Here is a 56,906-nt window from a genome sequence, read left to right on the forward strand (position 1 = left end):
GCCGTTATCAGGAGGGTGGAGTCCATCACATTAGGGTGGGCACTCTGTGCCCACGCGGACGCTCGCGCCGTGTTGGCCGCGTTATCCTGGCTCCGTTCATATTTCGCAGTGCCTCCTGGGGAGACCCCGCGGCGCATCAGATATTCGCGTTCAAACGAGGCTGCCTTTACGCGGGCTTCCGCGTGGGCACGGGGTGCCCACCCTACTGTGCACCACCCGCCACCCCATCCTCCTGCCGCACCAGCTTCCCGCGCTTGAGCGCAATCGTCATGCGCGCCGCCTCGTTCCCCGTCCTCACCTTCAGCCACGCGTCGATGCGCTTGAGCTCATCCGCCTTCGGCATGCGCCGGCAGTCGGCGCTCAGGAAAGGCACCGGCACCGTCTGGCCTGCGCCTGGCGGCAAGGCCCGTCCCACCAGCACGTTGCCGCACTGCGGATACTGGGCCTCGAATTCGCGCGTCACGGCAGCGGCCTGCTCGATCCAGCCCTGCTGGGTGCTCAATTGCGCGCGCAGGCCGGCAATCGTGGCGTCGCGGTCGTGCAGGGCCTGCTGGTTGTTGCGCACGATGTCGGCCAGGATGTCGGCCTTCAGGCTGCCGACGTCGATCTTTTCCGTGTCTTCCGCCTGCGCCTGGTGCACCGACAGGCGCGCGCGCTGCAGGCCGGCGCCGGCCATGCGTCCTTCGATGGCGGCGATGGCGGAAACCGGCAGGCGCGCGCCGATCAGGGTGACTTCGATCTCGCGCCTGGCCGGGTCCACGCTGGACTCCAGCACGTGCACCTTGGCGGCCTGGAATTCCTGGCGCACGAAGTCGCGCGCGCGGCTCTTGAACACCTCGTTGTCGACCAGGCGTACCGCCAGGTAAATGCTGGGCAAACCGGTCACCAGCACGATGAACAGCAGCGCGCCCTTCACGCGGCGGCCGCGGCGCGGGTCGACGAACTTGCGGTGCGGCAGGCGCAGGAATTCGATCACCAGCACCGAGGCAAAGGCGATGAACACGCAGTTGATCGAGAACAGGTAGAAGGCGCCGCCGAACACCGACCAGTCGCCGTTGGCCAGGCCATAGCCGGCCGTGCACAGCGGCGGCATCAGGGCGGTGGCGATCGCCACGCCGGGAATCACGTTCGATTTCTCGCGCCGGGTCTGGCCGATGATGCCGGCCAGGCCGCCGGCCAGCGCGATCAGCACGTCCCACAGCGAAGGCGTGGTGCGCGCCAGCAGTTCCGACTGGGCTTCGTCCAGCGGCGTCAGCATGAAGTACAGGGTCGAGGTCAACAGGCTGATGCCGGCGGCGATGCCCAGGTTGACCAGCGAACGGCGCACCAGCGCGAAGTCGAAGATGCCCAGGCCGTAGCCGAGGCCGACGATCGGCCCCATCAGCGGCGACACCAGCATGGCGCCGATGATCACCGCGTTCGAGTTCGTGTTCAGCCCGACCGAGGCGATCACGATCGCCAGCATCAGGATCCAGGGCGTGGCGCCGCGCAGCTCGACGCCGGCGCGCAGGCTGCGGTCGATCTCGGCGTCGTCGGCCTTGTCGTCGAGCAGACTGAAGCGGTGGGCGATGGCCTCGCGCAGCGAAGGCGATGGCGGGGATGGTGGGGTGTCGGGTGCGTTCATCTGTTGCGAAAATCCTGAAAATTCCCTAAAGGAAAGGGCATCAGCCGCGATTTTCGCTGCGAATCCGCATTTGCACAAACGTTTCTTGCATCCACGGCGGCGCCGGCGCCGGTCTGTCGCCGCCGCCCGACAAATGTCCGCCCGCCGCAGGTGCTAGCGCTTCTTCTTTTCCCCGCGCGCGAATTCCTCGATTTTTTTGGTCGGCCCCGACACGATCAGCAAGTCGGCCGGCAAGACCCGCGTCTCCGGCTGCGCATGCTGGAAATCCTCGTTAGCGCGCTTGACGCCGACCACTGTGACCCCGAAGCGCGAGCGCACCTGCGATTCGGCCAACGACTGGTTGTGGGTGTACAACGGCGCGTGGATCTTGGCGATCCCGAAGCCGTCGTCGAACTCGATGAAGTCCATCATGCGCCCCGTGATCAGGTGCGCCACGCGCTCGCCCATGTCGGCTTCCGGGTAGATGATGTGGTGGGCGCCGATGCGCTGGGCGATCTGGCCGTGTTCCGGACTCATGGCCTTGACCCAGATGTCCTTGATGCCGAGCTCGGTCAGCACCATCAGCGTCATCAGGCTGGCCGCCAGGTCGGAGCCGATGGCGACAATCGCATGCGAGAAGTCGGCCACGCCCAGCTGCAGCATGACGTTCTCGTTGGTCGAATCGGCCTGCACGGCGTGGGTCAGGCGGTCGCCCCAGACCTGCACCAGGTCTTCCTTGCGATCGATGCCCATCACGTCGTGGCCGAGCCGCACCAGCGACTGGGAGACGGCGCCTCCGAAGCGGCCCAGGCCGATGACGACCACGCTGTCGCTCGCCGAAAAGGCGAACTGTTCTGTGAAAATCCTACCCAACAATTGGATGCTCCTCGGGATAACGGTAAGGCATGCGGCGTTCCCCCAGCACCAGCGAGGTCGCCAGCGTGATGGTCCCTACCCTGCCAACAAACATCAGCACCAGCAGCACGGCCTGGCCTGACACCGGCAATTGCGCCGTGATCCCGGTCGACAGGCCGGCCGTGCTGAAGGCGGCGATGACTTCGAAAATGACCTGGTCGCTCGGAAAATCAGTCAGGCGCAGCAGGAACAGGGTGCCGAACACCACCAGCATGCTACCCAGCACCAGCACCGTGATGGCCTGGCGCTGGGCCGAGGCGCCGACGCGGCGGCCATAGGCCTCGGTATCGGTGTGCCCGCGCGCCTCGGCCAGCACCAGCAGGAACAGCACCACCACGGTCGCCACCTTCACCCCGCCGGCTGTGCTGGCGCTGCCGCCGCCGATGAACATCAAGAAATAGTGCAGTGCCCAGGTTTCGTGGTGCAGCGCGGCGATGTCGACCGTGTTGAAGCCGGAAGTGCGCGCCGCCGCCGACATGAACAGGCTGTTGAGCATCTTGTCGGCCACGCCCAGCGGCCCCAGGGTGCGCGCATTGTCCCACTCGAAGAACAGCACGGCAAGGAAGCCGCCCACCAGCAGCACCGCGCTGCCGGCCAGGGTGAGCTTGGTGTGCAGCGACCAGTGGCGCGGGTCGCGCAGGCGCTGGCGCAAGTCGTGCAGCACCGGGAAGCCGATGCCGCCGACGATAAAACCCAGCATGATCGGCAGCAGCACCAGGGCGTCGCCGGCGTAGCGCACCAAGCCGTCGGCGTGGATCGAGAAGCCGGCGTTGTTGAAGGCGGATACCGCATGGAACAGGCCGGACCACAGCGCTGCGCGCCAGTCCAGGCCGTAGCCATAATGCATCCTCAGCGTCAGCACGATGCAAATGATCATTTCGGACAGCAGGGCCACCACCAGGACGACCCGCGCGATGGCCGACACGTCGCCCAGGGCCAGCGTGCGGGTTTCGGTTTGCGTCATCATGCGCGCGCGCAGGCGCGGCGAGCGGTTCACCATCAGGCCGAGCAGGGTCGCAGCCGTCATCATGCCGAAGCCGCCCATCTGGAACAGCAGCATGATCGTCGCCTGCCCGAAGGTCGACCAGTAGCTGCCGGTATCGACCGTGACCATGCCCGTCACGCACACCGCCGACACCGAGGTGAAGAAAGCCGTGAACAGGGGCGCGGCCGTGCCGTCGGCGCGCGCCGCGGGCAGGGCCAGCAGCACGGTGCCGAACAGGATCGCCAGCAGGAAGGCCAGGGCCACCGCCCTGGCCGGGTGGAGAATCGTCTTCATGCCGCGTTCGCCGCCTCCTTCAGCGCGCCGGTTCGCTCTCGACGTCCATGGTATCCGGATCGGGGTCGGACGGCAGCGGCGCACCCATGAATTTCAGCCACGCGAAGCCCACCACGCCGGCGCCGAACGAGGCCAGCAGGATCGCCATTTTCGAGGCGTTGATCGCCTCGGCCTGGCCGGCAAAGGCCAGGTTGGTGATGAAGATCGACATCGTGAAGCCGATGCCGCCGAGCAGGCCGGCGCCGAGGATGTGGCGCCAGGCCAGGTCGAGCGGCAAACGGCACACGCCGGCCGCCACCGCAACAAAAGTGACCAGCACGATGCCGACCGGCTTGCCGATGCCCAGGCCGAGCAGGATGCCGAGGCTGTTGGCCGACAGCAGTTCCTGGGCCCAGCCGGCGCCGATCACGATGCCGGTATTCGCCAGCGCAAACACGGGCAGGATCAAAAAGGCGACCGGCTTGTGCAGCACGTGCTCGAGGCGGTGCGAAGGCGATTCGGCATCGTCCTCGATGGCCGAATACGGAATCGCAAAGGCCAGCAGCACGCCGGCGATGGTGGCGTGCACGCCGGACTGCAGCATGCAGTACCACATCAGCGCGCCGCCCAGCAGGTAGGGCAGCAGCGCCATCACGCGCAGCATGCGCTTCATCAGGAACAGGGCCGCGAACACGCCGAGCGCCGCGAACAGCCAGGCAAACGACAGTTGGGTCGTGTAGAACACGGCGATGACGATGATGGCCCCGAGGTCATCCATCACGGCGAGCGCGGCCAGGAACACCTTGAGCGAGGCCGGCACCCGGTTGCCGAGCAGGCTCAGCACGCCGAGGGCAAAGGCGATGTCGGTGGCCATCGGGATGCCGATGCCGGCCTGGGTGGGTGTGCCGCCATTGAGCAGGAAGTGGATCAGCGCGGGAATGGCGATGCCGCCGACCGCGCCCAGGATGGGCAGCATGGCGTTGCGCAGGTCGGACAGTTCGCCGTTGTACAGCTCGCGCTTGAGTTCGAGGCCGATCAGCAGGAAGAAGATGGCCATCAGGGCATCGTTGACCCAGTGCTCGATGCTCAGGCCGGCCACGTAGCCGTGCCAGAAGCCGAGGTAGGCCGGCCCCAGCGCGGAATTGGCCAGCAGCAGCGAGACCAGGGTGCAGAGGATCAGGATGATGCCGCCGGCTTTGCCCGACTGCATGAATTCTTTGAAGGTATTGGAAAGCTTTTTTTCGATGCGCATGGTGGTGTGGCGTCCTGGTATGGCGGCTCGGGGCGCCGGTCGTCATGGATGGCGGAAGGCTGGTGCCTGCGAAGTCGTGCTGGTGAAAGCGGCATGCCCGCGCTCAGGAAGAGTCGATCGGCCATGGCGCAGAGGCGCAGGCTGGATGGACCGTGGAGGAAGCTGGCGCTGGGCGGCGGTGGACAGGATGGCAGGACATGGGCAATGGACGCAAGTTGTCTGCGCGGCGGCCCGACCAACGCACGTCCTGTCATGCCTGGGCGGCATGATCACCCTGGCCGGATTATACCGGAATTCGTTGTCACCCGGATAAGCTTCATGCGCCGGCAATATGCCGCGCGCTCCAGGCGGCGATCAATGCGGCGACCTGGGCGGCGTCTTCCCTTCCCGTCACCAGGTGGTCCATGCCGTCGAGCGAGACGAAGCTCTTCGGGTACTGCGCCAGCTCGAAGATACGCTGGGCGTTGGCGATGTCGACCGTGTCGTCCTGGGGCGCGTGCAACACCATCAGCGCGCGTTGCAGGCCGGCGATGCGCTCGGCCAAAGCGTGCCCGGTGGCATCCTCGACGAACTGCTGGCGGATCTGGAAGTCGCGCCCGGCCAGCTTGACCCGCGCCTCGCCCAGTTGGGCCAGCGTATCCAGGTGCTCGGACAGCAGCTTGTCGACCACGTAGTGCGGGTCGCTGGGCGAAGCGATCGTCGCCACCGCCTTCGCTTCGGGAATCCGGTGCGCCGCCGCCAGCACCGCGGTGCCGCCCATGCTGTGCCCCACCAGCAGGCGCGGCGCCTCGAAGCGGGCGCGCAGGAAATCGCTGGCGGCCACCAGATCGTCCACGTTCGACGAAAAATTGGTGTCGGCAAAGTCGCCGGCGCTGGCGCCCAGGCCGGCGAAGTCGAAGCGCAGCATGGCCACGCCGCGCTCGGCCAGGCCGTGGCAGATGCGGTTCGCGGCCAGCACATCCTTGCTGCAGGTGAAGCAGTGGGCGAAGACGCCGTAGGCGCGCGGGGCGCTCTCGGGCATGTCCAGCTTGGCCGCCAGTTTGCCGTGCGGCCCGGGAAATTCGACGCGTTCGGTGAGCATGGTGTCTTTCTGTTGCAATGGAGGCGCTACTCTGCACGGGATCGACGATGCGTGCAAGGCACGCTCTGGTTTGCCTTTCACAACATTTCGACTATACTGGAAATATGGAATCAATAAAGGGAACCGGTATGGATAATGCGAATGCCGTCGTGGCGCTGGCCGCCCTGGCGCAGGAATCGCGCCTGGCCGCCTTCCGCCTGCTGGTGCAGGCCGGGCCGGCCGGACTGGCTGCAAGCAGGATCGCCCAGGCGCTGCAGATGCCCGCCTCCTCGCTTTCCTTCCACCTGAAGGAACTGACCCATGCCGGGCTCGTCGCGCCGCGCCAGGAAGGCCGCTTCGTCATCTATGCCGCGCGCTTCGACACGATGAACACCCTGCTCGGCTTCCTTGCTGAAAACTGCTGCGGCGGCGATCCCTGCGCGACGAGCGGCACGCCAGCCTGCTCACCAGGCGCCACCTCCTGCGGCACCTGAGCCGTCTTTTACGAAAGCCCCGATGAACGTCCTGTTTCTCTGCACCGGCAACTCCTGCCGCTCGCTGATCGGCGAAGCCGTCTTCAACCACCTCGCCCCGGCCGGCTGGCGCGCCATCAGCGCCGGCAGCCAGCCCACCGGCAAGCTGAACGAACGGGCGCTGGCCCTGCTCGCCGCCAAGGGCATCGCCACCGAGGGCTACTACAGCAAGTCCTGGGACGCCCTGCCAGTGACACCGGACATCGTGGTCACCGTCTGCGCCAGCGCCGCCGGCGAAACCTGCCCCGCTTATCCCGGCCCGGTCCTGCGCACGCATTGGGGCGTGGAAGATCCGAGCCATGTGGTGGGTGCGGAAGAGGAGATCGCGGCCGCGTTCGAAAGCGCCTACGCCATCCTGCGCGCCCGCATCGAGGCCTTCCTGGCGCTGCCGCTGGGCGAACTGGCCGCCGACCGGGCACGGTTTAAGACCGAACTCGACCGCATCGGCAGCATCCTGGCTTGAAGGCGGAACATTCGTGCTGACCGCTTTCCTGATTTTCGCGGCGACCCTCGCCCTCGTCATCTGGCAGCCACGCGGATTGGGCATCGGCTGGAGCGCAGCCGGCGGCGCCATTGTCGCCCTGCTCGCGGGCGTGATCCAGGTCGGCGACATCCCGACGGTGTGGCACATCGTCTGGAACGCCACCGGCGCCTTTATTGCCGTGATCGTCATCAGCCTGCTGCTCGACAAGGCGGGCTTCTTCGAGTGGGCCGCCCTGCACGTGGCACGCTGGGGCGGCGGCCATGGCCGGCGCCTGTTCCTGCTGCTGGTCCTGCTCGGCGCTGCCGTTGCCGCCCTGTTCGCCAACGACGGCGCTGCCCTGATCCTCACGCCCATCGTGGTTGCCATGCTGACCGCGCTGCGTTTCCCGCCGAAGGCAACCCTCGCCTTCGTGATGGCGGCCGGCTTCATTGCCGATACCGCCAGCCTGCCGCTGGTCGTGTCGAACCTGGTGAACATCGTGTCGAGCGACTACTTCGATATCGGCTTCGCGCGCCATGCGGCGGTGATGGCGCCGGTGAACCTGGTGTCGGTGGCGGCAACGCTGGCGGCACTGGTCTGGTTCTTCCGCAAGGAGATTCCTGCGCATTACGATGTCACCCAGCTCAAGCGCCCCGAAAACGCCATCCATGACCGCGCCACCTTTATTGCTGGCTGGTGGGTGCTGGCGCTGTTGCTGGTCGGCTTTTTTTGGCTGGACGACGCCGGCATTCCAATCAGCGCCGTTGCCGCCACTGGCGCGGTGCTGCTGCTGGCAGTAGCGGCGCGCGGACACCGCATCTCGACCCGCGCGGTGCTGCGCGGCGCGCCCTGGCAAGTGGTCGTGTTCTCGCTCGGCATGTACCTGGTGGTGTATGGCCTGCGCAATGCCGGACTAACCGGCTACCTGACCGCCCTGCTTGATCGCTGCGCCGAACACGGCGTCTGGGGCGCGGCACTCGGCACCGGCTTCATCACCGCCATCCTGTCGTCGGTCATGAACAACATGCCGACCGTACTGGTCGGCGCGCTGGCCATCGATGCGAGCTCGGCCCAGGGCGTGGTGCGCGAAGCCATGATTTACGCAAACGTCATCGGCGCGGACCTCGGTCCGAAGATCACGCCGATCGGCAGCCTGGCCACCTTGCTGTGGCTGCACGTGCTGGCATCGAAAGACATTCGCATTTCGTGGGGCTATTACTTCAGGGTCGGCATCGTGCTGACCTTGCCGATTCTCCTGGTTACCCTGTGCGCGCTGGCCCTGCGCCTGAGCTAAAGGAAACATATGAACACGCTCGACGACCTCCCCAACATCCGCCCCGAGCTGCTGGACTTGCCGACACTGGACAAGCTGGCGCCGGTAGACAACATGGACCATCCGCCGCGTATCCTGCTGCTGTACGGCTCGCTGCGCGAACGTTCCTTCAGCCGCTTCCTGACCGAGGAGGCGGCGCGCATCCTGGCGCACTTCGGGGCTGAGGTGAAAATCTTCGATCCGACCGAGCTGCCGATGGCCGGCAGCGTGCCGGAAACGCACCCGAAAGTGGCCGAGCTGCGCGAACTGTGCCTGTGGTCGGAAGGCCAGGTCTGGTGCAGCCCGGAGCGGCATGGCGCGGTGACGGCGGTGATGAAGAACCAGATCGACTGGATTCCGCTGGAGATGGGCGCGATCCGCCCGAGCCAGGGACGCACGCTGGCCGTGATGCAGGTGTGCGGCGGCTCGCAGTCGTTCAATGTGGTGAATACCCTGCGCCTGCTGGGCCGCTGGATGCGCATGTTCACGATCCCGAACCAGTCCTCGGTGCCGATGACCTACAAGGAATTCGACGACGCCGGGCGCATGCGGCCGTCGGCCTATTACGACCGCGTGGTCGATGTGATGGAAGAGCTGTTCAAGATGACGCTGCTGCTGCGCGGCCGCACGGACTACCTGACGGACCGCTACAGCGAGCGCAACGAGCGGGCACAGGCGGCCATCAACCGGCAGATCGGCAGGCTGTGAAGCGCCGCGTCAGCGCCGCCACGGATTGAAGGTGGTCAGCCAGGCGCGCACCCGGTTGGCGTCGGCCGCACGCGATAATTTCCCCTGAGAGTTCAGGAAGACCATGACCGTCGCCCTGCCCTTGACCACCGCATGCAGGACCATGCAGCGGCCGGCCTCCGAGATATACCCCGTCTTTTGCAGGCGGATCTTCCAGCTGCGGCTTGCGGTGAGCCGGTTCGAGTTGCGGTAGACGGTCTGCTCGCGCGCCTGCCGGATCGAGAAGTGGCGGTCGGTCGAGTAGCGCCGGATCACCTGGTTCTTTTCGACGGCGACCACCAGCCTGGCCAGGTCCTCCGGGCTCGAGACGTTGGCGCTCGACAGCCCGGTCGGTTCCACGTAGCGGGTGCTGCGCATGCCCAGCGCCCTGGCCCTGGCATTCATCGCCTCGACAAATTTCCCGGTCCCGCCGGGGTAGTTGCGCCCCAGCGCAGACGCGGCGCGGTTCTCCGAACTCATCAGGGCAAGATGCAGCATGGCCGAGCGCGACAGGCGGGTGCCCACCCGCAGGCGGGACGAGGAATACTTGAGACGGTCGACGTCCGCCTGGGTGACGGTCAGCATTTCCTGCATGTCCTGCCTGGCGTCCAGCACGACCAGGGCCGTCATCAGCTTGGTCAGCGACGCGATCGGCATGACCGCGTGTGCGTTCTTCTGGTACAGGACCCTCTGCGTCTTCGGATCGAGCACCAGTACGGCGCTCGAGCGCAGGGCCGCCAGCTGGGCGTTGGCACGGTCGACCGTGGCCGCCTTCGGGTGACGCACCCGCTTCGCGGTTTTTGCCCTGGTTTTCGCTTTTATCTTTGTTCTTGCTTTTGTCTTTGCTTTTGCTTTTGTTTTCTCCTTTGCTTTGATTTTTGCCTTCGCCGTGGCGGAGGCGCGGCTGCCGTTGGCGTGCACGGGCGATGCGGAACCCAGCAGGAATGCCAGGGACAGGAAAACGAGGACCAGTATTTTCATCTTCGAAAGAGGCAGGCAAGGCCTCCGCCGCCCTCGGCAGCGGAGCATACGAATCCGGCCATCGTAATGGCCGAGAATTAGCAAACACTTAGCGATGAGCAGGATCGTCCGGTGCGCCGGCGCGGCGCCCAGCGTCTCACGTGCGCTAAGGCTTCGCTAAGTGTTTCCTCCTAACATGACGCGCTCGCACGAAGCCCGGCCGGGCAGGCGCCAGCGAACGCGGCCCCGTGCCGGCCGCTGGTAAGCTTGGCGACGTAATTCGGCGGCGTAATACAGGAGAAAGCAAGACATGAAAGTAGCGATGACGGGCCTGGCCCCGGCAGGGCGCACGGCATGCGGTTGCCCGCCGCCCCGAGGAGCCGGCCGATGAGGGTGCTGCTGGTGGAGGACGACCCGATGATCGGCAGCGTGGTCCAGCATGCGCTGCGCGACGCCAGCTATGCGGCCGACTGGGTGGTCGACGGCGAGGCTGCGCTGACGGCGCTGCGTACCCTGGAATACGGACTGGTCCTGCTCGACCTGAACCTGCCCCGCATCGACGGCATGGCCGTGCTGCGCGCGGTGCGCCAGGCGCGCAACGACGTGCCGGTGCTGGTGCTGACGGCGCGCGAGGCCACCGAGGACCGCGTGGCCGGCCTCGATGGCGGGGCCGACGACTACCTGGTCAAGCCGTTCGCGATGAGCGAGCTGCTGGCGCGCATGCGCGCCCTGACCCGGCGCAAGGAGTGCACGGCCAGCCCGGTGCTCGGGAACGGCATCGTCGCACTCGACCCGGCCACCCACGAGGCCCGCACCGCAACGGCGACGGTGCGCCTGACCGCGCGCGAATTCCCCCTGTTGCAGGCGCTGCTGGTGCGCCCGGGCGCCATCCTCTCGCGTGCGGAGCTGGAACACCGCGTCTACGGCTGGGACGAGGAAGTCGAGAGCAATGCGATCGAATTCCTGATCCACTCGCTGCGCAAGAAACTCGGCAGCGAGATCATCAAGAATGTACGGGGCGTCGGATGGATGGTCGCGAAGGGCCGGTAGCGGCATCGCTGCGTTTCAGGCTGTCGCTGTGGATCTCGACGGCGATCCTGCTCGGCGCCGCCGTGGCCGGCCTGTATTCGTACGTCGACGCCACCAGCGATGCCCACCATGACCAGGACACGCAACTGCGGCAGGTCGGCTACCTGATCAGCAGGCTCGATGCCGTACCGACCTCGCCGATGGCGCGCGAACGGGTCGGCGACGTCGACTTCGATGCGCGCCTGGTCGTGCGCTTCATCGACGCGCCCGGCGCGCCCGTGCCGAAACCGGAACGGCCGCCGCATTTTTCGCCCGCACTGCCCGACGGCCTGCAGACCGTGACCAGCGGCAGCGAGACCTGGCGCGTCTTCATCCGCACCAACGCCCGCGGCGTGCGCGTCGCGGTGGCGCAGCAGACGGCCGTGCGCGACGCGGCGGCGCGTGCGAATGCCTTGCGCGCGGTGACGCCGGTTCTGTTCCTGGGGCCGTTGCTGGTGCTGATGGTGACGCTGCTGGTGCGGACCATGTTCCAGCCGCTGCAAAAGCTTGCCGCGCAATTGCGCGAGCGCCCGGAACACGACCTCGAGGAACTCGACCGGGCCGCACTGCCGTCGGAAGTCTGGCCTTTCGTGGCCGAGATCAACAAGCTGATCGGCCGCACGGTGCGCGCGCTGTCGCTGCAGCGGCGCTTCATCGCCGACGCCGCGCACGAGCTGCGCTCACCCATGACCGCCCTGTCGCTGCAGGCGGAACGGCTGGTGGCCAGCGACATGCAGGGCGAGGCGCGGGAACGGCTGGGCGCCCTGTCGGCCGGCCTGGCGCGCACCCGCATCCTGCTCGACCAGTTGCTGACGCTGGCGCGCACCCAGGAGTCGGGCAATGGCCGGCTGGCCCAGGTACCCCTGAAGAAGATTATCCAGGAATGCCTCGAAGACCTGGTGCCGCTGGCCGAAGCCAGGGCGATCGACCTGGGCGTGGTAGGCGACGCCGATCCGGCCGTCGCCGGGCATGCCGTGGATATCGCCATCCTCGTGAAAAACCTGGTCGACAACGCCATCCGGTATACGCCCGAAGGCGGCCGCATCGACATCAGCGTGACCGAGGCCGGCGGCTGCGTCGTGCTCGATATCGACGACACGGGCATCGGTATTCCCGAGGAAGAACGGGAGCGCGTGTTCGATCCCTTCTACCGCGTGCTCGGCAACGGCGCGATCGGCTCCGGCCTCGGCCTGGCCATCACGGCCTCGATCGCGCACCAGGCCGGCGCCGGCATCGCGCTGCTAGACAGGCCCGACGGCATGCGCGGCCTGCGCGCGCGCGTGACGTTTCCGGCGGCATGCTGAACATGTCCTGCCTCCCGGCCGCGGCGGCAGGTCATGGCGCCGCCCGGGCTGCCGGTCAGCCGAACAGGCCATGCAGGTACCACCGCGGCGTCTCTTCCTCGCCCGACCCCACAATCCGCTCGCGGTACACCCAGTACAGCGTGTGATCCTGCCCTTCCGCGACAAAATAATCCCGCGTCTGCGTCTGGCTCCACCACCCCGCCTCGATCCGCTCCGCCACCGACGCCATCTTCAGGGGCGATCCATAGAACGGCCGGTGATTGCGCATCAAGAGCGCAATCGGCTTGGCCAGGATCCAGGTCGGCCGCGCCAGGCTTTCCACGTCGGGCGGCATCTGCGCCGAGCGCGCCGTTTCGCGCACCTTTTCCTGCACCGGCACCCAGCTGTTGGCCACCTCGGGCCGGTAATCGGCCTGTGGTAAGGCCTGCAGCACATTCTCCGGCCCCAGGCGCGCGATCAGGAGTTCGAACATGCGCAGCCGGTCTTCCTCGCTGCCGCCCGGTTCGGGAAACAGCGACTCGTTCGGCGGCGCCATCGGCTGCACCTGGTTGGCGTCGAGTACCAGGGCAATCACCGGCGCCTCCAGGATGAGCTTGGCCAGGCGTTCGCGCAGCAGGCGCACCAGGTGCTCGTCGCGCCAGGTAGGCTCGGCCAGCGCGATCTCGACCGGCGTGGGTGGACGCGCCACCCGGCCCCGTTCGTGTTCGAGCAGCAGCGTGATGCGCTCGACGGCCAGCTGGTGCGCGCACAGCCAGCCGGTCAGTTGCTGCACCAGGCGTTCGGCGCCCATCAGGCATTCCTCGGCATTTTCCAGCCGGTCGAAGAGTTCGATCTTCGCGTGGAAACTGGTGGGCGCCTCGACCCATTCGAACAATTCGGGCGCCATGCCGTAGGCGGCGTCGAGCATGTCGAGCAGTGCGCGACCGCAGCGCCGCTGCAAACCCGGACGCGGCAGGCGGCGCATGGCGCCCAGGCTGAAGCAGCCGATGCCTTCGAACCAGGTGGCATAGGCGCGCGCCGGCGGCGGCAGGCTGGCCGGCAGGTTATCCAACCGCCGCGTGAGCGACTCGATGCGCAGGGCGCGGCCGGCACGGCGCCGCGCCAGCATCCAGGCGCCGCGTGCGGTGGGGGCGCAGCTGAGCACGCCGGAGTAGCCGAGCGCACGCAAACTGGCGCGCACGCGCCGGCACAGTGCGCGGATGCCGCCGAACAGGCGCAGGCTGGCGCCGATGTCGATCAACAGGGTCGATTCCTCGGCCACCGCCACCAGCGGCGTGTACTGCAGCAGCGCCAGCGCTGCCGTGTTCAGGGCCTCGGCCTCGCGCTCGGGCGAGCGCACGTGCAGGCGCGCGTCCGGCATCAGCATGAGCACCCCGCCGCGGCGCATGCCGGGTGCTACCCCGGCAGCGCGCGCCATCGGGGAAGCTGCCAGCACGCGCTCCTGCTCGAGCACGACGCTGCCGGCGTCATTGCACCAGTTCGGGCTGAAGACCTCGAGCGGTAACTGGTGCAGGTGCAGGCCGATCCACAAGCGCATGTCGTTGAAGCAAAGTTGGAGTGAGTGGCAGGAACAGCGGCGCGTCGCGCTGCGGCCCCCGGCGTTTGACGAAGCCGACGTCGAGTCCGCCGGCGGCGGGCCGCAGCGACAGGCGCAGCGGCGCCGGCGACGAGTCTTGCGCGGCGGCGAGCGGACGCATCATGAAGAACAGGGTTTCGCCGCATTGCGCCGCCAAATGGAGGCGGCGCAGGCTTTCGCCGCGCACGTGGTTGGCCCAGAACAGCAGCGCGCCACAACTGCCGCTGCGCAGCACCTGCTCGGCGGCCCACAGCGCATCGTTGGTGCGGGTGGCGCGCAGCCAGACCAGTTGCGACGGCGGCAGGCCGAGGGCGGCCAGCGCCAGCGCCTGCGGCGGGTGCGGCGGCTGCAACAGCACGATGCGGCGCGCCGCAGCCGCCACCAGGGCCGGGCGCAGCAGGCGCATTTCGCCGATGCCGGGCTGTTGCAGCAGCAAATCGACCAGGGTGCCGGTCGGCCAGCCGCCGCCCGGCAACTGCTTCGACAGCACGGGATAGCCGGTGTCGACGCAGCGCGTATTGGAGCGTGCCAGCTGTGAGGCCCGCCACAGTGAAGGATGCAATTCTTCCGGTGAAGTATTGTTTTGTAAGGAAGACATGATTATGGGCAATGCAAAAGTACTGGATGGATATACAGTACTAGCTCGTTCAGCTTTTGGCAAGATGTGTATAGTCTGTCTATGTAGGATTTCACCTTGTTCTTATGTACGCTCAAGCGGGCCTACTCTTTGTGACCCTGGCCAGGCAAGCCATCCGACCCGCATCAAAAAGTGAAATAATGACGGTTTACTTATTATTCTTCTGGCAATGACCGCAGATCTCTTCCATTCACAGTACACAGCACTGAGCAAAGGCCAGCCATGACCACGATGCAATTGGTCGGCGCCATACTGTTCGCCTGCGCCTTGATTCATACCTTCTCCGCCAAGGGCTTCGAGGTGCTGGTCCACCGCCACCCGCGCCATGCCGGCCTGTTCCATTTGCTGGGCGAGGTCGAGGTCGTGTTCGGCTTCTGGGCGTTCGTCCTGATCGCCGCCATGGCCCTCGTGTCCGGCCCGGACAGCGCGGTCGACTATGCCGAGTCGCGCCACTACACCGAGCCGCTGTTCGTGTTCGTGGTGATGGTGATCGCGGCTTCGCGGCCCATCCTGGACGCCGTGCGTTCCCTGCTCGCCACGGTCGCGCGCCTGGTGCCGGTACGCACCGAAGTGGCACTGGCCTGGCTCGGCCTGGCCCTGGTGCCGCTGGCCGGTTCCCTGATCACCGAACCGGCCGCGATGACGCTGGCGGCGCTGATGCTGGCGCCCCAGGTATTCCGGCCCGGCATACCGGAACCGTTGAAGTATGGCGCGCTGGGCGTGCTGTTCGTGAACGTTTCCATCGGCGGCACCCTGACCTCCTACGCCGCGCCGCCGGTGCTGATGGTGGCTAGCACCTGGGGCTGGGACAGCGCCTACATGTTTACCCACTTCGGCTGGCGCGCGGCCGTGGCCATCTTCATCAACGCCACCGTCATCACTCTGCTGCTGCGCAAGCACATGCGCCCGGGCGCCGCGTCCGGCGACAGCGCAGGAAAGGTGCCGCTGAAAGTCTCGCTGGTGCACCTGGCCTTCCTGGCGGCGGTGGTGCTGCTGGCCCACCATCCGGTGCTGTTCCTCGGCCTGTTCATGCTGTTCCTCGGCTTTACCCAGGCTTACCAGCGCCACCAGGACCCGTTGATTTTGAAAGAAGGCTTGCTGGTTGGCTTCTTCCTGGCCGGACTGGTGGTGCTGGGCGGGATGCAGCAATGGTGGCTGCAGCCGCTCGTCTCCAGCCTGGGGCCGACCGCCCTGTTCTTCGGCGCGCTGGGCCTGACGGCGATTACCGACAACGCCGCCCTCACCTATCTCGGCTCGCTCATCGCGGGCCTGTCGGAGCAGTCGCAATACATGCTGGTGGCGGGTGCCGTAGCCGGCGGCGGCCTGACCGTCATCGCCAACGCACCGAACCCGGCCGGCGCGGCCCTGCTCAAGCATGGTTTTGCCGACGAGTCCATCAACGCGCTCGGTTTGCTGGGTGGCGCGCTCGGGCCGACCGCTGTGGCAGCATTGCTTTTCCTGATCTAAGGAGCATTCATGGACGACACCGTATTGATCGGCAAGACCGGCACCATCGAACGCTGCTGCCGGCGCGCCCGCGAAGAGTACGAAAAGGACCCGACCACCTTTGTCGGCGATATCACGCGCCAGGACGCGGCCACGCTGAACGTGATCCGCGCCTGGGAAGCGGCCGTCGAGATGGGAGACTATGTAATCGCCAATGCCGGCCTGGGCGATCCGCACGACGAGCGCGAGGTGATTGCCCTGCTGGCCGAGCATGGCTGGATCGAGGCGACCCTGGCCGAAGACCTGAAGCGCACCGGCGAATTCTGCCGCGCCGAATGGGACCACCAGGCCGCGCCGCTGCCGGCGCTGGTCACCATCATCAAGCGCGGGCTGGACGACTTTGGCGCCTACAGCCAGGCGCTGGTGGTGCGCGCCGGGGCGGCCTCAGCCTAATTCGGGTTCGAGGCCAGGGCCGCGTACCAGTCGGCATACGACGTGTTGGCGGCCATGCGGCGGTTGAAGTCCGGCGCGCCGTCGGCCCACCATACGGTCCCGCGTTCGCCCAGCGCGCGCTTGGCTGCATCGACTGCCGAGCGGGCCGCACGCTCCGCCTCGGTATCGTTCGCCTTCTTGGCGATGCCCACCTGGCGCCGTGCGCGCATCAACTGGTCGACCAGTTCCTGGCGCACGTCCGGAGCGAGACCGGGATTGCTGGTGCGCCAGAGGCGGCCCGAGACCACGAAGTAACGGCCGTCGGGCGTGGCGGGATATTGTCGGGCATTCGGCATGGCCTTACTATACCGAAGCAGGACGCATCCCCGCGTACGCATGCACTATCCCGGCGACTCGGCATCCATTCCCAAGCCGGGGTCAGACCTGGCCCCGGCGCTTGAATGTCACGCTCCGCAAGCCTTAGAAATTCACCTTGAACTGCGCGCCCAGCGTGCGCGGTTCGTTCACGATGCCGGTCAGGTTGTCGAAGTCGATTGCGCCGACCACCTGCACACGGTCGGTGATGTTGCGTGCGAACGCAGCGACTTCATACTTCCCGTCCTGCCACTTGTAGCCGACACGCAGGCCGCCCTCGACCAGCGGGCGCGCCTTGTATTCCCTGGCCTCGTACAGGAACATGTTGTACGAGGTACGGTAGGACCAGTCGGTGTAGGCAAAGAAATCGCCGTTCGCCAGCGGCGTGGTGTACGACAGCGTGAAGTTGGTCTGCCACTTCGGCGCGCGCGGCAGCGGGTTGCCGTCGATGCGCACCGTGCCGGCGAAGGGGCCGACCGGGTTCGTCACCGTGCAGCCGGCCAGCCCGCCGGTGTTGGCGAAGTTGCCGCACTGCTGGACGAACAGGGAGGCGTCCTTGATCTCGGTGTCGTTGTAGCTGGTGCCGAAGGTCATGCGCAACGAGTCGGTCAGCACCGCCTGGAAGTCGAGTTCGACGCCCTGGCCGGTGACCTTGTCGGCGTTGATCAGCTGGTTCATGTTGATCACGCCGCTGCCGGCGGTCAGCTGCTTGTCCTTCACGCGGTACTGGAACACGCTGGCCGACATGCGTGCGCGGCGGTCGAACAGTTCCTGCTTGATGCCGGCCTCGAACGACAGCACTTTCTCGGCGTCGGCAAACGAAGGCCGGTCGGCCAGGCCGTTCAGGCGGCCCTGCATGCTCGGCGCGCGGTAGCCGGTGGCGATGCGGGCGAACAGGTTGGTGTTCTTGTCGAGCGCATAGGTGCCGCTCAGGTCCCAGCTGACGTTGTTCGAATCTTCGTTGATGAAGAAGGGGCCGGCCGTCGTGGCTTCCACGCGGCGCGCCGAGAAGTCCTTCTTGTCGCTGGTGTAGCGCAGGCCGCCGCGCAGCTTGAGCTTGTCGGACACGGTGTAGTTCAGCGAGCCGAAGGCGGCCCACGAGGTCGTGGCCTGGTCCTGGGTTGCGTAGAACGGGTTCTGCGGATTGCCCGGCGCCAGCGAATCGAAACCGATGCTGTCGATGCGGATGTCTTCATTGAAGTAGAACAGGCCGCCGATCCACTGCAGTGGGCCGGCGCCATTCGACTCGACGCGCAATTCCTGGGTCAGCTGCCTGTGGTTCGGCAGCAGGTCGGCCGTCTCGACGACGAAGGGAATGTAGCCGGGACCCATCGGCTGGGCATACACGGCGCCGTAGCCGCCATCGACGTCGGCGCGGCTGTAGAACTCGGCGCTCTCGTAGCCGGTGATCGAATGCAGCGTCAGGTTCGGCAGGTTCCAGCGCATGCGCAGGTTGGCGCCTTTCGTCTTCAGCGTCTGCTTGTTGATGCCGTCGGTCGGATAGCTATCGTAGTCGAAGCCGTCGACCAGGTCGCTGGTGCCGGGCTTGATGATGTTCGCGCGGAACAGGGTCGCGTTGTTGTCGAGGTCGCGCGCATGGAGGTTCAGCAGCGCGCTGAATTCCTTGTTCGGCTGGACCAGCACTTGCAGGCGGCCGGCATTGTCGTGGTAGCCCTCGAGGTCGCGGGTGCCGGTAGGACGTGGGTTGTGCACGCGGTCGTCGCGGTTCTGCGATTGCAGCGACACGCGGGCCGCCACCGTATCGCTGATGGGCAGGTTGAACGCGCCCTCGGCATTCTTGGCGCCGTAGTTGCCGACGCCCAGGCTCAGGTAGCCCTCCTGCTTGAACACCGGCTTGACCGAATCGAACTTGATCACGCCGGCCGGCGAATTACGGCCGAACAGCGTGCCCTGCGGGCCGCGCAGCACTTCGATCTGTTCGACGTCGAAGACCGGGAAGCCCTTGAGCATCGGGCTTTCCTGCACGATGTCGTCGACCACCAGGCCCACCGGCTGCGAGGCGTTCAGGTCGAAGTCGGTATTGCCTTGGCCGCGGATATAAAAGCGCGGGAAGGAACGGCCGTAGTCGGATTCCACGTTCAGGCTGGGCGAACGGCCGGACAGGAAACGGATGTCCTGGCCGCCGGCGGTGAAGGTCGTCAGCTTGTCGCCGCTAATGGTGGTGATCGCCATCGGCACGTCGCGAATGTTTTCGGCGCGGCGCTGGGCCGTGACGATCACCACATCGAGGGGCTGGCCGCTTCCTTCCGCCGCGGTCTGTGCAACCGGTGTTTCCGGACCAGCTGCCGCTTCCTGGGCGAGCGCGGCTTGCAGGGGAAAGGCGGAAATGACAGCCAGGCATGCCAGCTTGCGGGCATGGGGAAGTGAGGAATGCGGCTTCAGGCGTTTCATGCGGTTCCTTGTCGGCGACGATGGACCGCGGCCAGGTACGCAAGAAGCGCGCGGCGCATGATCTGCATCTAGTGGTTGTGTAAAGACATCATTTTAATGACACCGTATTTTCTCTTTTGAGAAATGTTTTCAAAATGATGCTTTTTCGCACGGTTGTGCGGAAACGCTTGCATTCGCTGCGTTTCCGGTCTACTTCACACTACGCAAGGCATCCGCCAAACCGGGGTAACGAAAGACAAAGCCTTCCCGTTGCAGGCGCTTCGGTACCACGCGCTGTCCTTCCAGCAGCAAATCGGCCTGTTCGCCAAGCGCCAGCCGCATTGGCCAGCCCGGGGTCGGCAGCAGGCAGGGCCGGCGCCAGATGCGGGCGGCCGCCTGGCTGAAGCCGAGCTGCGTCACGCATTCCGGGGCGGTGAAATTGCTCACGCCCGCCCCCGGTACGCCGCTTTCCTCCAGCGCCAGCCGCCAGCGGTGCGCCATGCCGCGCACCACATCGTCGATGTGGATCCAGGACAGCCATTGCCGGCCGCTGGCCAGCCTGCCGCCCAGGCCCAGCAGGATCGGCAACAGCAGCATCGGCAGCGCGCCGCCCCTGCCCAGCACCAGGCCAAAGCGCATGCATTCCACCTGCGTGCCGTGTGCGGCGGCGGCGCCGGCCGCCTGCTCCCATTCGCGGCACAAGTCCGACATGAACACCGGCTGCGGCGGTGCGCGCTCGTCCAGTTCCGTGTCGTCGCCGATGCGCTGGATGCCGTAGTAGCCGATGGCGGAAGCCGACAGCAGCAGGAAGGGTTTGTGTTCGGCGCGCGCGATCCACTCGACCACCTGCCCGGTCAGGCCGATGCGGCTGCGGCGCAAGGCCGCCCGGCGCTGCGCCGTCCAGCGCCACCCCAGGATGCGGGCGCCGGCCAGGTTGACGACGACATCGACGCGGGAGCTTGACGCCAGCTCCTGCATCGAGGCGATGCAGCGCACCCTGCCGTCGAACATCCAGGCCGCCCCTTTCGGCTGGCGGGTCAGCGCAATCACCTCGTGACCGTCCTGCAGCAGTGCGCGCACCAGGTGCTGGCCGACAAACCCCGTCGCGCCGGTGACGAGCACGGTGCGCTTCCTGTCGTCGAACGACACCGGCGCCGCCAGCGTGCCGGCCCGCGCAAGCCGCAACGCGGCCAGCCCATCGCGCAGGCCAGAGACGCCCACACCCACGCCGCACAATGCCAGGAACACGCTGAGCCAGCCCTGCGGACTCCACACCAGCGCCGTCGGCTCAGCATGCCAGCCCGGAAAATTCATCGCCAGCAGCGTGATGAAGGCGCCGCCGTTGATCGCCAGGATCGTGTGCGTCACGCGCTCGGTGGCCGGCAGCAGGCGGGTGCGGTCCTCGACCACGAAGTCCCACAGCGTGAGCACGATCTCCACACCGAAGATGGCCAGCAAAGCCACGGCAAACCCGCCATGCCATTCCCAGTACGCGAGTCCGATGAACAGCAGCGCATAGATCAGGGCGCGGATTGCGTGAATGCCGAGCTCCAGCCGCGCGTCCGGCTTTTGCGGCAGCGCCTCGGTCAGCTCGTGGTGATACAGCGTGTCGAAGGCGCCGAGGCAGCCTTGCGCCGCCATCAGCTGCAAGGCGAGTACATGGGTGTTCATGCCGCCACCGCCATGCGGTCATGGCGCCACAGCCAGAACAGCGGCGGCAGCATCACCGCCAGCGCCGCGACGTCGACCCGGACGTGCGCCCAGCAGGCGGCGCGCAGCGACACGACGATGTCCTGCGGCGCCCAGGCCACGAGGCCGAGCATCAGCCACAGCCAGACCTGCGGCTGGCGCAGGCGGTCGGCCAGGTGGATCAGGGCGATCATCCACAAGGCCATCAATTGCACCGTCGGCCCGAACAGCGACATCCACCAGGTCTGCAAATCGCGGGCCTCCGCCGGCGCCCCCCCAGGCCAGAAGGCGGCTTCGATACTGGCGTGGTAGGCATCGAGTACCGGCGCCGTCGCCATCCACGGCAGCAAGGCGCCCACCAGCACATGGGCGATCGACACCATCAATAGCCAGCGGATCAGCCATCCGCGCAATACGATGTTGTTCATGCCGTGCTCCTATTTGAGGAAAGGACTGCCGATACTGCAGGTGCTGCCATCGCAGCCCTGCGGCAGACGGACGCCGAGGCGGCGCGAGATCGCATACCGGTGCCGCGCAAACCAGCGGTACAAGTTGGCCAGCAGCGGCCGCAGGAAGGGAATGCGCAAGGGCCAGACCATCCAGCCACGCCCGACCAGGGTGTAGGCCGCCAGCATGCTGTCGATGCCCACCAGCACCCTGCCGTCAAGCGTGCGCGCATGCAGTTCGCGGTTCAGCGCCGCCATGTCCGCACCAAGGAAGGCCGGGTCGAATCCGGGCTGGGTGATGTCGACGAACGCCAGGTGACCGGCTGTGTTCCACGTCTTCAGCTTCAGCATGGAGGCCACGCAGAACGGGCAGCGGCCATCGAAATACAGGGTCAGGGTGTTCATGCCGGCTCCTTGTCGTTCGGCCCGAGGAAGCGCGCCACCTTGCCGCCCATCTTGACGAAGCGCTGCAGGGTCTGCGGCGACAGGTGCTGGTAATCCTGGAAGGTGGTGCTCAGCATCTCCAGGAAGTCGAGCACGGTCTGCATGCGCGCCAGGGTGGCGGCGTCGAGCTGCTCATCTTGCGTGCCTTCGATGGCGCATTCTCGCAGCACGCTCAGGGTGGGGTCGATCTCGCGCCGCTTGCGCTCTTCCAGGATCACGCGGAAGATTTCCCACACATCCTGCAAGGCCACGAAATGGTCGCGCCGGTCGCCCAGCACGTGGGTCACGCGCACCAGCTTCCAGCTTTGCAGCTCCTTCAGGCTGTTGCTGACGTTCGAACGCGCCACGCCCAGCACCACGACGATGTCGTCGGCCGCCAGCGGGCGCTCGGCCAGGTAGAGCAGCGCGTGGATCTGCGCCACGGTGCGGTTGACGCCCCAGCGGGTGCCCATCTCGCCCCAGTGCAGGATGAACTTTTGTTCGGTCGGGCTGAGTTCCATGATATTTCTCTGTTTTCTGTTATGACAGAAATTAAAGAACAAACAGAAGATAAAGTCAACGCATTTTGGCAAGCGTGCCGGCCGCAGCCCCGGCAAGACTGAGGTGCACGCGTGCGCCACTCATGGTCGAACTGGTATCATTCGCGTCTTCCGGACCCCCGACGCTGTCCGACAGCGCGCACGTCCCTCACCCTACAGAACACCAGGAATGACTACACCAACCCAACTGCCAGGCTTCTGGAGCCGGCTGTCGCTTGCCTTCGGCGCCTTTTTCAAAGCTGCCGGCGACGCCGAATTTGCCGCGCGCGTGCGCGATGACCAGGTTGGCCCCGTGGCCGCGCCTGCTCCGGCCCCTGTGCCGACGCCTGCCCCCACGCCTGTCGCGCCTGTCGCTCCAGCCCCAACGCCGCTGCGCGTGAACACGCCAGAATCGGCCCTGCAGCTCCTGACCCTGCTGCAGCGCGAAGCGCGCCTGATCGACTTCGCCAACGAAAACCTGGCCAGCTATGCCGACGCCGACATCGGCGCCGCCGCGCGCGTGGTCCACGAAGGCTGCGCCCGCGTACTGAAGGAACATTTCACCATCGCCCCGGTCCGCACCGAAGCCGAAGGCGCGCGCGTCACGCTGGAAGAAGGTTTTGACGCCGCCAGCGTGCGCCTGACCGGCAACGTGGTCGGCAAGGCGCCGTTCAAGGGCACGCTGAGCCACCGCGGCTGGCGCGCCACGGATGTACGCCTGCCGCAGCTGGCCAAGGAACACGACGCCAGCGTCATCGCCCCGGCCGAGGTGGAACTGTGAGCGCCCGTTACGCCATCGGCATCGACCTGGGCACGACGCACAGCGCCCTGTCCTATGTCGACCTGGAAGCCAGCGACGGCGAAAAGACCGCGCACGGCGTGCTGCCGATCCCGCAGCTGAGCGCCCCCGGCACCGTCGAGGACCTGCCGCTGCTGCCGTCCTTCCTCTACCTGCCGCACCCGGACGAACTGGCGCCGGGCGAACTGGCCCTGCCGTGGACTCATGAAGACCCCCGCAATGGCGGTGTCGCGAGCGACAACGCCATTGCTGGCGAAATGGCGCGCAGCCGCGGCGCCACCACGCCGATTCGCCTGGTGTCGAGCGCCAAGAGCTGGCTGTGCCATCCTGGCGTCGACCGCCGCGCCGCCATCCTGCCGTCGGACGCGCCGGAAGAAGTCACGCGCGTCTCGCCGCTGGAAGCCTCGACCCGCTACCTGCAGCACCTGCGCCGCGCCTGGGACCACGCCCATCCGGATGCACCGTTCGACCAGCAGCAAGTGACGGTGACGATTCCCGCATCGTTCGACCCGGGCGCGCGCGAACTCACCGCCGAAGCGGCGCGCAACGCCGGCTACGCCTCGGCCACCTTGCTCGAAGAACCGCAAGCAGCCCTGTACAGCTGGATCCAGGGCAGCAACGGCGCCTGGCGCAAGCAGGTCAAAGCCGGCGACATCGTGCTGGTGGTGGACGTAGGCGGCGGCACCAGCGACTTCTCGCTGATCGCCATCCTCGAGGTCGACGGCAAGCTGGAACCGCACCGCGTGGCCGTGGGCGACCACATCCTGCTCGGCGGCGACAACATGGACTTGGCGCTGGCCCACCTGGTCGCGCGCAAGCTGGCCGCCAACGGCACGCAACTCGATGCCTGGCAGATGCGCGCCCTCACCTACGGCTGCCGCGGCGCGAAAGAACACCTGCTGGCCGACCCGAACGCCACCACCTGGCCGATCGTGGTGCCGAGCCGCGGCTCAAAACTCATCGGCGGCTCGATCCGCACCGAACTCACGCGCGAAGAAGTCACCGCATTCATTACCGACGGTTTCTTCCCGCGTGTGGAAGCCGGCGCCCGCCCGGCCACGCGTACCCGCGCCGGCCTGACGCAGCTCGGCCTGCCGTATGCGCAGGACGCGGCCATCACCAGGCATTTGAGTGCCTTCCTGGCGCGCCAGGCCGGCGCCACCGCCGAACTCGAAGGTTTCGCGGGCCGCGTGTCGGCCGAGCACAGCTTCCTGCACCCGAGCGCGGTGCTGTTCAACGGCGGCGTGTTCAAATCCAGCATCCTGTCGCAGCGCGTGATGGACACCATCAACGACTGGCTGTACATGGAAGGCGCGGAACCGGCGCGCATGCTCGAAGGCGCCGACCTCGACCTGGCCGTTGCCCGTGGCGCGGCCTATTACAGCTACGCGCGTCGCGGCGGCGGCGTGCGCATCCGCGGCGGAACGGCGCGCTCCTACTACGTGGGCGTGGAGTCCTCGATGCCGGCAATTCCCGGCATGGAACCGCCGATCCAGGCCCTGTGCGTGGCGCCCTTCGGCATGGAAGAAGGGGGCGAACTCGAACTGCCGGGCCAGGAATTCGGCTTGGTCGTAGGCGAGCCGGTGCACTTCCGCTTCTTCGGCTCGACCACGCGCCGGCAAGACCAGATCGGCGACGTGCTCGACTTCTGGGGTCCGGACGAGCTGCAGGAAATGAACGAGATCCAGGCGACCCTGCCGGCCGAGGGGCGCACGCCCGGCGACGTGGTGCAGGTGAAGCTGCATGCGCTGGCCACCGAGGCGGGCACGCTGGAACTGGCGGCGCTGTCGCCGGAAGGCCAGCGCTGGAACGTCGAGTTCGACGTGCGTAACACTGCTAACCAGTAAATCAGCAGTGAAACCCTGGCTGGTCAGCATCGACCTCGGCACCACGAATACGGTGCTGGCTTATGCGGCGCCCGGCGCGGCCGAGGTAGAACTGTTCGCCATTGACCAACTGGTGGCGCCGGGCGAAGTGGCTGGCGCGCCGCTGCTGCCGTCAAACCGCTACCATCCAGCTGAGGGCGAACTGGCCGCCGGCGAACTGCAGCTGCCCTGGCTGCAGGACGACGTAGCCGGTATCAAGCAGGTTGCCGTCGGCCGCCTGGCACGCACTCTCGGCGCCGCGACGCCGGGCCGGCTGGTGGCCAGCGCCAAGAGCTGGCTCTCGCATCCCGGCGTCGACCGCATGGCGGCTATCCTGCCCTGGGGCGCCGAGGCCGACGTGCCGAAGGTGTCGCCGGTGGCCGCCAGCGCCAGCTACCTGGCGCACCTGCGCGCCAACTGGAATACCCGTTTTCCCGCCCAGCCGCTCGAACAACAGGAACTGGTACTGACCGTACCGGCCTCGTTCGACGAAGGCGCACGCGCGCTGACCCTGGAAGCGGCCAGGCTGGCGGGCCTGCCGCACCTGCGCCTTCTGGAAGAACCGCAGGCTGCCCTGTACGACTGGCTGTACCGCCACCGCGCGACGCTGGCCGAGGACCTCGCGCAGACGCGGCTGGTACTGGTGGCCGACGTCGGCGGCGGCACCACCGACTTCAGCCTGGTCAAGGTCGAACTGGTTGATGGCGAGCCGACGCTCACCCGCATCGGCGTCGGCAACCACCTGATCCTCGGCGGCGACAACATGGACCTGGCGCTCGCCCATCTGGTCGAAGCGCGCATGAACGAAGCGGCCGGCGACGCTCTCGGAAACAATGCGCCGCGCGAGCGTTTGTCGGCCGCGCGCCTGGCCCAGCTGACCGAACGCTGCCGCGCCGCCAAGGAGCAGCTGCTGGCGACCGATGCGCAGGAGCTTGTCAGCGTCACCCTGCTCGGCTCCGGCTCGCGCCTGATCGGTGGCAGCCGCAAGGCCGACCTGCGCCGCGACGACATCGAGCGCGTGGTGCTGGATGGCTTCTTCCCGCTCAACGCGGAACAGGAAGGCGCACGGCGCGCCCGCGCCGGCATCGTCGAATTCGGCCTGCCGTATGCGAGCGACCCGGCCGTCACGCGCCATCTGGCGGGCTTCCTGCGCCAGCACGCGGCGGCGGCGCGCGCAGCACTCGGACTGCCCGACAATGATGAGCGCTTGCCTGTGCCCGACACCCTGTTGCTGAACGGCGGTGTGTTCCGTGGCGCGGCGCTGGCCGAGCGCCTGGCCACGGTGCTGGCGCAATGGCGCGGCGCCCCGCTCACGGTCCTGCACAACGAGAACCCGGACGTGGCCGTGGCGCGCGGCGGCGTCGCCTATTCGCTGGCGCGCCAGGGCCAGGCGCCATCCATCGAAAGCGGTGCGGCGCGCAGCTACTACCTGCTGCTGGAAGGCGAACGTGCCAGCGGCGGCGCCCTGCGCGCGGTCTGCCTGCTGCCGCGCGGGACGCCGGCTGCCACTGAAGTCCTGCTGCATGAACGCACGTTCGCGCTGCGCCTGGGACGGCCGGTGCGCTTCCACCTGGTGTCGACGATTGCCGATGCCGGCGCGGCGCCGCAGCCCGGCGCGCTGGTCGACCTGCCGCCGGGCGACGTGGTGCGCCTGCCGCCGATCGCCACCGTGCTGCGCGCCGCACCCGGCGCCGCGGCCCTGAGCGACATCCCGGTGCAACTGGCGGCGACGCTAAGCGAAGTCGGTTCGCTGGAAGTGCATTGCGTTGCCGCCGATGGCCAGCGCTGGCAATTGGCTTTCCAGTTGCGCGAAGCCGAAGGCGGCGAAGTGCTGGAAACGCCGGAAGAAGACACCCTGCCGCCGCAACTCGGCGCCGCCATCGACAAGATCGACCGCATCTTCGGCACCCGCTCGAAGCAGGTCGACACCAAGGAAGTACGCCAGCTGCGCGCCAGCCTGGAACACCTGCTGGGCCGGCGCGAAGGCTGGGCCACGCCCTTGCTGCGCCGCCTGTTCGACGCCTTGATGGAGCGCGCCAAGGGCCGCCGCCGCTCAAGCGAACACGAACGCGCCTGGCTGAACCTGGCCGGCTACAGCCTGCGCCCCGGCTTCGGCCACCCGCTCGACGGCTGGCGCATCGAGCAATTGTGGGCCATGTTCGGGACCGGCGTGCAGTACCACAAGGACAGCCAGGTGCGTGCCGAGTGGTGGACCCTTTGGCGCCGCGTGGCCGGTGGCCTCGACACCGAAGCGCAACTGCGTCTGCTTGACGACTTTGCGTTCAACCTGCAGGCCGATGCATTCGAACGCGGCAAGCGCCCGATCACGCTGGTCGACGGCAGCGAGGAGGACATGCTGCGCCTGGGTGCTTCGCTGGAGCGCATTCCCTCGGCCTACAAGGCGGAGATCGGCAACTGGATGATGGAGCAGATCGAGGCGATTCCATCGGGCGGCGCCAGGCTCGATGCAAAGACGGCGGCAAGCCATACGCGCTACCTGTGGGCGCTCGGCCGCGTCGGTGCGCGCCAGTCCTTCCATGGCAGCGCGCACGAAGTGGCGCCAGCGGAAGTCGCCGAGGAATGGCTGGGCAAATTGCTGAAGCTGGACTGGAAGAAAATCGAGCCGGCGGGCTTTGCCGCCACCCACATCGCGCGCATGACGGGCGACCGCTCGCGCGACGTGTCGGAGCCGGTGCGGCTGGAGGTGCTGCGCCGTCTCGGCGCAACTGGTGCGCCCGCGTCGTGGACGGCGATGGTGCGCGAGGTGGTGGAGCTGGACCAGGCCAGCCAGACGCGGATGCTGGGCGAGGCGCTGCCGCCCGGGCTGAAGCTGCTGCGCTGATTCGTTATACCGTAGCCTCGTAGGGTGGACCGGGCCACGAAAGGCGGCTTTGCCGTCCACGCGTTCAACTGGAATTCAAACAATCGTGGCGGTATTCATTGACCGTTGACCGCGTGGGCACGGAGTGCCCACCCTACGATCGCATCGGCCACAGGTGCACGCATACGTAGGGTGGGCGCCCTGTGCCCACGCGTTCAGCCAGCAGTCAAATAGCCGCGCGATGTTCATGTGGTCGTTGAACGCGTGGATGGGGAAACCCGTCCACGCTACTCCACGATTACCGGCAAATCCCGCCCTTCCGTGGCCACTAGCCCCGCGTAGTCGGCCACATACGCCCGCAAGATATACTCCCCCGGCGCCAGGCCGCCCACCTTCCAGCTCCCCGGCAATGCCTGCCCGCCCTGCAGCGTATTACTCACCGCGTAAGCAAAGCGCGTGGCCTTGCTGCCATACACCGTGATGCCGCTGCTGTCGGCATACATCAGCTTTACCGCCTCCTGCTCGCGCGGCAGGCGGTCGTACACCTGCGTGATCAAGGGCTGCTCGAAACCGGCCACCGGCGTCCCATCCGCCCGCAGCACCTGGTAGCCCAGCTTGTACAAACCCAGGCGCCGGCGCGCCAGGTTGCCATCCATCTGGTCGTAGGCATCGACCACGATGTTCACGTCGCCCAGCGCGCGCTCGATGCGCAGCGGCTCGCCCTTGCGCGCCGCCTTGATGCGCCGCCCGCCGCCGTCATACAGCGCGATGCCGTTGATCGTCGGCGCAATCGTGTCGCGCAGGCCGATGAACGGCAGCAGCAGCGGATTCGACGGCGCGCCGGCCGGGTAATGCTCCATGTGCACGTGCGCCATCGGGTTGATGGTGCCGAGCGCATCGCCCACGGCAAAGCGGGTGCCGCGCTGAACGCGCACGCGCTCCGGCTTGCCGCGCGCATCGAGCAGCATGTGGAAGCGCGGATCGAGCGCCTTGCCGTTGCTCTCGCGCCCCACACGCATGTGGATGTACGACAGCGGCCCGACGCTCATGCCCTCCACCAGCGACCCGAACGCCCAGTTTGGATACGGATCGCCGATCTTCGACGGCACGATGGCCAGCACGCGCGAACCGACGTCGGCGCGGATGTCGAGGCCCGCATGGAAGTGGTGCCGGCTTTCGCCATCGTAGCTGCCGCGCACCTCGCCCATCACGCCGACGACTTCATGCACTTCGGTTTGCGGCCCCACCGGCCAGGGCATCGGCTCGGTGCGCGTCACCGGCGCCGCCGGCAGCGGCTTCGGTACCGCTTCGCCGGCGCGCGGCGCGGCCAGCGAGAACACGCGTAAGGCCTGGGCATCGGCCACCACCAGGCTGCCGTCGCGGCGCACGGCAATGCCGCGCGGCCCGAACAGGCGCACCGTGCCGTCGCTGCCATAGCTGATTGCCGGCGGACGGTCGGTGTCGAGCAGCGCATGGTAGTCCCCGTTCGGCGCGAGCTGGACGATGCGTCCGCCCGCGCCGCTCGACACGTACAGGTAGCCATCCTCCGTCAGCGCCAGCCCGGCGGGCCGGGTCAGGACCGGTTTCGGCTCGCCGGGAATGGGCGCTGCGATCGTCGTCACCATACCGTCGGCGCCGATGCGGCGAATCGCATTGTTGCCGGTATCGGCCACGAACAGCGTGCCGGCCTTGTCGACCGCGATGCCAACCGGCGTATCGAAGCCTGCGCTTGCCGCCATGCCATCGGCGCCGCCCGGCTGGCCATTCCCGGCCACGGTGGTGACGCTGCCGTCCGGCGCGATGCGGCGGATGCGGTCGTTGTAGGTGTCGGCCACGAAGACGTTGCCGCCCCGGTCGACCGCCACGCCCACCGGCCCGTTGAAGCGCGCGGTGCGGCCGATGCCGTCGAGGTAGCCGGGCTGGCCGTCGCCGGCAAGCGTGGTGACGCTGCCGTCGCGCGCGATCTTGCGGATCGCGTGGTTGCCGGTGTCGGCCACGTACAGATTGCCGGCGCGGTCCAGCGCCAGCGCGGACGGGGTATTGAAGGCGGCCGCCTCCCGCACGCCGTCGGCAAAGCCTTCGCGCCCGCCGGCGTAGGTGCCGACCACGCCGTCCACACCGATGCGGCGGATGCGGTTGCTGTCGCCGCCATCGGCGATGAAGACGTTGCCCTTCACGTCGGCCACCACGCCGAAGGGGTCGCTGAAGCGGCTGAGGGCGGTGCCGCCATCGACCACGCCGTTGACGCCGTCGCCAGCGATCGGCGCTACGCGCGCCGTCCATGCGGGCTGGGTCGCCGCCACCGGCAGCGGCAGCAAGGCGCGGCGCGGTGCGCTGGCGTCGCCGCTGTTCGTGAAGTACCAGGCTGCGCCGCCGCCCAGGAGAACGGCGCCTGCCAGCGCCGCGATGACCGTTATTCGTTTCACTGCTTGCCGCCCGCTCGTTGCTGAACCCGGCAGTCTACCCGATCGGCCGGGTTTGCATTGGCGCTCACGCCTACCGTATGCCGCACTCTGCCGGGAATGGCTACCATCGATCAGAGCCGCTTCCACCCCAGGCAGCGCCATTCTTTCCAACCCAGGAGCACACATGGATTCGAACAACAAGAAGCCGGCCGACGATGCACAACCAGCGCGCCGCCGTTTCGTCAGCACCGTCGCCACCGGCCTTGCCGCATCGGCTGCCGCAGTCGGCACGTCTTCGGCGCTGGCCCAGCCCGGCGATGCCGCACCCGGCCAGCCGCCCGCCGGCCGCGCCAAGGCCGCCGCAGCCAACTATCCGAAGCCGCCCTTCGCCGTGCAGTCGCAGCCCTGGCCCGCGCTGGCCAGCAAGATGAACCCGCGCCCCGACCACGGCGAAACCACCTACCGCGGCAGCGGACGCCTGGCCGGCCGCAAGGCGCTGGTCACCGGCGGCGATTCCGGCATCGGCCGCGCAGCGGTGATTGCGTTTGCGCGCGAAGGCGCCGACGTCGCCATCAACTACCTGCCGGCCGAGGAAGCGGATGCGCGCGAAGTCGTGAAACTGATCCAGGATGCCGGCCGCAAGGCGGTGGCGATTCCCGGCGACATCCGCGACGAAGCCTTTTGCCGGAAGCTCGTGGCTGAAGCGGTGCGCCAGCTGGGCGGGCTCGATATCCTGGTCAACAACGCGGCGCGCCAGCAGTCGCACGATTCCATCCTCGACCTGACGACCGAGCAGTTCGACTGGACCTTCAAGACCAACGTGTACGCGATGTTCTGGATTACCAAGGCCGCGATTCCGCACCTGAAGCAGGGCAGCTGCATCATCAACACCGCTTCGGTGCAGGCCTACAGCCCTTCGGAGAACCTGCTGGATTATGCGTCGACCAAGTCGGCCCAGGTGGCGTTCACCAAGTCGCTGGCCAAGCAGCTGGGCAAGAAGGGCATCCGCGTGAACGCGATCGCGCCGGGGCCGATCTGGACGCCATTGCAGGTGTGCGGCGGGCAGACGCCGGAAAACCTGAAGAAGTTCGGGGAAGAATCGCCGATGGGCCGTCCGGGCCAGCCGGCCGAATTGGCGCTGGCGTTCGTGACGCTGGCGGCGGACGAGTCGAGCTACACGACCGGGCAGGTGTATGGCGTGGCGGGCGGAGCGGGCAATCCGTAAAGCGGGAGCAGGAGCGGCCGCGCCAAGGGGTTTGAACACCCCTGCGCGGCTTGCGTGAAGTCCTGCTCGTTCAGCGCTTGCGCAGCAGGCGCGTCAGCAGCGACGAGATCGAGCGGGTCGGAATCAGTTTGCCCAGTGGGCCAGGGTGGTTGCAGCGCGAAGTGACGGTCATCTCTTTAGCCTCCGGAACATTACTTGGCAAAATAACTACACAGTCGAGTTTCTTCTGTGCGCCAGCGCGCATAGCGCTATCTTAGACATGCGTCGATGACGCTGGCGTGACAGGCAAGCGCGCGCGCCCTGGCACGATTGAGCCATATCATGGGTGCCGCAAGGCCGGCCCCTATCCTCGACAGGCAAGCGCTTGCAGCCATATTTTCCAAACCAGACCAGGGAGAACGAGATGGGCTACGCAGATCGTGACAAATATGGGATGTACAAGGACACCAGCGGCGCCGGGCCCGGCCCCTCGCTGATGGGCGCCGACACGCTGATCGGCGATGGTGTCGTCAACGGTGCGGAAGAAGACCTCGGCGACATCAAGGAAATCATGCTCGACATGAACAGCGGCCAGGTGGCCTATGCCGTGCTCGCCTTTGGCGGCTTCCTCGGCCTGGGCGAAAAACTGTTCGCCGTGCCCTGGCAAGCCCTGCACCTCGACACCGCCAACAAGCGCTTCGTGCTGAACGTCGAAAAGGAGCGCCTGAAAACGGCGCCCGGCTTCAACAAGGATTCCTGGCCCGACATGGCCGACATGAGCTGGGCCAGCCAGATCCACAGCTTCTACGGCACCGACCCGGCCCGCGGCGGCGCCCCGACCATGGGGCCGGGCGTGGTGATGAGCGGCACCGTGGGCGGCCTGAGCGGCTCGGCGTCGAGCATGGGCGCGGGCAGCGGCACGGGCATCAGCGATGATTCGGCACTGGGCACCGGCGGTGGCGGCAGCGTCGATCCGCGGCCGGGCAACCTGGGCGACGACAAGGACCTGAGCAAGATCAGGGGCAGCAATATCGGCTGAGAAGAGCCTACATATCCGCCACCGGGTTCGGTGGCGGAGGTTCCGCGAGCCGCCAGTGTCGACCGTAAGGTGGGCGCGGCCGGCGTAGGCACCCCGTGCCCACGCGGAACGATGCGCAACGTTGGCTCCTTTCGGCGACGCAGCTCCATCACACCAACACGGCATCCAAAAGCGTTCAGCTAGCGCCAGCAATATCGCAGGCGTTCCGGAGCGGCGCATCAACGCAGCGGACGCCGGAAGAGCACGTAACCGCGTGGGCACGGGTGCCCACCGTATGGTTGAGGCCGCAGGGCGAAGACGTCTTTAACGAATCATCGACTCCCACACCTTCTGCAAGCGCTTGGCCGACACCGGCATCGGCGTCCTCAGCTCCTGCGCAAACAAGGACACGCGCAGCTCTTCGAGCATCCAGCGGTACTCCGTCATGCGCGGGTCCAAACTCTTGCCCGGCTGCTTGACGATGCGCTGGTACTGGCTGGCCGCGTTCTGCCATTCCGCCATCAACTGCGCATCGCGCGAGGGATTGCCGCGCAGCTTTTCCAGGCGCACGTTCATCGCCTTCAGGTAACGCGGGAAGTGCGCCAGCTGGCTGTACTCGTTATCGGCAATGAAGCGCTTGTGCACCAGTCCCTGCAACTGCGCCTGCATGTCGGCCGCAACCGGCGCCGCCAGCCCATTCAGCCGCTTCGGCATGCCATGGAACTCCGCCAGGATAGCCCCCACCAGGCGCGCGATCTCGTTGATCAGCAAGCCAATCCGCCCCTTGCCCTCGTCCTTGCGCTTGTTGAACGACGCGGCATCGTGCGGCAGCGGGTCCTGCAGGCAGGCGATGTCGATGGCCTTCTGGATGATCTGGTCGCGCAGCTCTTCCTGCGAACCCACCGTCATGAACTGCATGCCCATGCCTTGCAGCCCCGGGATGTTCTTCTCGGCAAACTTCAGTTGATCCTTCAGTTGCAGCGCGAACAAGCGGCGCAGGCCGATGCGGTGGGTGCGCGCCGCCACGTTCGGATCGTCGAACACCTCGATGTCGCAGTGATTCCCCTTGTCGACCAAAGCCGGGAAGCCGATCAGCGTCAGCTTGCCCTGCTTGATCTCCAACAGCTCGGGCAGCTCGCCGAAACTCCAGCTGGTAAGCCCCGTGTGCTGGCTGACGGCCGGCGCCGCAGCGGCAGCAGGAGCGCTGGCCGATGCTTGCGCTCCCTTCCCTTTACCCTGGGGCGCCGGCACAGGCGCAGCAGCAGGCGCCAGCGGCGAGGCCTGCCCCTTGCCCTTGCCCCAGGCTGCCGGTGTCGCCACATTCGGACGCAAGCCGCCCACGGCTGCCGGCGCCGCTTCCGCCATCTTCTGGAAGCTCTCGCGCGCCTGGGCGCCCAGCTCGGCCTGCAGCGATGCCAGGTTGCGCCCCATGTCGAGCTGGCGCCCATGCTCGTCGATCACCTTGAAGTTCATGAACAGGTGGGCCGGCAGGGTCTCGAGTTTGAAGTCGCCGGTCAGCACGTTCACACCGGTCTCGGCGCGCACGTCCGCAATCAGCACGTCGACCAGGTCGCCGCGCCCGAACACGCCGGCCGCATGGATGCGCTCGACGAAACGCGCCGCGTAGTCCGGCAGCGGCACGCAGTGGCGGCGCAGCTTCTGCGGCAGGGATTTCAGCATCAGGTGCACGCGTTCCTTGAGCATGCCCGGCACCAGCCAGGCCGCGCGCTCCTGCGGAATCTGGTTCAGCGCGAACAGCGGCACCGACAGCGTCACGCCGTCGCGCAGGCTGCCCGGCTCGAAGTGATAGGACAGGCCCATCTCGATGCCGGTGACGTTCATCGTCTTCGGGAACAGCTCGGTGGTGACGCCGGCCGCTTCGTGGCGCATCAACTCTTCGCGGTTCAGGAACAGCAGCTTCGGGTTGTCGCGCGCCGCGTCCTTGTACCACTTCTCGAAACCGGCGCCGTTCACCACGTCCTTCGGAATCTCGGCGTCGTAGAAGGCCGCGATCAGCTGGTCGTCCACCAGCACGTCCTGGCGCCGCGACTTGTGTTCGAGGTTCTCGATTTCCTTGATCAGCTTCAGGTTATGCGCGTAGAACTGAAGGCGCGTGTCGTAGTCGCCGGCGACCAGCGCATCGCGGATGAAAATCTCGCGCGCTTCATACGCGTTGTGCAGCGCATAGTTGATGCGCCGGCCGCTGTAGACCACGATGCCGTACAGGGTCGCGCGTTCCAGCGCGCTCACTTGGGCCGGACGCTTTTCCCAGCGCGGCTCGCCCCAGGATTTTTTCAGCAGGTGCCCGCCGATCTTTTCCAGCCATTCGGGCTGGATCTGCGCCACGGTGCGCGCGTACAGGCGCGTGGTCTCGACCAGCTCGGCCGCCATGATCCACTTGCCCGGTTTCTTCACCAGCGAGGAACCCGGCCACACGTGGAACTTGATGCCGCGCGCGCCCAGGTAACCCGCACCCGGCTCGTCCTCGCCCTTGAAGCCGATGTTCCCCAGCAGGCCAGTCAGCAGCGCCAGGTGCAGCTGGTCGTAGGTGGCGGCCGCCGCGTTCAGGCGCCAGCCCTGCTCGCGCACGATGGTCAGCAATTGCGAGTGCACGTCGCGCCATTCGCGCAGGCGCACCTGCGACAGGAAGTTGGCGCGGCAGTTCTCCTGCAGCAGGCGGTTCGACTTCTTGTGCGCGATGGCATCCTCGAACCAGGCCCAGATCTTCAGGTAGCTGTTGAATTCGGACTTCTCGTCGGCGAACTTCTTGTGCTTCTCGTCGGCCTGCTGCTGGTACTCCATCGGCCGGTCGCGCGGGTCCTGCACCGACAGGGCCGAGGCGATGATCAGCATCTCGTTCAGGCAGTCGTTGTCCACGGCGGCCAGGATCATGCGGCCTACGCGCGGGTCGAGCGGCAGGCGCGCGAGCTTGCGGCCCAGCGGCGTCAGCTCGTTGGTGTCGTCGACGGCGCCGACTTCCTGCAGCAGCTGGTAGCCGTCGGCGATCGCACGGCCCTGCGGCGGTTCGATGAAGGGGAAGGTCTCGACATCTGTCAGGTGCAGCGACTTCATGCGCAGGATGACGGCCGCCAGCGACGAGCGCAGGATTTCCGGCTCGGTGAACTTCGGCCGCTGCAGGAAATCGTCTTCCTCGTACAGGCGGATGCAGACGCCATCGGCCACGCGGCCGCAACGGCCGGCGCGCTGGTTCGCGGCCGACTGCGCGATCGGTTCCACCTGCAGCTGCTCGACCTTGTTGCGGAAGCTGTAGCGTTTTACGCGCGCCAGGCCCGCGTCGACCACATAGCGGATGCCGGGCACGGTCAGCGAGGTCTCGGCCACGTTGGTGGCCAGGACGATGCGGCGCGCATTCGTGGTGCGGAACACCTTGTCCTGCTCTTCCACCGACAGGCGTGCGAACAGCGGCAGGATCTCGACGTGCGGCGGATGCTGCTTGCGCAAGGCTTCCGCACAGTCGCGGATCTCGCGCTCGCCCGGCAGGAAGACCAGCACGTCGCCCTGGCCGATGCGGCAGAGTTCATCCACGCCGTCGACCACGGCATCGATCAGGTCGCGCTTGTCGCGCGCCTGCTGCGCCTTAGGGGCAGGCTTGTTGTCGACGCCGCCGCCCACGACCACGGGGTCACGGTCCACGGGGCGATAACGCACTTCCACCTTGTACAGGCGGCCCGAGACCTCGATGACCGGCACCGCCGGCTTGCCTTCCTGGGCAAAGTGGCGCGCGAAGTGCTCGGCGTCGATGGTCGCCGACGTGATGATGATCTTCAGGTCCGGACGGCGCGGCAGCAGCTGCTTCAGGTAGCCGAGCAGGAAGTCGATGTTCAGGCTGCGTTCGTGCGCCTCGTCGATGATGATGGTGTCGTAGGCGCGCAGTAGCGGATCGGTCTGGGTTTCGGCCAGCAGGATACCGTCGGTCATCAGCTTCACCGAGGCGCCCGGCTGCAGGGTGTCGTTGAAACGCACCTTGAAGCCCACGTGCTCGCCCAGCGGCGAACCGAGTTCCTGGGCGATGCGCTTGGCCGTCGAGGACGCGGCGATACGGCGCGGCTGGGTATGGCCGATCAGCGCGTTCTCGCCGCGGCCCAGCTCCAGGCAGATCTTCGGCAGCTGGGTGGTCTTGCCGGAACCGGTTTCGCCCGAGACGATGACGACCTGGTGTTCGGTCAGCGCCTTGGCGATCTCGGCGCGGCGGCCGGATACCGGCAGGTCCTCGGGATAGGTAATTGGCGGTAGCGGATTGCGCACGCGCGGTGCGCGCGGGGCTTTCGTCTCGTCGCGCGGAGGACGCGGCGCACGTTCGCTGCGCTCGCCCTGTGGTGGACGTGGCGCGCGTTCGGCACGCTTGCCTTGCTGCGCACCACCCTCGCCCGCATGCCGGCGCTCGCCTTTCGTCTGCAAACGCCCATCCGGCGTCTGCGTCATCGGCGCGCGCAACTCGCCTTTCGCATGCTGATGCGATGCGGTCGATGGAGAAGGTGAAGGTGCTGCGCGCGCCGCGTCCGGCGAAGGCTTGTTACTCTGTTCAGACATTGTTTTTACGAGGTATTTGGTGCGCAAGTCGCGCAGCGAATTATAATGCGGCAAATGGAAAACCCTACCCAATTCGTCCAGTGGCTGCGCTCTGTCGCGCCGTATATTCATGCATTTGGCGGCAAGACTTTCGTCGTCGCTTTCCCGGGTGAACTCGTGGCCGCCGGCGCCCTGCCGGTACTCGCGCAAGACCTGTCCCTGCTGGTCGCACTCGGCATCCGCATCGTGCTGGTGCACGGTTCGCGTCCGCAAGTCGCCGAGCAGCTCGGCCTGCGCAATGTCGAGGGCCGCTTCCACAACGGCGTGCGCATCACCGACACCGCCGCCATGGAATGCGCCAAGGAAGCCGCGGGCGAACTGCGTCTCGACATCGAGGCCGCCTTCAGCCAGGGCTTGCCGAACACGCCGATGTCGAACGCACAGATCAGCATCGTGTCGGGTAACTTCGTGATCGCCCGCCCGCTCGGCGTGATCGACGGCGTCGACTTCGAACTCACCGGCATGACGCGCAAGATCGCGGCCGACAAGATCGCCCCGATCCTGCAGACCGAAGACAACCTGGTGCTGCTGTCGCCGCTGGGCTTCTCGCCGACCGGCGAGGTGTTCAACCTCACCATGGAAGACGTGGCCGCCTCGGCCGCCATCGCCCTTCATGCCGACAAGCTGATCTACATTACCGAAACGCCGATGATGACGGATGCCGCCGGCGCCGAGATCCGCGAACTGTCCTCGCACCAGGCCGAAGCGGTACTGCAGGCCGGTTTCCTGCCGCAGGACGCCTCGTTCTACCTGCAGCATGCGGTCAAGGCCTGCAACAGCGGTGTCGACCGCGCCCACATCGTGCCCTTCCAGATGGACGGCTCGGCCCTGCTCGAACTGTTCACCCACGACGGCGTGGGCACCATGATCAGCCACGAGAACCTGGAAAGCCTGCGCCAGGCCACAATTGAGGACGTCGGCGGAATTATCAAGCTCATCGAACCGCTGGAAGCCGACGGCACGCTGGTCTACCGCGGGCGCGAGCTGATCGAGCGCGAGATCGAACAGTTCTCGGTCATCGAGCACGATGGCGTGATCTTCGGCTGCGCGGCGCTGTATCCCTTCCCGGACGCGAAGATGGGCGAGATGGCCTGCCTGACCGTGAATCCCGACGTGCAGGCCCAGGGCGACGGCGAGCGCATCCTGAAGCACATGGAAAACCGCGCGCGCGCCGCCGGGCTGACCAAGCTGTTCGTGCTGACCACGCGCACCGCGCACTGGTTCAAGAAGCGCGGCTTCCAGCCGGCCACCGTGGACGACCTGCCGAAGGACCGCGCCCACATGTATAACTGGCAGCGCAAGAGTCAGATTTTCATCAAGACTTTATAATCGCTGTTTTTACATCGAACATCAGGAGCAGAACCATGGCCCGCACCGTCAATTGCATCAAACTCAAGAAGGAAGCCGAAGGCCTGGACTTCCCGCCTGTGCCAGGCGAAATGGGCAAGAAGCTCTACATGCAGGTTTCGAAGGAAGCCTGGCAGGCATGGCTGAAGCACCAGACCATGCTGATCAACGAAAACCGCCTGAACCTGGCCGACGACCGCGCGCGCAAGTACCTGGCCACGCAGATGGAAAAGCACTTCTTCGGCGAAGGCGCAGACCAGGCGGTTGGCTACGTGCCGCCGACCGCGTAATCAGAGATCGAGTCCCAGCTGCTCGCCCCCTTCGGGCGGGTAGATGATGCGGGTGCCTTCCACCTGCGCGAACGGCGTCAGCTTGTGCGGACGCCGTTTTTGTTTGCCGATGATGTCTTCCACCTCCACGCCGCGCACCAGCAGCGCATCGCCCACCAGCGAACGGTGGCAGCGCCAGGGCACGGCTTCGGCGCACATCAGGGCGCAGCGCGTGGTCTCGGCCAGGTCGACCACCAGGTCGACGTTCCTGTTGAATTCCGGCGTCTGCATGTAGTCTGCGTAGCCCTGGAACGAGGTATTGCGCCAGCCGCCGTTGGGCGAATCCGGGCGCGGACGGCGCAGCCCGCCCAGGCCGGGAATCTGACGGTAGGCGATGCCGGCTTCCTTCAGCGAGGCCGGCAACTGGTCTTGCCCGAACTGCGGATTATGGCGCGACTTGGGAACGGTGCGGATATCGAGCACGCACTCGACCTCGTTCAGGCGCAGCAGCGCGATGAATTCCTCGATGGACTGGTTCGAATGGCCGATGGTGCAGACGGTGTGCGTGCTCACGTGGGTCTCCGTAGGGTGGACGGCTTCGCCGTCCACGCGTTCAAACCAAAGAAGCACCGTGGTAAAGCATGCGCAGGTCGAACGCGTGGACGGGAGACCCGCCCACTCTACACGAAACCAATACTTGAGCGGCGCAGCCTAGTTGATACTCTCGGCGGCGCGCTTCGATACAGGCGTCTTCACCGGCGCCCTGTAGCGCAGCACCACACCCTGCGCCAGCACCAGCGCCACATACCCCACCAGCTCGCACAACTCTTCCAACGCCTGCGAATGCGCCACCCAGTCGCGCGCAAACGCCGGCACGTGGCCCTCGCCCGCCGTCGAACCGAGCGCGGCGCCCAGCACGATCACCACGCACAGCCACGGAAAACCGCCGCCGGCGACGACGCGCTTCAGGTAACGGTGCACGCCATGGCGCCAGCCAACGACCAGGGACGCCAGCACCAGCAAGCCGGCAATCGCCGGCACCAGCGGCCGGTAAGGCAGCACGCGCGACGAAAACACCGGCCCTTCGGGTCCGAAGCCCAGCGGCGGCAGGAACACGGCGCCCCAGCTCAGTTCGCGGCTGGCCAGCAGGAACCAGACCGGCAGCGCGCACAGGCCCAGCATGGCGGCGCCGTCCCTTGAACCGCGCCGCCAGGCACGGCCGGCCAGCACCAGACCGGCCAGCAAGACCGCTACCTGGGCATTTTCGATGATCCCGTTTTCGAAGCTCCACGCCAGCGGAATGACGAGCGACAGCGGATAACAGAGCAACAGGCACAGCAGCAAGATGCGCTGCAGGCGCACGGACGAATTCATTTGCATGAAGGAGTACGCCGGATCAGGCTTCTACCGTACGCGCACCGGCCAGCGCCGGAGCCTTGAAGCGCAGCAGTACGCTTTGCGCCGTCACCATCGCCAGGTAGCCCACGCATTCGGCCATTTCTTCCAGCACTTCCGAACGCTTGACCAGGTCACGTGCAAAGCTGGGCAGATGCCCCTCCCCGATGGTCGAACCGAGCGCGGCGCCGAGCACGATGAGCACGCACAGCCAGGGGAAGGCGCGGTGCGCGACGATATTCTTGAGGTGGCGATGCACGCCGCGGCGCCAGCCGATGACCAGGGAAGCCAGCACCAGCAAACCGGCCACGAAGGGAACCGCCGGCCGGTAGGACAGGATGCTCGACGAGTACACCGGACCGTCGGGGGTAAAGCCCAGCGGCGGCAGGAACACGGCGCCCCAGCTCAGTTCGCGGCCGGCCAGGATCATCCAGATCGGAATCGCGCACAGGGCCAGCGCCGAGCGCACATCGTTCGGGCCGCGCAGCCAGGCGCGCGCGGCGAAGAACAGGCCGGCCAGCAAGACCACGACCTGGGTATTTTCCACGACCCCGTTTTCCCAGCCCCAGGCCACCGGCACCATGCGCGAGAGCGGGTAGCAAAGGAAGAGGCACAGCAACAGGAAACGCTGGAGATAGATCCGGCGCGGGTCGATCCGGTCGAATTGGGCGGAAAGTGGATTCATGGATAAAATGAAGGAATCGGCAGGCCGAAGAGCCCGCCAAAAAAAATGACTGGTCAGTCACTAAACCTGCCAATATACACCATTCATTCAGCGGCTTCACCTTGACTTACGTCAAGGCAACCATGGGACAGCAAGTGCCCTTCCGCAGCCCACTACGGTGCTACATCTTGCGGCATTGGCGCAGCTCGCAGCGCGCCATGAACACCTTGCCGTCGGCACATTGCATGCGATAAATCTCGACCGGCCCTTCCGTGGTCACCAGGCCGGCGCCGCCGGCGCCAAGGCAGGCATGCTGCCGCGCCAACTGTTCCACCGTGTTCGAGGACACGCCCACCCGGTACGGTACGCGCTCGATCGGCACGCCGTTGGCGTCGGCCAGGCCAGCCGCCCGCGCCGGCGCGGTAGCCGCAGCCGCGGGCATGGGACTGGACCTGAACATCGCGCAGCCACCCAGCAAAACCAGGGCCGTCAGCGCCAGCAATCGTTTCATCGCGTCTCCGTGGAGTGAACAGTCAGGATCAGAAGGCCAGGGTCTTCACGCCGTCGGCAGTGCCGAGCAGGCAGACGTTGGCGCCGCGCTGGGCGAACAGGCCGACCGCGATCACGCCGACGATGCCGTTGATCTGCGTTTCCAGCGCCACCGGATCGGCGATCGCCAGGCCGGCCACGTCGATGATCTCGCCGCCGTTGTCGGTGATGAAGGCATCGGTACTATCCGGCTTGGTACGCAGGCGCGGCTGGCCGCCGAGCGCCGCCAGCTGGCGGATCACGGCCGCGCGCGCCATCGGAATCACCTCCACCGGCAGCGGGAAGTTACCCAGCGTCGGCACCAGTTTCGAACCGTCGGCGATGCACACGAATTGCTTCGACACCGAAGCGACGATCTTCTCGCGCGTGAGCGCCGCGCCGCCGCCCTTGATCATCGCGCCTTCGTCGGTGATTTCGTCGGCGCCGTCGATGTAGACGGCAATCGAGTCGACTTCGTTCAGGTCGAACACCGGGATGCCGTGGCCGCGCAGGCGCGCCGCGGTGGCTTCCGACGAGGCGACGGTGCCCTTGATGCTGTCCTTGATCTTCGCCAGCTCGTCGATGAAGAAGTTGGCCGTCGAGCCGGTGCCCACGCCGATGATTTCGCCCTCGACCACGTAGTCGATGGCGGCGCGTGCAACGGCTTGCTTGAGTTCGTCCTGAGTCATGATGATTCGCTTGGATGATGGGGAAATGGCGACATTTTAACGGATCGCCCTCCCCGGCTGCGGCTTTTCCGGGCATCTGCCGCAGGGCTGGCGTGCATATCCGAATTCGCAGCATGCATACCCATAATGCATTGCCGAAACAACAAAAATATCTGACACTGTTCAAGATTAATCTCAGGCATCGGATTTTGACAGGCGGAACTGGATGAAGATTTTCACGAAGAAACGGGTCGTTGCGGCCGCCCTCCTCCTTGGCGCCGGCGCGGTGGCGCTGGCCGTCGCCAGCCGCGGCAAGGAACCGCAGGTGCCGCCGCTGGCCTACCGCGTGGCCACCGTCGACACCGGCAGCATCACCCACACCGTTACCGCCACCGGCACCATCAACCCGGTCGCGCTGATCAACGTCGGCTCGCAGGTCTCGGGCACCGTGGTCGAGCTGAGGGCCGACTTCAACGACCGCGTGAAAAAGGGGCAGGTGCTCTTGAAGCTCGACCCCACCATCTTCAACGCCCAGGTCGGGCAGGCGCGCGCCAGCCTCGCTTCGAGCCAGGCCTCGCTCAGCCTGGCCCAGTCCAACTACGAACGCAACCGCCAGCTGGTGGCGCAAAATTTCGTGTCCGGCTCCGCCCTCGATCAGTCGCGCCGCGAACTCGACGTCGCCCGCGCCAACATCCTGCTGGCCAAGGCGCAAGTCGACCGCGCCCAGGCCGACCTCGACAACAGCGTGATCCGCAGCCCGATCGACGGCGTGGTCATCAAGCGCACCATCGACCTCGGCCAGACGGTGGCTGCCTCGTTCAACACCCCGAACCTGTTCCAGATCGCCCAGGACCTGACCAAGATGCAGATCGACACCAGCGTGTCGGAAGCCGACGTCGGCGCCCTGAAAAGCGGCCTGGCGGGACGCTTCGTGGTCGACGCCTACCCGAACCGCGAGTTCAACGCCACCATGCGCCAGTTCCGCCTGGCGCCGAACGTGGTGCAGAACGTGGTCACCTACAACGTCGTGCTCGACGTCGACAACACCGACGAGTTGCTGAAACCGGCATGACGGCCCAGGTGCGCCTGGTGGTCGACAACCGGCCCAAGGCGCTGCGCATCCCGACCGCGGCGCTGCGCTTCCGCCTGTCCGACGAAGAGCAGGAAAAGGAGCGCAAGGCCGAACGTGAGAAGAAGGATGCAACGCAGGATGCCAGCAAGACCGCGGCTGCGGTCCCGGCGCCCGCGTTTGAGGACGACCTGGCGCTGCAGGACCGCAGCGACACCGCGCGCGTCTTCAAGGTCTACAAGCTCGACGCCCGCAACCAGCCGAAACCGGTGGACGTGCGTATCGGCCTGTCGAACTTCCGGTATACCGAGATCGTGAGCGGCGACCTGAAGGCGGGCGAGCGCGTGATCACGCGTTCGCTGGCGCCAAGCCAGGGCATGTGATGCCGGGCGCATCGAACAAGACGCTGATCGACATCCGCGCCGTCACCAAGAGCTACTTTTCCGGCAGCGTCGAAACCCCGGTGCTGTTCGGCGTCGACTTGCAGGTCGAGCGCGGCGACTTCATCGCGGTGATGGGGCAGTCGGGTTCCGGCAAGTCGACCCTGATGAACATCCTCGGCTGCCTCGACCAGGCGACCGGCGGCGACTACCTGCTGGACGGCGCCGACACGCTGACCTTGAGCCGCGCGCAGCTGGCCGGGATCCGCAACCGCACCATCGGCTTCGTGTTCCAGAGTTTTAACCTCATCAAGCGCATGAGCGTGGCCGAGAACGTGGCGCTGCCGCTGATCTACGCCGGCGTGCCGCGCGGGCGCGCGCTGGCCAAGGCGCAGACCGAACTCGAACGCGTGGGCCTGGCCGGCTTCGGCAAGCGCACCCCGAACCAGCTCTCGGGCGGCCAGCAGCAGCGCGTGGCCATTGCGCGCGCCCTGGTCGGCGACCCGCCGCTGATCCTGGCCGACGAGCCGACCGGGAACCTGGACACGCACACCAGCGACGAGATCATGCGCGGCTTGCAGGTATTGAACAAGGAGCGCGGCATCACCATCGTGCTGGTGACCCACGAACCCGACATCGCCGCCTGGAGCCGGCGCCTGGTGCGCCTGAAGGATGGCCGCGTGCTGTACGACGGCCCGGCCGGCGAAGGCTTGCGCCAGCTGGCCGCCAGCCACGAGCACCTTGCGCATGTGCCAGACCACGGAAGCTCACCATGAAGCTGCTGCAAGTGATCGTCGAAGCCTTCCGCTCGATGGCGGCGAACCGGCTGCGCACCGCCTTGACCATGCTCGGCATCGTGATCGGCATCGCCTCGGTGGTGCTGATGCTGGCCCTGGGCGACACCATGCAGCGCTTCATCGCCAAGGAACTGCAGGCGCTGGGCACCAACATGGTCTACGTGTTCCCGGGCGGCGACCGCACCCAGGCAGAGCGCATGCGCAGCGGCGCCGCGCCCTCGCTGACGCTGGCCGACGCCGAGGCCCTCGGCCGCCTGCCGAATTTGTCGGGCGCGGCGCCCGCCCTGCAAGGCAGCTTCAAGCTCGCCGCCGGCAACGAGACCTCGTCCAGCCTGGTGTTCGGCGTGACGCCGGCCATGTTCAAGATCCGCAACTGGAAGATCGACCAGGGCAGCATGTTCACCGACGACGACGTGCGCGCCGCCTCGCGCACCGTGGTCATCGGCCAGAAGGTGGCCGACCAGTTCTTCTACCGGCTCGATCCGCTGGGGCGCTACCTGCGCATCGAGAACGTGGCGTTCCAGGTGGTGGGCGTGCTGCAGGGCGAAGGACGCCAGATCGACGGCGGCGATTTGTCGGAGATGGTGCTGGTGCCGATCACCGCGGCGCGCGCCTACATGGTGCGCGGGCCCTTTCCCGACAACGTCCACTACATCGCCGCCCAGGGCCGCTCGGAAGCGCTGATGAACGACGCGGTCGAGGACATGAAGGAAGCCCTGCGCGACCGCCACCGCATCAAGCTCGACGACCCGGACGACTTCCGCGTGCAGAACATGGCCACCTTTGCCGCCACCGGCGCCAAGATCAGCACGGGGATTGCGCTGCTGCTGGGCGTGATCGGCGGCATCTCGCTGCTGGTGGGCGGGATCGGCATCATGAACATCATGCTGGTCTCGGTGACCGAGCGCACCCGCGAGATCGGCATCCGCATGGCGATCGGCGCCAAGCCGCGCGACATCCTGCTGCAATTCCTGGTCGAGGCGGTGGTGATCTGCCTGGCCGGCGCTGCGGTGGGCATCGCGATTGCGGCGGCGGGTGCGGCGGCCGTTACCGCCTTTGCCGACTTCGAGGTGGCGGTCGGCCTGAAGGCCGTGATCGTGGCCTGCGCCTTTGCCAGCGCGGTCGGCGTGTTCTTCGGCTTTTATCCGGCGCGCCGCGCCTCGCGCCTGCTGCCGGTGGATTGCCTGCGCCACGAATGAGTATCCAATACAACCATGGGGATTGACATGAGCTTCACGCTATTTTCGCGCCGTACCTTCATCGCCACCGCATTGGTGGCCAGCGCGGCCCTGCCGCTGGCGAATGCGCTGGCCGCACCCTTCGCCTCGGAACGCATCACGGTGCGCACCGAGGGTTCCGGCCCGGACGTGGTCCTGATTCCCGGCCTGAATTCCTCGCCGCGCGCCTGGGCCTCGACGGTCGCCGCCGTGCCGGGCTACCGCTACCACCTGGTGCAGGTGTCGGGCTTCGCCGGCCAGCCGGCGGGCGCCAACAAGGAAGGCAACGTGGCCGCGCCGGTGGCCGAGGAAATCGCGCGCTACATCAAGGAAGCGGACCTGAAGCAGCCGGCCGTGATCGGCCACTCGATGGGCGGCACGATCGGCATGATGCTGGCCGCGCGCCATCCGGACAGCTTGTCGCGCCTGATGGTGGTCGACATGTTCCCCTACCTCGGCATGTTCTTCGCCGGCCCGGGCGCGGGGCCCGACAAGGTGACGGCGGTGGCCGACCAGGTTGCCGCCGGCATGCGCGCGGCCTCGCCAGAACAGCGCCGCACGAATGCCAACGCCACCATCGCCGGCATGGTCGATACCGAATCGATGCGCGCCGGCGCGGTGAGCGATTCGGTGTCGAGCGACGCCGATGTGGGCATCCGCGCCTACCGCGAGCTGATCGTCACCAACCTGGTTCCCGAGCTGGCGAAGATCACGGTGCCGATGACGGTGCTCTACATCCAGCCGAAGACGGTGCCGATCCCGGCCGAGCAGTTCGACGCCGCCTACAAGGGCGCGTATTCGCCGGTACAGAAACTGACCCTGAAGCGCATTCCGGACAGCGCCCACTTCATCATGTGGGACCAGCCGGCGCGCTTCCAGGCCGAAATGAAACGCTTCCTCACCGCACAATGAAGCAATAAAACAACGGGGGTCAGGTCTGCCATCCAGACACGGCCTCGACTGTAACCAAACCCGGACCGGCTCATTACGCTTGAGCTCGTGTCTGGATGGCAGACCTGACCCCGGCTTTGAAGTAGATTTCTTCTATATTCCTTCGTATTCGCGGATATTCATCTTTCAAGTCGTCGGTGAATGGCAAAGAATATGACTTTCCAATCACCAACAGGAAAGCTGGTCATGAATTTTGGCGAACGGCTGAAACAGCTCCGGACCGAAAAAGGACTCACCCAGCCGCAGTTTGCGCAGGCGGCGGGCGTCGAGCAATCCTATTTGTCGAAACTGGAAAACGATAAATCCGTGCCCTCGGCCGAGATGTTTTCCACCATCCTCGTCGGCCTGGAGATGGACGAAGCGACTTTCCTGAAAGAGGTCGACAAGGACTTGCTGTCGACGACGCTCAACCATATTCCCGCCGTGGCCCGATTCACCACGGCGGCAAACCTCACCCAGCTCAAGGATTCGAAAGAGTGGCTGGTCGGTTCCGGCGCGGCCTGGCTACTCGGCTTTGCCCTGATGCTGGCCGCGAATGACGGCATTTTCTTTTCCAACGAAATCTACAAATACACCTCGCCCGGCGTCATCCTGAACGGCGAGCCGGAAAACATCTTCGAGAAGCACGACGAAATCGTGACCCTGAAGATGGCGGCCGGTCTTCTGTCCCAACCGGAAACGTCGAAGCAAATGGCGGCCTTCCGCAGCGACCGGGCGCGGCCCATGACCGTGGAGTGGCCTGAGAGCCGCGGCACCGTGTATGGCGAGCCGGCGCAAAACGGCCGCCGCCGCTTCGACCTGATCGATACTCGACATATACAGGCGCCCGCCAACCGCCTCCTGCAATACATCGGCGCGATCGTGTTTGCCTGCGGTTTCGTCGGCCTGTTCCTAGAATGGCGCCTGCGCCGCCTGAAAACCAAGTTACGTTGATTCGCCAAGCAAAGGAAAAACCATGTCGCAGATTCGCACCTTTCTGACCGGCGCGGCCACCATGGCCGCCGCCCTGGCCGCCATCGTCACCCTGACCGGGGCCAAACTGCCTGGCCAGCACGCCAGCTTCGACGAGATCACGGTTGGACGCATCAACATCGTCGAGCCGGACGGCACCAAGCGCATCATCCTGTCGAACAAGGCGCAATTCCCCGGCGACTTCCTGCAGGGGAAGGAAGGCGCCCGCCCCGACCGGCGCGACGTTGCCGGCATGTTGTTCATTAACGAGGAAGGCACGGAAAATGGCGGCCTGATCCAGAAAGGCAGCATCGGCGCGACGGCACGATCGCCTCCGGCCTGTCGCTCACCTTCGACCGCTTCCGCCAGGACCAGGCCATGCAGCTCATCAACAACGACAGCACCAGCCACCAGATGACGGGCATCCGCATCAACGACGTCCCGCATTTCCAGACGACGTCGATGGACGACATCGCACGCTTCCGCGAGGAAGCCGGCAAGCTGCCGCAGGCGCAGCAGCAGGCGTACTGGACAAAATTGTCCGAACAGGGCCGGCTGAACAAGAACCGCATCTGGCTCGGGAATACCGGCGACAAGGGCTCGGCGCTGCAACTGAAGGACGCGCAGGGACGGGTACGCATGCTGCTGCTGGTCAGCGCCGACGGCAAGGCCGAGATCCGGATGCTCGACGAGCAGGGCAAGGTCAGCAAGTCGATCACGCCGCTGTCGAAGGACTGATACAACACAGCTGTCGCCTCGTCTGCTTGCATCCCTCCCCCGCCTTCCTATCATGAAGGTTGGTCAACGAACCGTTGCGGGGGATGCCATGAACACCGTAGGGACAAGCGAACTGCAGGAACTCCAGGCCGGCCTCAGGGGCAGCCTGCTGCTGCCGGGCGAGCCGCAGTACGCCGCCGCCCGTGCGATCTGGAACGCGATGATAGACAAGCGCCCGGCCGTGATCCTGCGCTGCGCCGGCGCGGCCGACGTGCGCGCCGGCGTCAACTTCGCGCGCGAGCACGGCCTGCCGCTGGCGGTGCGCGGCGGCGGCCACAACATCGCCGGCAGCGCGCTGGTGAACGATGGCATCGTGATCGACATGAGCGCGATGCGCTCGGTGCACATCGCGCCCGGGGAAAAGCGCGCCTGGGTCGAGGGCGGCGCCACCCTGCGCGACTTCGACCACGAGGCCCAGGCCTACGGGCTGGCGACGCCGCTCGGCATCAACTCGAGTACCGGCGTCGGCGGCCTGACGCTGGGCGGCGGCTTCGGCTGGCTGACGCGCAAGTACGGCATGACGGTCGATAACCTGGTGGCGGCCGACATCGTCGTCGCCAGCGGCGAGCGCCTGCACGTCGACGGCGCGCACCATCCCGATCTGTTCTGGGCGCTGCGCGGCGGCGGCGGCAATTTCGGCGCTGTGACGACCTTCGAGTTCGCGCTGCATCCGGTCGGCCCGACCGTGACGGCCGGCCTGATCGTGTTCCCGGGATCGCAGGCCGGGCCGGTGCTGCGGAAGTACCGCGATTATGCCGAGGCGCTTGGGCCGGACCTGTCGCTGTGGGCGGTGCTGCGCAAGGCGCCGCCGCTGCCCTTCCTGGCCGCGAGCGTGCATGGCACCGACATCGCGGCCCTGGTCTTCTTTTCGCCCCAGCCCTCGCATGAGGTCGAAAGCGCGATTGCCGATGTCCGCGCCTTTGGCGAGCCGCTGGGCGAGCACGTCGGCGCCGTGCCCTATACGGCCTGGCAGCAGGTCTTCGATCCTTTGCTGATTCCGCCGGCGCGCAATTACTGGAAGTCGCACAACTTCAATACGCTGAGCGACGCCGCGCTCGACGTGGTGACCGAGTACGCCGGCAAGCTGCCCTCCGAACACAGCGAGATTTTCCTGGGCCTGCTGGGCGGCGCGGCGAATACGCACGCACCGGAAGAGATGGCCTATCCGCACCGCGCCGCGCTGTATGCGATGAACGTGCACACGCGCTGGCTCGACCCGCAGGACGACGCCCGCTGCCTGGCCTGGGCGCGTGCATTCTTCCAGGCGGCCGCACCGCATGCCGCCGGCGGCGTGTACATCAACTTCCTCAACGAGGACGAGGTCGACCGCATCGCCGAAGCCTACGGCCCGAATTACGCGCGGCTGAAGGAGATCAAGGCGCAGTACGACCCGGACAATCTTTTCCGCAGCAACCAGAACATCCGGCCCGCGGCTTGACGCTAGCGCGCCTTGCCGAGCCAGGCGCGCAGGCCGTGCGTGAACACGAGGGGGAACACGCTGGCGTGGTCTTCGCCCGGGAAGACCTCGAGCTGGGTACGCAGGCCGCAGTAGCGCCGGCTTTTCAAGGCCGCATCGAACTCCTTCAGGTCGGCCACCATGTCGGCCTCTTCTTCCGAACGCGAACGGCGCTCCCCCGGTGCCAGCGTCTCGCGTCCGCCGATGCCGAAATACACCGACGCCGGCAGCTCGCGCCCTGCCTTGGCGTAGGCCTGCTCGCGCGCGAACAGCACGCCGCGGTCGAACCACAGCGATGGGCTGCCGAGGATGTAATGCTCGAAGGTGGCCGGCTTGGTCAGCAGGATCTCCAGCCCCAGCAGGCTGCCGTAGGAATGGCCGACAAAGGCCTTGCGCCGCATGTCGGCCCGGTACTGCGCGGCGATCAGGGGGAAGACCTCGCTGGCGATGAAGCGGCCGTAGGCGCCGGCTTCGCCGAATGCGGGCGCGCGGCCCGGCATGTCCGAGACGTAGGCTTGGGAACGTGGCGTCGAGGGCGTGTAGTCGCGGCGCCGGCTGTAGCCGGGCGTGTCGCCCTTCGCGTACGACAGGCCGACCACGATTGCCTCTTCCATGCCGGCGTGCCTGGCCAGGCGGCTGGCGATGGCGCGCGCCAGCGGGAAGGCGTAGTTGGCGTCGGTGACGAACAGCACCGGGTAGCGGCGCTGCGAACTTCCGTAGGATTCGGGCAGCGCCACCAGCAGCTGGTAGTCGCGCTTCAGGCTGGCGGAGTGGATGTCGCGCACTTCGGTGCCGTCCAGCTGGTAAGGCAGGGGTGCGGCGGCGGCGCCCAGGCACAGAAAGAAAGCCGAGGCGAGGATCAGTCGTTTCAAGGGTGCTCCTGAAGGTGTCGGTATGCTTTGAATTCTGCCGCGCCGCCTGCCGGGCGGCAGCAGCGCAGGGACGAAACCCCGGTTCCGTGTGACGGTCGGGATAGCGCCAGCGGCCCGACAATTGTTGCCACTGTTATACTTTTGTCGATGAAGGACCGCTCCCACCTTGCCCCTCTTGCCCCGGTATCCGCCACTCGCAACATCGCCATCGCGCTGCTGCTGTGGACGGCCATCAGCATGCTCGGCGCCCTGCAGACCTACAGCGACAACCTGCGCGGCGGCATCGACAGCCACTACCCGGCCCTGCTCGCCACCTGGTTCCTCGAATACGCGGTGCCGCTGATCGTGCTCAGCGCCGGCCTGTCGCTGGCGCTGTCGCGCTGGCCCGGCCTGACCGAACGGCCGCGCCATGTGTTCGCCCTCTTCCTCGGCCTGGTGCTGGTGTTCCAGCCCGCACAATGGACCTGGATGGCGTGGATGCGCGGTTACCTGGATATCGCCAGCCTCGGCGACGTCTGGCAACTGCTGCGCAAGATGCTGCTGGTCGGCTGGTTCTCGGCCAGCGGCACCTTTGCCGCCGTCCTCGCCCTGCATTACTGGCGCCGTGCGCGCGAACGCGAACTGGCCTGGCAGCGTTCACAGACCGACATGCTGCAGCTGCGCCTGGCACTTGAAGAACAGCGCATGCTGGCCCTGCGCGCCCAGCTCGAACCGCACTTCCTGTTCAACGCCCTGAACGCCATCAGCGCCCTGGTGCGCGGCGGCGACACGGCCCTGGCCCTGGGCGGCATCGGCCGCCTGAGCGAGCTGCTGCGCTATGCGCTGGCCGCGAGTACCCGCAGCAGCTCCACGGTGGCCGAGGAACTCGCTTTTGTCCGCGGCTACCTCGACCTGCAGCGCCTGCGCTATGGCGAGCGGCTGCAGGTGCTAATCGAGGGCGATGGCCCCATCCTGCACGACGCCGCCTGCCCGCCCCTGCTGCTGCAGCCGCTGATCGAGAATGCACTGCGCCACGACCTCGACTGCCGCGCCGGGCCGGGCGACATCCGCCTGACTTTCGCCCGGATCGGCAGCGACCTGGCGATCCGCGTCACCAACCCGGCCGGCCCCGGCACGCCGGCCAATCCCGGCGCCGGGTTCGGCCTGGCCAACACGCGCGAGCGGCTGCGCCTGATGCATCCGGGCGCCTCGCTGCAGGCCGGTCTGCAGGGCGAACGCTTCGTCGCCGAGGTGCGCCTGCCGCTCGCCGGGGAGGACTGACATGCCGATTCGCTACCTGATCGTCGACGACGAACTGCCCGGCCGCAGCAACCTGCGCCTGGCGATGCGTGCGTATCCGGAATGGCAACTGATGGCCGAATGCGCCAGCGCCGCAGACGCGCGCGCGGTCCTGGCAAACGGCGAGATCGACCTGGTCTTCCTCGACGTCCAGATGCCGCATGAATCGGGCCTGGTGCTGGCGCGCGAACTGGCGCGCCTGCCTGAACCGCCGCTGGTCGTCTTCGTGACCGCCCACAGTACGCATGCGGTCGAAGCCTTCGAGGTGCATGCGCTCGACTACCTGCTGAAGCCCTTGGACGATGCGCGCCTGGCCCAGGCCGTGGAACGCAGCGCTGCCCTGCTGCGCGGACGCCAGCGCGCAGCCTATGGCGCGGCCTTGCGCGACTATGCGCAGGATGGCAAACCGGACCACCTGAACGTGCGCTCGGTGGGGCGCATCGAGCGCATCGCCATCGATGACATCTGCTGGGCCGCCTCGGCCGGCAACTACGTCGAACTGCACCTGGCCGCGCGCAGCGTGCTGCACCGGATCACGCTGGGCAGCCTGGAAACCCTGCTGGCGCCAGGCGCCTTCTTGCGCGTGCACCGCAGCGCCATCGTGCGGCGCGAGCAGATCGCGCGCCTCGACAGCGGCGACGCCAGCTGGCGCCTCACGCTGCGCTGTGGCGCCGTGGTGGCAGTCAGCGAACGCTATCTGGATGCCGTGAAAGCGGCCATGTGATGAAACGCCGGCTGGGTGGGATGGCGGCCCTGTCAGCGTCTGTGTTGGCACACCTATACTGAGCCCATCCTGCACCCGACACGGAGTCACCATGCCTGTTAACCGCCTTGCCATCGCCCTCGCCTGTTCCACTATCCTTTCTGCCGGCGCCGTTGAAACCAGTACTGTGAAAGGCATCGTCGACCGCGCAGTGCAGCCGGTGATGGCGCAATACGGCGTGGCCGGCATGGCGGTGGCAGTCACGATCGACGGCCAGGCCATGTTCTTCAACTACGGCCTGGCCTCGAAGTCGCCCGCCAGGCCAGTCACCGAGCACACCCTGTTCGAGCTCGGCTCGATCAGCAAGACCTTCACGGCGACCCTGGCCACTTACGCCGAGGTGCGCGGCAAGCTGTCGCTCGACGACCATCCAGGCAAGTACCTGCCGGCGCTGGAGGGGAGCGCGCTCGACCGGGCCACCCTGCGCGAACTCGGCGCCTATACCGCAGCCGGCCTGCCCTTGCAGGTGCCGGACGAAGTGGGTAACGATGCCCGGACGCTGGCCTGGCTGCGCGCCTGGCAACCAGGCGCCGCGCCCGGCGCCGAGCGCCGCTATTCGAACCCGAGCATCGGCCTGATGGGGCGCGCCACCGCCGTGGCCTTGCAGTCCGATTTCGGCGACGCCCTGGAACGGCAAATGTTCCCGGCCTTCGGCTTGCGCCACACCCATGTGCGCATACCGCAAGCCGCGATGGCCGACTACGCCTGGGGCTATAACGCGGACAACAAGCCGGTGCGGGTAACGCCCGGCGTCTTCGATGCGGAAAGCTACGGCGTGAAGTCCAGCGCCGCCGACATGGTGCGCTACCTGCAGGCGAACATCGAGCCGGCACGCCTGGACCCGACACTGCGCCGCGCCGTCGAAGGCACGCAGGTCGGCTTCTACGAAGTGGGAGCCATGGTGCAGGGCCTGGGCTGGGAGCAGTACCGCGCGCCGTTCACCTTGCAGCGCCTGCTGGACGGGAATTCGACGCGCATCAGCCTGGAAACCAATCCCGTCACGCCGCTTGCGCCAGCCCCGGCGCCAGAGGGGACCCTGTTCAACAAGACCGGTTCGACCGGCGGCTTCGGCGCCTATGCCGCCTTCATCCCGCAGCGCCGCATCGGCATTGTCCTGCTGGCGAATAAAAACTACCCGATTCCTGCCCGCGTCACGGCCGCGTATGCGATCCTCCACCAGCTCGCATCATTCACACCCCAGGAGACGGCCAGCCGATGAGCATAGCGACCCTAGCTACCCGCGACACGCCAGCGCCGGCGCCGGCGGCCGCGGTGCCGGTCCGGCGCAGCCGCAACGCCGGCATCGACTGCCTGCGCGGCCTGGCGATCCTGCTGGTGATCGTGCACCACCTCGCCCTGCCCTTCCGCCTGCCGCTCGGCCCCAGCCTGTTGGGCGAGTGGCTGCCGAAGCGCCTGGTCGATGCCATCAGCTTCAATGGCTACGAGGCGGTGTTCGTGTTCTTCGTCATCTCCGGCTTCCTGATCGCCACGCGCATCATCGACCGCGACGGCCGCCTGGAGCGCGTCGACCTGCGCCGCTTCTATGCCGCCAGGGCCAGGCGCATCCTGCCCCTGCTTTGGCTGGTCCTCGCGGTGCTGAGCATACTCGCCTTGTCCGGCGTGCCGGGCTTTGCACCCGAGGGCGAGCAATCCACCGCCGGCCTGCTGGCGTCGGCGCTCACCTTCACCTTCAACCTGTACGAAGGCCGCACCGGCTGGGCGCCGGCAGGCTGGGACGTATTGTGGTCGCTGTCGATCGAAGAAGCCTTTTATCTCGGCTTCCCGCTGCTGTGCCTGTGGCTGCCGCGCAAGCTCCTGGTTGGCACGCTGCTGCTGTGGGCGCTGGCATTGTCGCCGCTGCGCGACCTGGTGCCGCCGCAGGACGAAGTCTGGCGCGAAAAGGCTTACCTGCCCGGCATGGCGGCGATTGCCTGGGGCGTGCTGGCGGCATTGCTGGCGCGGCGCTGGTCGCCGTCGCGAGGCCAGGCGCAGGCGATGGCCGTGTGCGGCGCGCTGTGCCTGGTGCTGGCCTTCGTGTGGGGCGACTTCACCTGGCGCCACCTGTACAAGTCCAACCTGTACTGGCTGTGCATCGGCGCCTGCCTGCTGCTGCTGGCGTTCCACGCGCACCCGCCGGCCCCACGGTGCGCCCTGGGCTGGCTGGCGCGCATGGGCGAGCTGAGTTACGAACTGTACCTGTCGCACATGTTCGTGGTGCTGGGCGTGGTGGCGGGCTACCGCGCGCTGCTGGGCGAGGAGAACGCCTGGACTTTTGTCGTGTACCTGCCGGTGCTGCTGCTGTGCCGCTTGCTGGCAGGCGCATTGGAAGGCCTGCCCGTACGCTTGCGGATCGTTGCGCCGCCAGCAGCATCCCGGAACTGAGCGGCGGCCGGCAAGCGCGCCGGCTAAGCCAGCACAGGCGCGATCCGTTCTCCGGCAATCCGCTCGACCAGCAGGGCAGCCTGCAGCACCCGCGCGTCCTGCCCCGGCGCCGCAAACACCGTGACGCCGAAAGGCAGGCCGTCCGCGTCCAGGCCGGCGGGAATGGCGATCACCGGTGCACCCGCCTTGCCGGTGCATTTGGCGGCGGCGCTCATGGGCGCCAGCAGGACGTCGGCCTTCCCTGCCCCGAGCGCGCCCGCGATACCCGCATCGATACTCAGTTCCAGATCGCGCCGGCGGTCGGCCAGGTAGGCAGGCGAGCGGATATCGGGCGCCACGCTGGCCGCTTCCAGCAGCGGCTGGCGATACGGAATGGCGTCCGGGTGCGCGCGGTTCCAGCGGATGATGTCGTCCATCGAGGCCATGCCGCAGGGGTCAGAGATTCCAGCAGTGTGTCCAGGCTGGCCTTGAATTCGCTGCGGAAGACGCAGGAACGCACCTCGGCCAGCGTGTCGGCGCCTGGCAGGTCGCAGGGGTCGACGATGACGGCGCCGGCCCGGGCCAGCGCCGCGAGCACACGCTCGAAAGCCGGTTCGCGGCTGGGAATGAGGACAGGGTCGGCAATGTGGCGGCGCGGGATGCCGATGCGCAGACCGTGCATGGGCAACGGCGCCGCCTTTACTATCGAGGCAAGCGTGGCCGTGTCGTGCATGTCGGCGCCGCCCACGACCTCCACGACCAGCGCGGCATCGTCCACCGTCACGGTGAGCGGGCCGGGCGAATCCTGGCTCGGCACCAGCGGGAACATGCCGTGCCGGCTGATGCGGCCGACCGTTGGCTTGAAGCCGACCACCGAACTGTGGACCGCCGGCGCCTGGATCGAATTCTGCGTTTCCGATCCAATCGCAAAGGCGCAGAAGCGCGCCGCCACCGCCGCGGCGGAACCGACGCTCGACCCCTGGCCGCGTCCGTAGGGCACGCCATGCGGATTGCGCACGACCCCGCCGGCGCCGCTGAAACCGGACGGCATCGTATCGGACACGAAGTCCGCGAACTCCGTCAGGTTGGTCTTGCCGAGCAGGACAGCGCCGGCTTCGCGCAGGCGCCGTACCAGCGTGGCTTCATACGGCGGCAGGAAGTAGGTCAGGGCTTGGCTGCCGGCCGATGCGTGGCTGCCGTCGCCCGTGAACACGTTGTCCTTGACCAGGTAAGGCACGCCATGCAGCGGTCCGCGCACACGCCCGGCTGCGCGCTCGGCGTCGGCGCGGCGTGCTTCGTCCAGCGCCAGCGGCGAGATACTGCGCACGGCATTGACACCATCCGGGCAGCTGTCGAATTGCGCGATGCGTTGCAGGTACCAGGTCGCGGCGTCGACGGCGGTGAGCTCGCCGGTGGCGATGGCCTGGCCGATCGCCCGTGCCGAGCCGGAAAGGAGAAGATGCGAGAATGCGGACATGTGTCGTCAAGCCATGCCGTAATCCCGCAATTGTGGGGCCGCCGGCCGCCACAAGCCAGCTATACCATCGGATAGGGGCTCAGAACTCTTCCCACTCGCCGGCAGTCTCCGGCGCCGCCGGGGCCTGCTTGCGGCCTGGCTTCGGCGCGGCCTGCTTGGTGCCCTGCACAGGCGCTGCCAGTTTCGGCTTGGCCTGTTGAACCACGGGTTGAGCCACAGGTTGCGCCACGGTTTGCGCTGCATTCGCAGCCACCTGGAACACGCTGACCATGCCTGCCAGCTGGGCGGCCTGCTCCTGCATCGACTGCGAGGCCGCTGCGGCTTCCTCGACCAGGGCGGCGTTCTGCTGGGTCACGACATCCATCTCGGCCACGGCGGTGTTGATCTGCTCGATGCCGACTTCCTGCTCGCTGCCGGCTGCGCTGATCTCGTCCATGATCTGGGTGACGCGGCGCACGCTGGCGACGATTTCCTGCATCGTCGTTCCCGCTTCGTTCACCAGCGCGCTGCCGGTGTAGACCTGTTCCACGGAATCGGTGATCAGCTGCTTGATGTCCTTGGCGGCGCTGGCCGAGC

The 56,906-nt window shown here is 66.9% G+C and carries 53 protein-coding genes (1 of these 53 running past the window's edge); 28 read left to right on the top strand and 25 right to left on the bottom strand.

Annotation, left to right across the window (positions count from 1 at the left end; translation table 11 throughout):
- Positions 1-202: 202 nt before the first annotated feature.
- From QWL29_RS17910 to QWL29_RS17930, 5 genes are all read right to left on the bottom strand, one after another.
- The gene (locus QWL29_RS17910) at positions 203-1,624 is read right to left on the bottom strand and encodes a DUF389 domain-containing protein (RefSeq protein ID WP_305824239.1); all 1,422 of its coding nucleotides are present in this window, start codon (positions 1,622-1,624) and stop codon (positions 203-205) included.
- Between the two features lie 153 nt (positions 1,625-1,777).
- Positions 1,778-2,479, bottom strand: a complete 702-nt coding sequence (locus tag QWL29_RS17915) for a potassium channel family protein (protein ID WP_305824240.1) — start codon at positions 2,477-2,479, stop codon at positions 1,778-1,780.
- A complete protein-coding gene (locus QWL29_RS17920; protein ID WP_305824241.1) occupies positions 2,469-3,797 on the bottom strand; it encodes a TrkH family potassium uptake protein in 1,329 nt (442 codons plus the stop codon). The genes QWL29_RS17915 and QWL29_RS17920 overlap by 11 nt, the downstream gene beginning before the upstream one ends.
- A gap of 19 nt (positions 3,798-3,816) precedes the next feature.
- Entirely contained in the window at positions 3,817-5,028 is a 1,212-nt protein-coding gene (nhaA, locus tag QWL29_RS17925; RefSeq protein WP_305824242.1) for a Na+/H+ antiporter NhaA, read from the bottom strand.
- A gap of 316 nt (positions 5,029-5,344) precedes the next feature.
- A complete protein-coding gene (locus tag QWL29_RS17930) occupies positions 5,345-6,109 on the bottom strand; it encodes an alpha/beta hydrolase family protein (RefSeq protein WP_305824243.1) in 765 nt (254 codons plus the stop codon).
- A gap of 128 nt (positions 6,110-6,237) precedes the next feature.
- Here QWL29_RS17930 and QWL29_RS17935 point away from each other — a divergent pair, with 128 nt between their 5' ends.
- Genes QWL29_RS17935 through arsH form a run of 4 tightly spaced genes read left to right on the top strand, consistent with a single transcriptional unit; the run spans position 6,238 to position 9,104 of the window.
- Positions 6,238-6,582, top strand: a complete 345-nt coding sequence (locus QWL29_RS17935; protein WP_305824244.1) for an ArsR/SmtB family transcription factor — start codon at positions 6,238-6,240, stop codon at positions 6,580-6,582.
- Between the two features lie 22 nt (positions 6,583-6,604).
- Positions 6,605-7,084 (top strand): arsenate reductase ArsC, encoded by a 480-nt coding sequence (locus QWL29_RS17940; RefSeq protein WP_305824245.1) that lies wholly within the window; start codon positions 6,605-6,607, stop codon positions 7,082-7,084.
- 13 nt (positions 7,085-7,097) lie between these two features.
- Positions 7,098-8,378: an arsenic transporter gene (locus tag QWL29_RS17945; RefSeq protein ID WP_305824246.1), complete on the top strand. Its 1,281-nt coding sequence runs from the start codon at positions 7,098-7,100 to the stop codon at positions 8,376-8,378.
- A gap of 9 nt (positions 8,379-8,387) precedes the next feature.
- Positions 8,388-9,104, top strand: a complete 717-nt coding sequence (gene arsH, locus QWL29_RS17950; RefSeq protein ID WP_305824247.1) for an arsenical resistance protein ArsH — start codon at positions 8,388-8,390, stop codon at positions 9,102-9,104.
- Between the two features lie 9 nt (positions 9,105-9,113).
- Here arsH and QWL29_RS17955 read toward each other — a convergent pair whose 3' ends face one another.
- A complete protein-coding gene (locus tag QWL29_RS17955) occupies positions 9,114-9,908 on the bottom strand; it encodes a serine hydrolase (RefSeq protein WP_370663713.1) in 795 nt (264 codons plus the stop codon).
- A 561-nt stretch (positions 9,909-10,469) separates the two neighbouring features.
- Between QWL29_RS17955 and QWL29_RS17960 the strand changes: the two genes are divergently transcribed.
- Together QWL29_RS17960 and QWL29_RS17965 are read left to right on the top strand one after the other, a co-directional pair.
- On the top strand, positions 10,470-11,132 hold the full coding sequence (locus QWL29_RS17960) for a response regulator transcription factor (RefSeq protein WP_305824249.1): 663 nt from the start codon (positions 10,470-10,472) through the stop codon (positions 11,130-11,132).
- Positions 11,108-12,454: an ATP-binding protein gene (locus QWL29_RS17965; RefSeq protein WP_305824250.1), complete on the top strand. Its 1,347-nt coding sequence runs from the start codon at positions 11,108-11,110 to the stop codon at positions 12,452-12,454. Before QWL29_RS17960 ends, QWL29_RS17965 begins: the two co-directional genes overlap by 25 nt.
- Before the next feature lie 55 nt (positions 12,455-12,509).
- Here QWL29_RS17965 and QWL29_RS17970 read toward each other — a convergent pair whose 3' ends face one another.
- Entirely contained in the window at positions 12,510-13,991 is a 1,482-nt protein-coding gene (locus tag QWL29_RS17970; RefSeq protein WP_305824251.1) for a Y-family DNA polymerase, read from the bottom strand.
- Entirely contained in the window at positions 13,921-14,628 is a 708-nt protein-coding gene (gene imuA, locus QWL29_RS17975; protein WP_305824252.1) for a translesion DNA synthesis-associated protein ImuA, read from the bottom strand. The genes QWL29_RS17970 and imuA overlap by 71 nt, the downstream gene beginning before the upstream one ends.
- A gap of 261 nt (positions 14,629-14,889) precedes the next feature.
- Here imuA and QWL29_RS17980 point away from each other — a divergent pair, with 261 nt between their 5' ends.
- Together QWL29_RS17980 and hepT are read left to right on the top strand one after the other, a co-directional pair.
- The gene (locus QWL29_RS17980) at positions 14,890-16,134 is read left to right on the top strand and encodes a putative Na+/H+ antiporter (protein ID WP_305824253.1); all 1,245 of its coding nucleotides are present in this window, start codon (positions 14,890-14,892) and stop codon (positions 16,132-16,134) included.
- Positions 16,135-16,143: 9 nt separating this feature from the next.
- Positions 16,144-16,566, top strand: a complete 423-nt coding sequence (gene hepT, locus QWL29_RS17985) for a type VII toxin-antitoxin system HepT family RNase toxin (RefSeq protein WP_305824254.1) — start codon at positions 16,144-16,146, stop codon at positions 16,564-16,566.
- Here hepT and QWL29_RS17990 read toward each other — a convergent pair.
- The 6 genes from QWL29_RS17990 to QWL29_RS18010 form a co-directional block, all read right to left on the bottom strand.
- The gene (locus QWL29_RS17990) at positions 16,563-16,901 is read right to left on the bottom strand and encodes a hypothetical protein (RefSeq protein WP_305824255.1); all 339 of its coding nucleotides are present in this window, start codon (positions 16,899-16,901) and stop codon (positions 16,563-16,565) included. The genes hepT and QWL29_RS17990 overlap by 4 nt on opposite strands.
- Positions 16,902-17,025: 124 nt before the next feature.
- Positions 17,026-19,332, bottom strand: a complete 2,307-nt coding sequence (locus QWL29_RS17995; RefSeq protein ID WP_305824256.1) for a TonB-dependent receptor — start codon at positions 19,330-19,332, stop codon at positions 17,026-17,028.
- Between the two features lie 189 nt (positions 19,333-19,521).
- Positions 19,522-20,982, bottom strand: coding sequence for a TIGR01777 family oxidoreductase (locus QWL29_RS18000; protein ID WP_305824257.1), 1,461 nt, complete (start codon positions 20,980-20,982; stop codon positions 19,522-19,524).
- Positions 20,979-21,428 (bottom strand): cell division protein, encoded by a 450-nt coding sequence (locus QWL29_RS26665; protein ID WP_308635690.1) that lies wholly within the window; start codon positions 21,426-21,428, stop codon positions 20,979-20,981. Before QWL29_RS26665 ends, QWL29_RS18000 begins: the two co-directional genes overlap by 4 nt.
- Before the next feature lie 9 nt (positions 21,429-21,437).
- Positions 21,438-21,851: a thiol-disulfide oxidoreductase DCC family protein gene (locus tag QWL29_RS26670; protein WP_308635692.1), complete on the bottom strand. Its 414-nt coding sequence runs from the start codon at positions 21,849-21,851 to the stop codon at positions 21,438-21,440.
- Positions 21,848-22,390 (bottom strand): GbsR/MarR family transcriptional regulator, encoded by a 543-nt coding sequence (locus QWL29_RS18010; protein ID WP_305824258.1) that lies wholly within the window; start codon positions 22,388-22,390, stop codon positions 21,848-21,850. The genes QWL29_RS26670 and QWL29_RS18010 overlap by 4 nt, the downstream gene beginning before the upstream one ends.
- Positions 22,391-22,598: 208 nt before the next feature.
- On the opposite strand from QWL29_RS18010, the gene QWL29_RS18015 reads away from it, so the two are divergent.
- The 3 genes from QWL29_RS18015 to QWL29_RS18025 are packed head-to-tail and all read left to right on the top strand — an operon-like array spanning position 22,599 to position 27,914.
- Positions 22,599-23,189 (top strand): DUF2760 domain-containing protein, encoded by a 591-nt coding sequence (locus QWL29_RS18015; protein ID WP_305824259.1) that lies wholly within the window; start codon positions 22,599-22,601, stop codon positions 23,187-23,189.
- Complete coding sequence (locus QWL29_RS18020; RefSeq protein WP_305824260.1) at positions 23,186-25,054, top strand: Hsp70 family protein; 1,869 nt, start codon at positions 23,186-23,188, stop codon at positions 25,052-25,054. Before QWL29_RS18015 ends, QWL29_RS18020 begins: the two co-directional genes overlap by 4 nt.
- 7 nt (positions 25,055-25,061) lie before the next feature.
- Positions 25,062-27,914 (top strand): Hsp70 family protein, encoded by a 2,853-nt coding sequence (locus QWL29_RS18025; RefSeq protein ID WP_305824261.1) that lies wholly within the window; start codon positions 25,062-25,064, stop codon positions 27,912-27,914.
- A gap of 266 nt (positions 27,915-28,180) precedes the next feature.
- On the opposite strand, the gene QWL29_RS18030 is transcribed toward QWL29_RS18025, so the two are convergent.
- Positions 28,181-30,319 (bottom strand): NHL repeat-containing protein, encoded by a 2,139-nt coding sequence (locus QWL29_RS18030; RefSeq protein WP_305824262.1) that lies wholly within the window; start codon positions 30,317-30,319, stop codon positions 28,181-28,183.
- Between the two features lie 163 nt (positions 30,320-30,482).
- On the opposite strand from QWL29_RS18030, the gene QWL29_RS18035 reads away from it, so the two are divergent.
- On the top strand, positions 30,483-31,523 hold the full coding sequence (locus QWL29_RS18035; RefSeq protein ID WP_305824263.1) for an SDR family oxidoreductase: 1,041 nt from the start codon (positions 30,483-30,485) through the stop codon (positions 31,521-31,523).
- Between the two features lie 403 nt (positions 31,524-31,926).
- Positions 31,927-32,541 carry a PRC-barrel domain-containing protein gene (locus QWL29_RS18040; RefSeq protein WP_305824264.1) on the top strand — a complete coding sequence of 205 codons (615 nt, stop codon included), beginning with the start codon at positions 31,927-31,929 and terminating at the stop codon, positions 32,539-32,541.
- 303 nt (positions 32,542-32,844) lie between these two features.
- Here QWL29_RS18040 and hrpA read toward each other — a convergent pair whose 3' ends face one another.
- The gene (hrpA, locus tag QWL29_RS18045) at positions 32,845-37,071 is read right to left on the bottom strand and encodes an ATP-dependent RNA helicase HrpA (protein WP_370663714.1); all 4,227 of its coding nucleotides are present in this window, start codon (positions 37,069-37,071) and stop codon (positions 32,845-32,847) included.
- A gap of 54 nt (positions 37,072-37,125) precedes the next feature.
- Here hrpA and argA point away from each other — a divergent pair, with 54 nt between their 5' ends.
- Together argA and QWL29_RS18055 are read left to right on the top strand one after the other, a co-directional pair.
- A complete protein-coding gene (gene argA, locus QWL29_RS18050; protein ID WP_305824265.1) occupies positions 37,126-38,439 on the top strand; it encodes an amino-acid N-acetyltransferase in 1,314 nt (437 codons plus the stop codon).
- A gap of 35 nt (positions 38,440-38,474) precedes the next feature.
- Positions 38,475-38,747 (top strand): oxidative damage protection protein, encoded by a 273-nt coding sequence (locus QWL29_RS18055; RefSeq protein ID WP_229439260.1) that lies wholly within the window; start codon positions 38,475-38,477, stop codon positions 38,745-38,747.
- Here QWL29_RS18055 and QWL29_RS18060 read toward each other — a convergent pair whose 3' ends face one another.
- The 5 genes from QWL29_RS18060 to rpiA form a co-directional block, all read right to left on the bottom strand.
- Positions 38,748-39,299: a DUF488 domain-containing protein gene (locus tag QWL29_RS18060; protein WP_305824266.1), complete on the bottom strand. Its 552-nt coding sequence runs from the start codon at positions 39,297-39,299 to the stop codon at positions 38,748-38,750.
- A gap of 138 nt (positions 39,300-39,437) precedes the next feature.
- On the bottom strand, positions 39,438-40,106 hold the full coding sequence (locus QWL29_RS18065) for a hypothetical protein (RefSeq protein WP_305824267.1): 669 nt from the start codon (positions 40,104-40,106) through the stop codon (positions 39,438-39,440).
- A gap of 16 nt (positions 40,107-40,122) precedes the next feature.
- A complete protein-coding gene (locus tag QWL29_RS18070) occupies positions 40,123-40,806 on the bottom strand; it encodes a hypothetical protein (protein WP_305824268.1) in 684 nt (227 codons plus the stop codon).
- A 160-nt stretch (positions 40,807-40,966) separates the two neighbouring features.
- The gene (locus tag QWL29_RS18075; RefSeq protein ID WP_305824269.1) at positions 40,967-41,296 is read right to left on the bottom strand and encodes a hypothetical protein; all 330 of its coding nucleotides are present in this window, start codon (positions 41,294-41,296) and stop codon (positions 40,967-40,969) included.
- 28 nt (positions 41,297-41,324) lie between these two features.
- Positions 41,325-42,002: a ribose-5-phosphate isomerase RpiA gene (rpiA, locus tag QWL29_RS18080; protein ID WP_305824270.1), complete on the bottom strand. Its 678-nt coding sequence runs from the start codon at positions 42,000-42,002 to the stop codon at positions 41,325-41,327.
- Between the two features lie 205 nt (positions 42,003-42,207).
- On the opposite strand from rpiA, the gene QWL29_RS18085 reads away from it, so the two are divergent.
- The 9 genes from QWL29_RS18085 (at position 42,208) to QWL29_RS18125 (ending at position 49,561) form a co-directional block, all read left to right on the top strand.
- The gene (locus tag QWL29_RS18085) at positions 42,208-43,053 is read left to right on the top strand and encodes an efflux RND transporter periplasmic adaptor subunit (protein ID WP_305824271.1); all 846 of its coding nucleotides are present in this window, start codon (positions 42,208-42,210) and stop codon (positions 43,051-43,053) included.
- Entirely contained in the window at positions 43,050-43,433 is a 384-nt protein-coding gene (locus QWL29_RS18090) for an efflux RND transporter periplasmic adaptor subunit (RefSeq protein WP_305824272.1), read from the top strand. The genes QWL29_RS18085 and QWL29_RS18090 overlap by 4 nt, the downstream gene beginning before the upstream one ends.
- Positions 43,433-44,206 carry an ABC transporter ATP-binding protein gene (locus QWL29_RS18095; RefSeq protein WP_305824273.1) on the top strand — a complete coding sequence of 258 codons (774 nt, stop codon included), beginning with the start codon at positions 43,433-43,435 and terminating at the stop codon, positions 44,204-44,206. The genes QWL29_RS18090 and QWL29_RS18095 overlap by 1 nt, the downstream gene beginning before the upstream one ends.
- Positions 44,203-45,426, top strand: coding sequence for an ABC transporter permease (locus QWL29_RS18100; RefSeq protein WP_305824274.1), 1,224 nt, complete (start codon positions 44,203-44,205; stop codon positions 45,424-45,426). The genes QWL29_RS18095 and QWL29_RS18100 overlap by 4 nt, the downstream gene beginning before the upstream one ends.
- Positions 45,427-45,453: 27 nt before the next feature.
- The gene (locus QWL29_RS18105) at positions 45,454-46,356 is read left to right on the top strand and encodes an alpha/beta fold hydrolase (protein ID WP_305824275.1); all 903 of its coding nucleotides are present in this window, start codon (positions 45,454-45,456) and stop codon (positions 46,354-46,356) included.
- A 225-nt stretch (positions 46,357-46,581) separates the two neighbouring features.
- Positions 46,582-47,328 carry a helix-turn-helix domain-containing protein gene (locus QWL29_RS18110; RefSeq protein WP_305824276.1) on the top strand — a complete coding sequence of 249 codons (747 nt, stop codon included), beginning with the start codon at positions 46,582-46,584 and terminating at the stop codon, positions 47,326-47,328.
- 22 nt (positions 47,329-47,350) lie between these two features.
- Complete coding sequence (locus QWL29_RS18115; protein WP_305824277.1) at positions 47,351-47,764, top strand: hypothetical protein; 414 nt, start codon at positions 47,351-47,353, stop codon at positions 47,762-47,764.
- The gene (locus tag QWL29_RS18120; protein WP_305824278.1) at positions 47,725-48,084 is read left to right on the top strand and encodes a hypothetical protein; all 360 of its coding nucleotides are present in this window, start codon (positions 47,725-47,727) and stop codon (positions 48,082-48,084) included. Before QWL29_RS18115 ends, QWL29_RS18120 begins: the two co-directional genes overlap by 40 nt.
- An 88-nt stretch (positions 48,085-48,172) precedes the next feature.
- A complete protein-coding gene (locus tag QWL29_RS18125; RefSeq protein ID WP_305824279.1) occupies positions 48,173-49,561 on the top strand; it encodes an FAD-binding oxidoreductase in 1,389 nt (462 codons plus the stop codon).
- A gap of 2 nt (positions 49,562-49,563) precedes the next feature.
- Here QWL29_RS18125 and QWL29_RS18130 read toward each other — a convergent pair whose 3' ends face one another.
- A complete protein-coding gene (locus tag QWL29_RS18130) occupies positions 49,564-50,451 on the bottom strand; it encodes an alpha/beta hydrolase (protein WP_305824280.1) in 888 nt (295 codons plus the stop codon).
- 147 nt (positions 50,452-50,598) lie between these two features.
- Here QWL29_RS18130 and QWL29_RS18135 point away from each other — a divergent pair, with 147 nt between their 5' ends.
- The 4 genes from QWL29_RS18135 (at position 50,599) to QWL29_RS18150 (ending at position 54,874) form a co-directional block, all read left to right on the top strand.
- A complete protein-coding gene (locus QWL29_RS18135; RefSeq protein WP_305824281.1) occupies positions 50,599-51,711 on the top strand; it encodes a sensor histidine kinase in 1,113 nt (370 codons plus the stop codon).
- A gap of 1 nt (position 51,712) precedes the next feature.
- On the top strand, positions 51,713-52,453 hold the full coding sequence (locus tag QWL29_RS18140) for a LytR/AlgR family response regulator transcription factor (RefSeq protein WP_305824282.1): 741 nt from the start codon (positions 51,713-51,715) through the stop codon (positions 52,451-52,453).
- 91 nt (positions 52,454-52,544) lie between these two features.
- Entirely contained in the window at positions 52,545-53,711 is a 1,167-nt protein-coding gene (gene ampC / locus QWL29_RS18145; protein WP_305824283.1) for a class C beta-lactamase, read from the top strand.
- The gene (locus QWL29_RS18150; RefSeq protein ID WP_305824284.1) at positions 53,708-54,874 is read left to right on the top strand and encodes an acyltransferase family protein; all 1,167 of its coding nucleotides are present in this window, start codon (positions 53,708-53,710) and stop codon (positions 54,872-54,874) included. The genes ampC and QWL29_RS18150 overlap by 4 nt, the downstream gene beginning before the upstream one ends.
- 23 nt (positions 54,875-54,897) lie before the next feature.
- Here QWL29_RS18150 and QWL29_RS18155 read toward each other — a convergent pair whose 3' ends face one another.
- The 3 genes from QWL29_RS18155 to QWL29_RS18165 all read right to left on the bottom strand — a co-directional run.
- On the bottom strand, positions 54,898-55,212 hold the full coding sequence (locus tag QWL29_RS18155) for an amidase family protein (protein ID WP_305824285.1): 315 nt from the start codon (positions 55,210-55,212) through the stop codon (positions 54,898-54,900).
- The gene (locus QWL29_RS18160) at positions 55,152-56,330 is read right to left on the bottom strand and encodes an amidase family protein (protein ID WP_305824286.1); all 1,179 of its coding nucleotides are present in this window, start codon (positions 56,328-56,330) and stop codon (positions 55,152-55,154) included. The genes QWL29_RS18155 and QWL29_RS18160 overlap by 61 nt, the downstream gene beginning before the upstream one ends.
- A 79-nt stretch (positions 56,331-56,409) precedes the next feature.
- Positions 56,410-56,906, bottom strand: partial view of a methyl-accepting chemotaxis protein gene (locus QWL29_RS18165; RefSeq protein ID WP_305824287.1) — the 3' end only. 1,201 nt of this gene lie beyond the right edge of the window; 497 of the gene's 1,698 nt are visible here — the last part of the coding sequence; its start codon lies off the right edge, out of view; the stop codon is at positions 56,410-56,412.

Source organism: Massilia brevitalea (assembly GCF_030711405.1).
GTDB lineage: Bacteria > Pseudomonadota > Gammaproteobacteria > Burkholderiales > Burkholderiaceae_D > Telluria > Telluria brevitalea.

Coding starts and splice junctions, on each gene's coding strand:
- QWL29_RS18150 (WP_305824284.1), top strand. CDS start 53,708: ATGAGCATAGCGACCCTAGCTACCCGCGACACGCCAGCGCCGGCGCCG.
- QWL29_RS18055 (WP_229439260.1), top strand. CDS start 38,475: ATGGCCCGCACCGTCAATTGCATCAAACTCAAGAAGGAAGCCGAAGGC.
- QWL29_RS18115 (WP_305824277.1), top strand. CDS start 47,351: ATGTCGCAGATTCGCACCTTTCTGACCGGCGCGGCCACCATGGCCGCC.
- QWL29_RS17960 (WP_305824249.1), top strand. CDS start 10,470: ATGAGGGTGCTGCTGGTGGAGGACGACCCGATGATCGGCAGCGTGGTC.
- ampC (WP_305824283.1), top strand. CDS start 52,545: ATGCCTGTTAACCGCCTTGCCATCGCCCTCGCCTGTTCCACTATCCTT.
- hepT (WP_305824254.1), top strand. CDS start 16,144: ATGGACGACACCGTATTGATCGGCAAGACCGGCACCATCGAACGCTGC.
- nhaA (WP_305824242.1), bottom strand. CDS start 5,028: ATGCGCATCGAAAAAAAGCTTTCCAATACCTTCAAAGAATTCATGCAG.
- QWL29_RS18135 (WP_305824281.1), top strand. CDS start 50,599: ATGAAGGACCGCTCCCACCTTGCCCCTCTTGCCCCGGTATCCGCCACT.
- QWL29_RS18065 (WP_305824267.1), bottom strand. CDS start 40,106: ATGCAAATGAATTCGTCCGTGCGCCTGCAGCGCATCTTGCTGCTGTGC.
- QWL29_RS18095 (WP_305824273.1), top strand. CDS start 43,433: ATGCCGGGCGCATCGAACAAGACGCTGATCGACATCCGCGCCGTCACC.
- QWL29_RS18015 (WP_305824259.1), top strand. CDS start 22,599: ATGACTACACCAACCCAACTGCCAGGCTTCTGGAGCCGGCTGTCGCTT.
- QWL29_RS18105 (WP_305824275.1), top strand. CDS start 45,454: ATGAGCTTCACGCTATTTTCGCGCCGTACCTTCATCGCCACCGCATTG.
- QWL29_RS26665 (WP_308635690.1), bottom strand. CDS start 21,428: ATGAACAACATCGTATTGCGCGGATGGCTGATCCGCTGGCTATTGATG.
- QWL29_RS18120 (WP_305824278.1), top strand. CDS start 47,725: ATGCAGCTCATCAACAACGACAGCACCAGCCACCAGATGACGGGCATC.
- QWL29_RS18040 (WP_305824264.1), top strand. CDS start 31,927: ATGGGCTACGCAGATCGTGACAAATATGGGATGTACAAGGACACCAGC.
- QWL29_RS17920 (WP_305824241.1), bottom strand. CDS start 3,797: ATGAAGACGATTCTCCACCCGGCCAGGGCGGTGGCCCTGGCCTTCCTG.
- rpiA (WP_305824270.1), bottom strand. CDS start 42,002: ATGACTCAGGACGAACTCAAGCAAGCCGTTGCACGCGCCGCCATCGAC.
- QWL29_RS18070 (WP_305824268.1), bottom strand. CDS start 40,806: ATGAATCCACTTTCCGCCCAATTCGACCGGATCGACCCGCGCCGGATC.
- QWL29_RS17990 (WP_305824255.1), bottom strand. CDS start 16,901: ATGCCGAATGCCCGACAATATCCCGCCACGCCCGACGGCCGTTACTTC.
- argA (WP_305824265.1), top strand. CDS start 37,126: ATGGAAAACCCTACCCAATTCGTCCAGTGGCTGCGCTCTGTCGCGCCG.
- QWL29_RS18160 (WP_305824286.1), bottom strand. CDS start 56,330: ATGTCCGCATTCTCGCATCTTCTCCTTTCCGGCTCGGCACGGGCGATC.
- arsH (WP_305824247.1), top strand. CDS start 8,388: ATGAACACGCTCGACGACCTCCCCAACATCCGCCCCGAGCTGCTGGAC.
- QWL29_RS18035 (WP_305824263.1), top strand. CDS start 30,483: ATGGATTCGAACAACAAGAAGCCGGCCGACGATGCACAACCAGCGCGC.
- QWL29_RS17965 (WP_305824250.1), top strand. CDS start 11,108: ATGGATGGTCGCGAAGGGCCGGTAGCGGCATCGCTGCGTTTCAGGCTG.
- QWL29_RS18075 (WP_305824269.1), bottom strand. CDS start 41,296: ATGAAACGATTGCTGGCGCTGACGGCCCTGGTTTTGCTGGGTGGCTGC.
- QWL29_RS17995 (WP_305824256.1), bottom strand. CDS start 19,332: ATGAAACGCCTGAAGCCGCATTCCTCACTTCCCCATGCCCGCAAGCTG.
- QWL29_RS18010 (WP_305824258.1), bottom strand. CDS start 22,390: ATGGAACTCAGCCCGACCGAACAAAAGTTCATCCTGCACTGGGGCGAG.
- QWL29_RS17935 (WP_305824244.1), top strand. CDS start 6,238: ATGGATAATGCGAATGCCGTCGTGGCGCTGGCCGCCCTGGCGCAGGAA.
- QWL29_RS18110 (WP_305824276.1), top strand. CDS start 46,582: ATGAATTTTGGCGAACGGCTGAAACAGCTCCGGACCGAAAAAGGACTC.
- QWL29_RS17910 (WP_305824239.1), bottom strand. CDS start 1,624: ATGAACGCACCCGACACCCCACCATCCCCGCCATCGCCTTCGCTGCGC.
- QWL29_RS18125 (WP_305824279.1), top strand. CDS start 48,173: ATGAACACCGTAGGGACAAGCGAACTGCAGGAACTCCAGGCCGGCCTC.
- imuA (WP_305824252.1), bottom strand. CDS start 14,628: ATGTCTTCCTTACAAAACAATACTTCACCGGAAGAATTGCATCCTTCA.
- QWL29_RS18085 (WP_305824271.1), top strand. CDS start 42,208: ATGAAGATTTTCACGAAGAAACGGGTCGTTGCGGCCGCCCTCCTCCTT.
- QWL29_RS26670 (WP_308635692.1), bottom strand. CDS start 21,851: ATGAACACCCTGACCCTGTATTTCGATGGCCGCTGCCCGTTCTGCGTG.
- hrpA (WP_370663714.1), bottom strand. CDS start 37,071: ATGTCTGAACAGAGTAACAAGCCTTCGCCGGACGCGGCGCGCGCAGCA.
- QWL29_RS18140 (WP_305824282.1), top strand. CDS start 51,713: ATGCCGATTCGCTACCTGATCGTCGACGACGAACTGCCCGGCCGCAGC.
- QWL29_RS17930 (WP_305824243.1), bottom strand. CDS start 6,109: ATGCTCACCGAACGCGTCGAATTTCCCGGGCCGCACGGCAAACTGGCG.
- QWL29_RS18100 (WP_305824274.1), top strand. CDS start 44,203: ATGAAGCTGCTGCAAGTGATCGTCGAAGCCTTCCGCTCGATGGCGGCG.
- QWL29_RS17980 (WP_305824253.1), top strand. CDS start 14,890: ATGACCACGATGCAATTGGTCGGCGCCATACTGTTCGCCTGCGCCTTG.
- QWL29_RS17970 (WP_305824251.1), bottom strand. CDS start 13,991: ATGCGCTTGTGGATCGGCCTGCACCTGCACCAGTTACCGCTCGAGGTC.
- QWL29_RS18000 (WP_305824257.1), bottom strand. CDS start 20,982: ATGAACACCCATGTACTCGCCTTGCAGCTGATGGCGGCGCAAGGCTGC.
- QWL29_RS18090 (WP_305824272.1), top strand. CDS start 43,050: ATGACGGCCCAGGTGCGCCTGGTGGTCGACAACCGGCCCAAGGCGCTG.
- QWL29_RS17940 (WP_305824245.1), top strand. CDS start 6,605: ATGAACGTCCTGTTTCTCTGCACCGGCAACTCCTGCCGCTCGCTGATC.